Annotated in this window: 51 protein-coding genes and 1 tRNA gene (2 of these 52 only partly in view); 20 read left to right on the plus strand and 32 right to left on the minus strand. The window is 68.3% G+C overall.

Features of this window, described 5'->3' with window-relative positions; all coding sequences use genetic code 11:
* From G328_RS14720 to G328_RS0107590, 5 genes are all read left to right on the plus strand, one after another.
* Positions 1–432: the end of a diacylglycerol/lipid kinase family protein gene (locus G328_RS14720; protein ID WP_187325745.1), read on the plus strand. The gene continues 501 nt to the left of window position 1, outside the view; 432 of the gene's 933 nt are visible here — the last part of the coding sequence; its start codon lies beyond the left edge, outside the window; it ends in the stop codon at positions 430–432.
* Between the two features lie 161 nt (positions 433–593).
* Positions 594–1,931: a M20/M25/M40 family metallo-hydrolase gene (locus tag G328_RS0107575; protein WP_019618744.1), complete on the plus strand. Its 1,338-nt coding sequence runs from the start codon at positions 594–596 to the stop codon at positions 1,929–1,931.
* Between the two features lie 287 nt (positions 1,932–2,218).
* Positions 2,219–3,148, plus strand: a complete 930-nt coding sequence (locus G328_RS0107580) for a metal ABC transporter substrate-binding protein (protein ID WP_026339734.1) — start codon at positions 2,219–2,221, stop codon at positions 3,146–3,148.
* Positions 3,145–3,900 carry a metal ABC transporter ATP-binding protein gene (locus tag G328_RS0107585; RefSeq protein WP_019618746.1) on the plus strand — a complete coding sequence of 252 codons (756 nt, stop codon included), beginning with the start codon at positions 3,145–3,147 and terminating at the stop codon, positions 3,898–3,900. The genes G328_RS0107580 and G328_RS0107585 overlap by 4 nt, the downstream gene beginning before the upstream one ends.
* On the plus strand, positions 3,897–4,811 hold the full coding sequence (locus G328_RS0107590) for a metal ABC transporter permease (protein WP_019618747.1): 915 nt from the start codon (positions 3,897–3,899) through the stop codon (positions 4,809–4,811). Before G328_RS0107585 ends, G328_RS0107590 begins: the two co-directional genes overlap by 4 nt.
* Here G328_RS0107590 and G328_RS0107595 read toward each other — a convergent pair.
* The 6 genes from G328_RS0107595 to G328_RS0107620 all read right to left on the minus strand — a co-directional run bounded on the left by G328_RS0107595 (position 4,771) and on the right by G328_RS0107620 (position 11,274).
* Positions 4,771–5,472 carry a metal-dependent transcriptional regulator gene (locus G328_RS0107595; RefSeq protein WP_019618748.1) on the minus strand — a complete coding sequence of 234 codons (702 nt, stop codon included), beginning with the start codon at positions 5,470–5,472 and terminating at the stop codon, positions 4,771–4,773. The two genes, G328_RS0107590 and G328_RS0107595, sit on opposite strands and share 41 nt — an antisense overlap.
* 147 nt (positions 5,473–5,619) lie before the next feature.
* Positions 5,620–7,302: a copper resistance CopC/CopD family protein gene (locus G328_RS0107600; protein WP_019618749.1), complete on the minus strand. Its 1,683-nt coding sequence runs from the start codon at positions 7,300–7,302 to the stop codon at positions 5,620–5,622.
* A gap of 38 nt (positions 7,303–7,340) precedes the next feature.
* Positions 7,341–8,099, minus strand: a complete 759-nt coding sequence (locus G328_RS14725; protein ID WP_019618750.1) for a YcnI family copper-binding membrane protein — start codon at positions 8,097–8,099, stop codon at positions 7,341–7,343.
* Complete coding sequence (locus G328_RS0107610; protein WP_019618751.1) at positions 8,096–8,935, minus strand: ABC transporter ATP-binding protein; 840 nt, start codon at positions 8,933–8,935, stop codon at positions 8,096–8,098. Before G328_RS0107610 ends, G328_RS14725 begins: the two co-directional genes overlap by 4 nt.
* Positions 8,929–10,056 (minus strand): ABC transporter permease, encoded by a 1,128-nt coding sequence (locus tag G328_RS0107615; RefSeq protein WP_019618752.1) that lies wholly within the window; start codon positions 10,054–10,056, stop codon positions 8,929–8,931. Before G328_RS0107615 ends, G328_RS0107610 begins: the two co-directional genes overlap by 7 nt.
* A gap of 9 nt (positions 10,057–10,065) precedes the next feature.
* Positions 10,066–11,274: an ABC transporter substrate-binding protein gene (locus G328_RS0107620; RefSeq protein ID WP_019618753.1), complete on the minus strand. Its 1,209-nt coding sequence runs from the start codon at positions 11,272–11,274 to the stop codon at positions 10,066–10,068.
* A gap of 254 nt (positions 11,275–11,528) precedes the next feature.
* Here G328_RS0107620 and G328_RS0107625 point away from each other — a divergent pair, with 254 nt between their 5' ends.
* On the plus strand, positions 11,529–12,527 hold the full coding sequence (locus tag G328_RS0107625; protein WP_019618754.1) for a PLP-dependent cysteine synthase family protein: 999 nt from the start codon (positions 11,529–11,531) through the stop codon (positions 12,525–12,527).
* A 94-nt stretch (positions 12,528–12,621) separates the two neighbouring features.
* Here G328_RS0107625 and G328_RS0107630 read toward each other — a convergent pair whose 3' ends face one another.
* From G328_RS0107630 to G328_RS0107645, 4 genes are all read right to left on the minus strand, one after another.
* On the minus strand, positions 12,622–13,785 hold the full coding sequence (locus G328_RS0107630) for a MalY/PatB family protein (protein ID WP_019618755.1): 1,164 nt from the start codon (positions 13,783–13,785) through the stop codon (positions 12,622–12,624).
* Entirely contained in the window at positions 13,782–14,873 is a 1,092-nt protein-coding gene (locus G328_RS0107635; protein WP_019618756.1) for a D-cysteine desulfhydrase family protein, read from the minus strand. Before G328_RS0107635 ends, G328_RS0107630 begins: the two co-directional genes overlap by 4 nt.
* A gap of 223 nt (positions 14,874–15,096) precedes the next feature.
* Entirely contained in the window at positions 15,097–15,285 is a 189-nt protein-coding gene (locus tag G328_RS0107640; RefSeq protein ID WP_154651547.1) for a hypothetical protein, read from the minus strand.
* 29 nt (positions 15,286–15,314) lie between these two features.
* The gene (locus G328_RS0107645; protein ID WP_019618758.1) at positions 15,315–16,004 is read right to left on the minus strand and encodes a DsbA family oxidoreductase; all 690 of its coding nucleotides are present in this window, start codon (positions 16,002–16,004) and stop codon (positions 15,315–15,317) included.
* Between the two features lie 333 nt (positions 16,005–16,337).
* Here G328_RS0107645 and G328_RS0107650 point away from each other — a divergent pair, with 333 nt between their 5' ends.
* The gene (locus tag G328_RS0107650) at positions 16,338–17,918 is read left to right on the plus strand and encodes an arylsulfatase (protein WP_019618759.1); all 1,581 of its coding nucleotides are present in this window, start codon (positions 16,338–16,340) and stop codon (positions 17,916–17,918) included.
* A gap of 4 nt (positions 17,919–17,922) precedes the next feature.
* Here the strand turns inward: G328_RS0107650 and G328_RS0107655 are convergent, their stop codons facing one another.
* Genes G328_RS0107655 through xylA form a run of 3 tightly spaced genes read right to left on the minus strand, consistent with a single transcriptional unit; the run spans position 17,923 to position 21,504 of the window.
* The gene (locus G328_RS0107655; RefSeq protein ID WP_019618760.1) at positions 17,923–18,825 is read right to left on the minus strand and encodes an SUMF1/EgtB/PvdO family nonheme iron enzyme; all 903 of its coding nucleotides are present in this window, start codon (positions 18,823–18,825) and stop codon (positions 17,923–17,925) included.
* Positions 18,826–18,830: 5 nt separating this feature from the next.
* Entirely contained in the window at positions 18,831–20,267 is a 1,437-nt protein-coding gene (gene xylB / locus G328_RS0107660; protein ID WP_051082882.1) for a xylulokinase, read from the minus strand.
* A 19-nt stretch (positions 20,268–20,286) separates the two neighbouring features.
* Complete coding sequence (xylA, locus tag G328_RS0107665) at positions 20,287–21,504, minus strand: xylose isomerase (protein ID WP_019618762.1); 1,218 nt, start codon at positions 21,502–21,504, stop codon at positions 20,287–20,289.
* A 52-nt stretch (positions 21,505–21,556) separates the two neighbouring features.
* Here xylA and G328_RS0107670 point away from each other — a divergent pair, with 52 nt between their 5' ends.
* Entirely contained in the window at positions 21,557–22,753 is a 1,197-nt protein-coding gene (locus G328_RS0107670) for an ROK family transcriptional regulator (RefSeq protein ID WP_019618763.1), read from the plus strand.
* A gap of 13 nt (positions 22,754–22,766) precedes the next feature.
* Positions 22,767–24,242 (plus strand): glycoside hydrolase family 43 protein, encoded by a 1,476-nt coding sequence (locus tag G328_RS0107675; protein ID WP_019618764.1) that lies wholly within the window; start codon positions 22,767–22,769, stop codon positions 24,240–24,242.
* 1 nt (position 24,243) lies between these two features.
* On the opposite strand, the gene G328_RS0107680 is transcribed toward G328_RS0107675, so the two are convergent.
* The 5 genes from G328_RS0107680 to G328_RS0107700 all read right to left on the minus strand — a co-directional run bounded on the left by G328_RS0107680 (position 24,244) and on the right by G328_RS0107700 (position 30,321).
* The gene (locus G328_RS0107680) at positions 24,244–25,176 is read right to left on the minus strand and encodes a LysR family transcriptional regulator (protein WP_019618765.1); all 933 of its coding nucleotides are present in this window, start codon (positions 25,174–25,176) and stop codon (positions 24,244–24,246) included.
* Positions 25,177–25,185: 9 nt separating this feature from the next.
* Entirely contained in the window at positions 25,186–26,046 is an 861-nt protein-coding gene (locus G328_RS0107685) for an ATP-binding cassette domain-containing protein (protein WP_019618766.1), read from the minus strand.
* Entirely contained in the window at positions 26,043–27,911 is a 1,869-nt protein-coding gene (locus G328_RS14730; protein WP_019618767.1) for a dipeptide/oligopeptide/nickel ABC transporter permease/ATP-binding protein, read from the minus strand. The genes G328_RS0107685 and G328_RS14730 overlap by 4 nt, the downstream gene beginning before the upstream one ends.
* The gene (locus G328_RS0107695; protein WP_019618768.1) at positions 27,908–28,852 is read right to left on the minus strand and encodes an ABC transporter permease; all 945 of its coding nucleotides are present in this window, start codon (positions 28,850–28,852) and stop codon (positions 27,908–27,910) included. Before G328_RS0107695 ends, G328_RS14730 begins: the two co-directional genes overlap by 4 nt.
* A gap of 77 nt (positions 28,853–28,929) precedes the next feature.
* Positions 28,930–30,321, minus strand: a complete 1,392-nt coding sequence (locus G328_RS0107700; protein WP_187325746.1) for an ABC transporter substrate-binding protein — start codon at positions 30,319–30,321, stop codon at positions 28,930–28,932.
* A 291-nt stretch (positions 30,322–30,612) separates the two neighbouring features.
* On the opposite strand from G328_RS0107700, the gene G328_RS0107705 reads away from it, so the two are divergent.
* A complete protein-coding gene (locus tag G328_RS0107705) occupies positions 30,613–33,420 on the plus strand; it encodes an alpha-L-rhamnosidase (protein WP_026339739.1) in 2,808 nt (935 codons plus the stop codon).
* A gap of 67 nt (positions 33,421–33,487) precedes the next feature.
* Here the strand turns inward: G328_RS0107705 and G328_RS0107710 are convergent, their stop codons facing one another.
* From G328_RS0107710 to G328_RS0107725, 4 genes are read right to left on the minus strand one after another with little or no spacing between them, the layout of a single operon-like run.
* A complete protein-coding gene (locus G328_RS0107710; RefSeq protein ID WP_019618771.1) occupies positions 33,488–34,333 on the minus strand; it encodes a fumarylacetoacetate hydrolase family protein in 846 nt (281 codons plus the stop codon).
* Positions 34,330–34,806, minus strand: a complete 477-nt coding sequence (locus G328_RS0107715; protein ID WP_019618772.1) for a YybH family protein — start codon at positions 34,804–34,806, stop codon at positions 34,330–34,332. The genes G328_RS0107710 and G328_RS0107715 overlap by 4 nt, the downstream gene beginning before the upstream one ends.
* Positions 34,793–36,073 carry an FAD-dependent monooxygenase gene (locus G328_RS0107720; RefSeq protein ID WP_019618773.1) on the minus strand — a complete coding sequence of 427 codons (1,281 nt, stop codon included), beginning with the start codon at positions 36,071–36,073 and terminating at the stop codon, positions 34,793–34,795. The genes G328_RS0107715 and G328_RS0107720 overlap by 14 nt, the downstream gene beginning before the upstream one ends.
* A 21-nt stretch (positions 36,074–36,094) precedes the next feature.
* Entirely contained in the window at positions 36,095–36,835 is a 741-nt protein-coding gene (locus G328_RS0107725; protein WP_019618774.1) for a dienelactone hydrolase family protein, read from the minus strand.
* A gap of 175 nt (positions 36,836–37,010) precedes the next feature.
* On the opposite strand from G328_RS0107725, the gene G328_RS0107730 reads away from it, so the two are divergent.
* The 3 genes from G328_RS0107730 to G328_RS0107740 all read left to right on the plus strand — a co-directional run bounded on the left by G328_RS0107730 (position 37,011) and on the right by G328_RS0107740 (position 40,842).
* Positions 37,011–38,063 (plus strand): amidohydrolase family protein, encoded by a 1,053-nt coding sequence (locus G328_RS0107730; protein ID WP_019618775.1) that lies wholly within the window; start codon positions 37,011–37,013, stop codon positions 38,061–38,063.
* A gap of 2 nt (positions 38,064–38,065) precedes the next feature.
* Positions 38,066–39,373, plus strand: coding sequence for a DUF3500 domain-containing protein (locus tag G328_RS0107735; RefSeq protein WP_019618776.1), 1,308 nt, complete (start codon positions 38,066–38,068; stop codon positions 39,371–39,373).
* A gap of 86 nt (positions 39,374–39,459) precedes the next feature.
* Positions 39,460–40,842 carry an aminomethyltransferase family protein gene (locus G328_RS0107740; protein WP_019618777.1) on the plus strand — a complete coding sequence of 461 codons (1,383 nt, stop codon included), beginning with the start codon at positions 39,460–39,462 and terminating at the stop codon, positions 40,840–40,842.
* Positions 40,843–40,852: 10 nt separating this feature from the next.
* Here the strand turns inward: G328_RS0107740 and G328_RS0107745 are convergent, their stop codons facing one another.
* Positions 40,853–41,245 (minus strand): RidA family protein, encoded by a 393-nt coding sequence (locus tag G328_RS0107745; protein ID WP_019618778.1) that lies wholly within the window; start codon positions 41,243–41,245, stop codon positions 40,853–40,855.
* A gap of 18 nt (positions 41,246–41,263) precedes the next feature.
* Positions 41,264–41,983, minus strand: coding sequence for a GntR family transcriptional regulator (locus G328_RS0107750; protein ID WP_019618779.1), 720 nt, complete (start codon positions 41,981–41,983; stop codon positions 41,264–41,266).
* Between the two features lie 113 nt (positions 41,984–42,096).
* Between G328_RS0107750 and G328_RS14735 the strand changes: the two genes are divergently transcribed.
* Positions 42,097–42,567 carry a MarR family winged helix-turn-helix transcriptional regulator gene (locus tag G328_RS14735; RefSeq protein WP_019618780.1) on the plus strand — a complete coding sequence of 157 codons (471 nt, stop codon included), beginning with the start codon at positions 42,097–42,099 and terminating at the stop codon, positions 42,565–42,567.
* Between the two features lie 10 nt (positions 42,568–42,577).
* On the opposite strand, the gene G328_RS0107760 is transcribed toward G328_RS14735, so the two are convergent.
* From G328_RS0107760 to G328_RS0107775, 4 genes are all read right to left on the minus strand, one after another.
* A complete protein-coding gene (locus G328_RS0107760; protein ID WP_019618781.1) occupies positions 42,578–43,918 on the minus strand; it encodes an aminomethyltransferase family protein in 1,341 nt (446 codons plus the stop codon).
* A gap of 33 nt (positions 43,919–43,951) precedes the next feature.
* The gene (locus G328_RS0107765; protein ID WP_019618782.1) at positions 43,952–44,797 is read right to left on the minus strand and encodes a methylenetetrahydrofolate reductase; all 846 of its coding nucleotides are present in this window, start codon (positions 44,795–44,797) and stop codon (positions 43,952–43,954) included.
* Between the two features lie 23 nt (positions 44,798–44,820).
* Positions 44,821–45,729, minus strand: a complete 909-nt coding sequence (gene purU, locus G328_RS0107770) for a formyltetrahydrofolate deformylase (RefSeq protein ID WP_019618783.1) — start codon at positions 45,727–45,729, stop codon at positions 44,821–44,823.
* A gap of 151 nt (positions 45,730–45,880) precedes the next feature.
* The gene (locus G328_RS0107775) at positions 45,881–46,798 is read right to left on the minus strand and encodes a LysR family transcriptional regulator (protein WP_083919591.1); all 918 of its coding nucleotides are present in this window, start codon (positions 46,796–46,798) and stop codon (positions 45,881–45,883) included.
* Between the two features lie 146 nt (positions 46,799–46,944).
* Here G328_RS0107775 and hpaD point away from each other — a divergent pair, with 146 nt between their 5' ends.
* Positions 46,945–47,940, plus strand: coding sequence for a 3,4-dihydroxyphenylacetate 2,3-dioxygenase (hpaD, locus tag G328_RS0107780; RefSeq protein ID WP_019618785.1), 996 nt, complete (start codon positions 46,945–46,947; stop codon positions 47,938–47,940).
* A gap of 159 nt (positions 47,941–48,099) precedes the next feature.
* On the opposite strand, the gene G328_RS0107785 is transcribed toward hpaD, so the two are convergent.
* The gene (locus G328_RS0107785) at positions 48,100–49,308 is read right to left on the minus strand and encodes a cobalamin-independent methionine synthase II family protein (protein ID WP_019618786.1); all 1,209 of its coding nucleotides are present in this window, start codon (positions 49,306–49,308) and stop codon (positions 48,100–48,102) included.
* Positions 49,309–49,465: 157 nt separating this feature from the next.
* On the opposite strand from G328_RS0107785, the gene G328_RS0107790 reads away from it, so the two are divergent.
* From G328_RS0107790 to G328_RS0107800, 3 genes are all read left to right on the plus strand, one after another.
* Positions 49,466–50,203 (plus strand): hypothetical protein, encoded by a 738-nt coding sequence (locus tag G328_RS0107790; RefSeq protein WP_019618787.1) that lies wholly within the window; start codon positions 49,466–49,468, stop codon positions 50,201–50,203.
* A gap of 94 nt (positions 50,204–50,297) precedes the next feature.
* Entirely contained in the window at positions 50,298–50,531 is a 234-nt protein-coding gene (locus tag G328_RS0107795) for an RNA-binding S4 domain-containing protein (protein WP_019618788.1), read from the plus strand.
* 177 nt (positions 50,532–50,708) lie between these two features.
* Complete coding sequence (locus G328_RS0107800; RefSeq protein WP_019618789.1) at positions 50,709–51,065, plus strand: VOC family protein; 357 nt, start codon at positions 50,709–50,711, stop codon at positions 51,063–51,065.
* A gap of 237 nt (positions 51,066–51,302) precedes the next feature.
* On the opposite strand, the gene G328_RS0107805 is transcribed toward G328_RS0107800, so the two are convergent.
* A complete protein-coding gene (locus G328_RS0107805; protein WP_019618790.1) occupies positions 51,303–51,788 on the minus strand; it encodes a pyridoxamine 5'-phosphate oxidase family protein in 486 nt (161 codons plus the stop codon).
* Between the two features lie 352 nt (positions 51,789–52,140).
* Positions 52,141–52,230: transfer RNA gene (locus G328_RS0107810), tRNA-Ser, on the minus strand.
* Positions 52,231–52,299: 69 nt separating this feature from the next.
* Here G328_RS0107810 and G328_RS14740 point away from each other — a divergent pair.
* Both G328_RS14740 and radA read left to right on the plus strand, forming a co-directional pair.
* A complete protein-coding gene (locus tag G328_RS14740) occupies positions 52,300–54,024 on the plus strand; it encodes a hypothetical protein (RefSeq protein ID WP_019618791.1) in 1,725 nt (574 codons plus the stop codon).
* Positions 54,025–54,323: 299 nt separating this feature from the next.
* A complete protein-coding gene (gene radA, locus G328_RS14745) occupies positions 54,324–55,685 on the plus strand; it encodes a DNA repair protein RadA (RefSeq protein WP_019618792.1) in 1,362 nt (453 codons plus the stop codon).
* Positions 55,686–55,743: 58 nt separating this feature from the next.
* Here the strand turns inward: radA and G328_RS14750 are convergent, their stop codons facing one another.
* Positions 55,744–56,163, minus strand: the 3' portion of a protein-coding gene (locus G328_RS14750; protein WP_019618793.1) for a hypothetical protein. Its footprint extends 294 nt past the window's final position; only the last 420 of its 714 coding nucleotides appear in the window; its start codon lies off the right edge, out of view — the gene reads right to left on this strand; its stop codon occupies positions 55,744–55,746.

The raw sequence follows: 56,163 nt of genomic DNA on the forward strand, positions 1-56,163 counted from the left end.
GTCGCGGCCCTGCTGCGGTCGCTGCGGCACTTCGTGCCGTTCACCGCCGAGCTGCGGCTCAACGACGGCGAGGCGCGGATCGACCCGTCGGCGCAGGTGCTTGCCGTCGCGAACGGCGCCTCGTGCGGCGGCGGCATTCGACTCGCGCCCGCCGCGCGGCTCGACAGCGGCGAGTTCGAGCTCGTGCACGTTCGCGGGGCGAGCAAGCTACAGCTGCTCACGCTGTTCCCGATCGCGATGGTCGGCCGGCACACGGGCCTGCGCGTCGTCGACATCTCGCAGGCGAGGCGGCTGCGGGCGCGCATCCCGTCGGGCGTTTATGTGTATGCCGACGGGGAGCGGCTGCGTGGCGCCGACGATCCGCATCCGCTCGACCTCGAGGTGACCGTCGCGCCGGGGGCGCTGCGGCTCGTCGTGCCGGCTGCCGGTTAGGCGCTCGGTCTACCCGCCAGCACAATCTTCCGCCGCACTGCGACATACTCGGTCACACGGCTTGGGATGCCCGCGGTCGCCCACTTGACTGGGTGCACGGCCCGGCTCCCGCGACACGGCGCGGCCCGGGCCGGCCAACTTCCACAAAGGCAGGAGCGCCAATGACGACCCCCGATGACGGCTCGGCAGTGCGGCGGCTCGAGGCCGAGGCGCTCGAGTTCACGCGGCAGCTCATTCGCATCGAGAGCGTGAACACCGGCAGCCTCGCGCCGATCGGCGACGGCGAGGCGCGCGCGGCGCGACTCGTGCAGGAGTGGCTCGCCGAGGTCGGCATCGAGGGCGAGTTCGTCGAGCCGCATCCCGGCCGCGGGTCGTTCGTCGCGCGCATCCCGGGCACCGACCCCACCGCGCCCGCGCTGCTCGCCCACTCGCACCTCGACGTCGTGCCGGTGGATGCGCGCGACTGGACCGCGCCGCCGTTCGGCGCCGAGGTGCGCGACGGGATGCTCATCGGCCGCGGCGCCGTCGACATGAAGCACTTCGCGGGCACGCTCGTCGCGGTGGCGCGGCACTTCGCGCGCGTGGGCGTGCGGCCGCGGCGGGATCTCGTGCTCGCGTTCCTCGCCGACGAGGAGGCCGGCGGGGTGTGGGGCTCGCGCTGGCTCGTGCGCAACCGGCCCGAGCTGTTCGAAGGGGTGACCGAGTCGATCAGCGAGGTCGGCGGGTTCTCGGTGCCGCTCGACGCGTCGGGCCGCCGTGCCTACCTGCTCGCGACCGGCGAGAAGGGCCCGGCGACGGTGGCGCTTACCGCGAACGGCTCGGCCCGGCACGCGTCGGGCCTGTCGACAGAGAACTCGGTGGTGGCGCTCGCCGAAGCGGTCGCGCGCATCGGCGCGTACGAGTTTCCCGTCGCGCGCACGCGCACGCTCGAGGCGTTCCTCGAGGCGTTCGGCCGTGCCCGCGGCCGCCCGTTCGACGAGGCGACGCTTGAGGCCGACCTCGCCGGGCTCGAGATCGCGGGGCCGCTCGTCGGCGCGGGCATCCGCACGACCGCGACCCCGACCGTGCTCACCGCGGGCGGCAAGCCGAACGTCGTGCCGGCCCGCGCATCGGCCCTCGTCGACGTGCGGGTGATTCCCGGGCAGGATGAGCTCGTGCGCGCGACGCTGCGGGAGCTCGCGGGGCCCGACATCGAGGTCGAGGAGCGCGCCTGGTACCGCGGCACGAAGTCGCCGGCCTCGGGGCCGTTCGTCGACGTGCTGCGCGCGGCGATCGCGGTCGAGGATGCGCAGGGCGAGGTCGTGCCGTACATGCTGCCGGCAAGCACCGACAACAAGCACTTCTCTAAGCTCGGGATCGCCGGGTACGGGTTCACGCCGCTGCGGGTTCCGCTCGACTTCGACGTGTTCGCGCAGTTCCACGCGGCCGACGAGCGGGTGCCCGTCGAGGCGCTCGAGTTCGGCGCGCGGGTGACCGCCAGCATCCTCAAGCGGGCGTAGGGCGGTGGGCATCGAGGAGGCGGGTGACCGCCTCGTGAGGTGACGCGAAGCGCCGAATAAGTTGCCAGAAAGCACGGTCGCGGAGGCTCGCGACCGTGCTTTTTTGGCAACCCATGGCACGGATGGCCGGGCGGCGATGAGTGCGAGTGCCCGACCGACGGCAGTCGGTCCCACAAGTCGAAAGATTTGACGTGTCGATGTTGCAACTACGTCATGCCGAATAATAGTGTTCGTCGTACCTAACACCGATCAAGCGCGCGCAATCAGCAGCAAGAGACGAGGGCACAATGACGAGCTGGCGACGAACACGACTGGTATTGGCGACGATCGTCACGGCGGCAATACTCACGGCCTGCGGTGTCGGCACCGACACGAGTGACGAATCCGCCCGAGACAAGCCGGTGGTGCTGACCACGTTCACGGTGCTCGCGGATATCGCGCAGAACGTGGCCGGCGAGCATCTCACCGTGGAGTCGATCACGAAGCCAGGCGCCGAGATCCACGACTACGAGCCGACGCCCGGCGACATTCGCACGGCGTCAGACGCCGTGCTTGTGCTCGACAACGGGCTCGGCCTCGAGCGATGGTTCGAGCAGTTCATTCACGATGCCGACGTGCCCCACGTGGTCGTCTCCGAGGGGGTAACCCCGATCGACATCTCCAAAGACGCGTACGCGGGAAAGCCGAATCCGCACGCCTGGATGAGCCCAAACAACGTGCAGATCTACGTCGACAACATGGTGTCCGCCTTCGTCGAGCTCGATCCCGCACACGCAGACGACTATGAGCGCAATGGTGAGGCCTACAAGCAGCAGCTGCAGGAGGTTGAGGACACCCTCGCCGACGAGCTCGCGGAGCTCCCCCAGAACCACCGTGCACTCATCACGTGCGAAGGCGCGTTCTCGTATCTGGCGCGGGATGCGGGGCTGACGGAGCAGTACCTGTGGGCCGTCAACGCCGACGAGGAGGACACGCCCCAGCAGATTGCCAAGGTGACGGACTTCGTCATCGAGAACGACGTGCCGGCCGTGTTTTGCGAGTCGACCGTGTCGGCCAAACCGATGCAGCAGGTCGTCGAAGCGACCGGGGCGGTGCTTGGCGACACCCTCTACGTCGATTCGCTCTCGGACGCCGACGGGCCCGTGCCGACGTACCTCGACCTGATCCGTCATGACGTCGAGGCGATCACGGCGGGGCTGAGCGGGGCGACCTCATGAGCGTGGCCATCGAGGTTCGCGACCTCTCCGTTCGATATGGCGACACGGTCGCGCTCCGCAACGTAGACCTCGACGTCGCGGCCGGCCGCGTGACGGGCCTGGTCGGCATGAACGGTTCGGGGAAGTCGACACTGTTTAAGTCCCTAATGGGGTTGGTGACACCCGATCACGGTTCGGTTCGCCTCGAAGGCCAGTCGGTCGTTCAGGCACGACGACGAGGCCGCGTCAGCTACGTGCCGCAGAGCGAAGAAGTTGACTGGTCGTTCCCGGTCTCGGTGCGCGACGTGGTCATGATGGGGCGGTACGGCATGCAGGGTCCCACCCGCAGGCCGCGCGCGGCCGACCGGGCTGCGGTCGACGAAGCGCTCGAGATGGTCGACCTCACCGACTACGCAGATCGGCAGATCGGGCAGCTCTCCGGCGGTCAGCGGAAGCGCACATTCGTTGCCCGAGGTATCGCGCAAGGCGCCCAGATACTCCTGCTCGACGAGCCCTTCGCGGGTGTCGACAAGCGTTCCGAGGCAACGATCGTGCGCCTGCTCCGTCGCCTGGCCGATGACGGGCGAACGGTACTCGTCTCGACGCACGACCTGCACGCCCTGCCGAGTCTGGCCGACCAGGCAATCCTGCTGCTCCGACGCATCCTGTTTCAGGGAACCGTGACGGATGCACTCGCGCCCGAGCGGCTCGCACTCGCGTTCGGCCTCGACCCGCGTGACCAAGGCGCTGCTATGACGGGTGATGCGGCATGAATCCCATCGATTTGCTCATCGAACCGCTCTCATACACCTTCATGACCCGAGCGCTCATCGCCACGGTGATCGCGGCGGTGGTGTGCGCGCTCCTGTCGTGCTGGCTCGTGCTCGTCGGCTGGTCGCTCATGGGCGATGCCGTCTCGCACGCAGTCCTCCCCGGCGTGGTGCTCGCCTATGTCGTCGGTGCCCCGTTCGCGGTCGGAGCCGTCGTGTTCGGATTCCTCGCCGTCGGGCTCATCGGCGCGGTGCGTGGAACAAGCCGGGTCAAAGAAGATGCCGCGATCGGAATCGTGTTCACGACGCTCTTCGCGTTGGGCCTCGTGCTCATCAGCGTGACCCCGAGCCAAACCGACCTCAACCACATCATCTTCGGCAACATCCTCGGGATCTCGAACGCCGACCTCGCACAGATCGTGGTGCTCGCGGCAGTCGCATTCGTCGTGCTCATCGTGAAGCGTCGTGACTTCACGCTCTACGCGTTCGACCCGACGCACGCCCACGCCATCGGCCTCAACCCGCGATGGCTCGGCGCGGTGTTGCTCGGGCTGCTCGCGCTCACTTCGGTGGTCGCCCTGCAGATCGTTGGCGTCGTGCTCGTGGTCGCGATGCTCATCATTCCCGGCGCGACCGCGCACCTCCTCACCGACAGGTTCGGGCGGATGCTCGTGATCGCGCCGGCGCTGTCGGCCGGTTGTTCGGTGACCGGCATCTTCCTCAGCTATTGGCTCGATGCGTCGCCCGGTGGCCTCGTCGTCGTGATGCAGGGCGCGGCCTTCACTGTTGCCTACCTGTTTGCCCCACGGCACGGGGTGGCTCGCAAGCTCCTCGCTTCGCGGCGTGCCAAGACGAACGTCAGCTCGATGTCTCCTACTGCTGCGGGGACACCGCATCGGTCGCCGACGCCGTGACCCAAATCGAGTCGGTCGCCGAACGTCCGAGCGCGATGGGGCTGGGATCGCCACTCACCAGAACTTCGAGCGCGCCCGAGTACGGTGCCGCGGGTCGCGTTTCGACGACCGAGCCAACGCCGATCCCACGCTCCGCCAAGAACTGCAGCAGACCCGCATCCGCGTCGGAGATGCGCTCGACCCGGGCCCGTGAGCCGAGTGGCACGGAGCTCAACAGCATCGCGTCAAGCTGCGTCACGTCGCCGTCGGCGCTCGGGATCGGGTCGCCGTGCGGGTCACGGTGCGGATGCCCGAGATGCTCATCGAGGCGTTCGACCATGAAGTCCGACACGGCATGCTCGAGTGACTCCGCCTCGTCATGCACCTGATCCCAGCTGTAGTCGAGCACTTCGACGAGAAACGTTTCGATCAGCCGGTGCCGACGCACCATGGCGACGGCGTGCAGCCGTCCTTCTTCGGTCAGAGTGACGGCGCCGTAGGGATTGTGCTCAACGAGTCCCTGGTCGGTGAGTTTGCGCACTGCGTCGGATGCGGTGGAAAGCTTGACTCCAGTCTTGGCCGCCATCGATGACGGGGTCACTGGATCGTTCGACCACTCCTGCAGGCTCCAGATCGCCTTGAGATAGTTCTGTGTGCTCGTGGAGAGCCGCGACACCGACATGTCGTCAGGGTACCGCGTCGCCTGCCTTGCGAGGTGCGGCTCAGCCCCGCATAGGTTGGCAGAAAGGCCCGGTTGCGAACTCTCGCGACCGGGCCTTTCTGCCAACCTATGGGGCTTGGAAGTGCGCGCGGCCGGGACGCGCATCCGTCACCGCACGTCGTAGCGGAACGACGTTGAGTACTGCTCGAGCCGGTCAACTTCGAGCACGACGACGACCTCCCACTCACCCGTGTCGGGAACATTGACGGCCGAACTGATGAACGTCGTGGTCGTGGGCGAGTCAGGGTCGAGCGGCTCGGGCAGCCGGATCGGGAACGCCACGTCGAGCGCTGCAACGGGCCCGTCGACCTGCTGCAGGCTGGCGTCCACCACCTCCGGCTGCGGCGAGTTCGGCTCGGGTGGCGTCACCGAGATGCGAAAGGTTTGGGGCCCGAGGCGCGCGGGCGCAACCTCGATCGCGAGTTCGTACGGGCCCGCGATCGCGGTCATCGTCGCGACGGGGTGCCATTCGTCGAGCGCGGGCGTTACCGACGACAGCACGCCCGAGATCATCACGATCGCCGCCGCGATACCGGCCTCTCGCCGCACCCGGCGACGCAACCTGGCCGTTTGCCCGGGTCGCGGTTCGGCTCCGGCCGCGAGCCGCCGCTCACGCACACCCCATCGATACCCGAGCAGCCCGAGCCAGAGCACAATCGCGACGAGCCCGAGCTTGACGAGCAGGAGCACGCCATAGGTGGTCGTGAACAGCGCCTCGACCGTTCCAACCGCCGAGACGCCCTGCACGACGCCCGACGCGACGACCGCGGCGGCGCACACGGCCGCGTAGATCGACCAGACAGGGATGCGCGCCAGCCGAGCCGCGGTGAGGCGGCGCCATAGGAGCAGCCAGCCGAGCACGACCAGTCCGCCGATCCAGGCGATGGCGCCAAGCGCGTGCAGCAGCGTTGCGGCGAAGAGGAGACCGTTCGTTCCGCCGTGCCCATTCACCACCACCGACGCGACGGCCACCAGCCCGAGCACACCCGCGAACAGCAGGCGCGTCATGCTGGGCCAGCGGCTGCCGGCCCCGATCGTCACCGCCGCGAGCGCGAGCGCGACACAGCGCATCCACACCGCGAGCGCGTACGGCGTCGCGAGAAACTCGCCGAGTTCGGCGACGACCTCGCCTTCGCCACCACCCGACCGGAGCCAGAAGAACTGTGCCGCGAGCTGCGCGACGCTCGCGGCGATCGCGGCGAGCGCGCCCGCGACAGCGATGCGCCGCACGAGGATGCGCCCGCGGGGCCCCGCACCGAGGACGAGCGCCGCGGGCACGATGCCGAGCGCGAAGACGAGCGCGAGGTAGACGGCACCCTTGGCGACGCCGATGACGAGGGTTAGCTCGGCGCTCGGCTCGGGTGCCTCGGCGAGCTGGGTCATGCCCGCGGGCACGCCCACGCCGAACTGCAGCGAGCCACCAACCGGATGCGTATCGGCCGAGACGACGCGCCAGCTCGCGATATAGACGCCGTCGGGCAGCCCCGATTGCACGGGAATCGTGAGCGTCATGCGACTCGCGTCGAGTTCACCGATCGCGGCGTCGACGCGGTCGCCGTCGGCGTCGAGCACCGAGGTGGGATCGGCGAGCCCGGTCAGGGTGACGGGCTCGTCAAAGGTGATCACCACTTCGCTCGGTGCGGATTCGAGTTCGCTGCCGTGGGCCGGGCTCGTCGACACCGTCGTTGCGTGGGCGTTTGCGGCGGGCAGTGCCGCCCACGGCGCAGGTTGCAGCACCATGAGCACCGTCACGACCAGGCCGAGCACCGACAGCCCGAGGGCGCGAGCCAAGCTCCGAGTGGATGCGCGAACCACCCGCGCCGAGCGCATCAGCGTCGACGACGCGGCGCGAACCACGCCGCAGCGGCCCCGCCGATCGCCACGACGAGCGCGATGACGCTCAGCGTCAGCGGCAGCCAGCTCGGCTGCGCGGCCTCGAGTTCGCTGGCGCCCCCGGTCGACTCCGCCGCCGACTCTGCCGCCGCATCCGCCGGCGCCGAGTCGACGCCGTGGCTGTCGGCCGTGTCACCCTCGGTCGGCACGATGTCGATGCTTGGCGCCGGGTAGTCGGGCTCCGCGTCACCGGTCGCCTGCTGCACCCAGTCGGCCGTCGACCCGTCGGAATACTCCTGCACCGTCGGAAAGTGCACGGTGCCCTCCTCGGGAAGCGGCCCGACCGACAGCGCGAACTCTTGGAACTCGTCTGGCCCGAGGCCCTCGTCGGTTGCTTCCCAGACGACCTCGGTCACGCGCTCCTCCCCGTCGGAATCGGCCTCCCGCACGACTTCGGCCTGCCAGCCGGCAAGCGGTTGCACCCGAACCTGGGTGAACGTGACGTCGTCAGGAATCGTGACCCGCAGCCCGGTCGTACTCGCCGTCGCAGATTCGCTCGGCACCCGGAACGTGAGGAGCGTCCAGGCCCCACCGCTCGGGTTCGAGGCGACCACCGAGACGTGTGCATGCGCGCCAGCAGCACCGGCGAGCACGAGGCTCGCGGCCGCGACGAGCACCGCAACGGCGCGCGCGAGCCATGGCCACGCGCCGCGAGCGGCCGGGACGCGTCGAGAGGTGAGCAGGGCCGTCGTCATGTCGTTTCGCTTTCTTCGAGGCGGGGTGTGTCCCCGCTAATGGTGTCGGTCGTGTCGGTGTCGGTCGTGTCGGTATCGCGATCGAGCAGGCCGAGGATGCGTTGCCGCAACTCGACAAACTCGGGCGCGGCTTCGTCGCGGGGTCGGGGCAGGTCGACGAGCACTTCTTCACGGATCCGCGCCGGCCGAGGAGAGAACACGAGCACTCGGTCGGCGAGCAGCAGCGCCTCGCTCACGTCGTGGGTCACAAGAATCGCCGTGGGGTGATTGCGCTCCCAGAGCTCGAGCAGCCGCCCCTGCAGATTGCGTCGCGTCAGGGCGTCGAGCTTGCCGAGCGGTTCGTCGAGCAGGAGCAACGACGGATCGCCGACGAGGGCCCGGGCCAGCGCCGTGCGCTGCGCCATCCCACCCGACAGTTGTGACGGCCACGCTCCCGCAAATTCGGTGAGGCCGACGGCCTCGATGACCTCGTCGATCGCGTCCGCCGAGTCGCGCAGCTTGCCGCGCGCTTGCGGCCCGAGCGCAACGTTCTGGCGTACCGTGCGCCAGGGCAACAGGGTGGGGTCTTGAAAGACGAGGGCACGGTCAGGGTCAGGGCCGCGCACCGGACTCCCGTTGACGTACACGTCGCCGAAAAGCGGTTTGTCGAGGCCGGCGAGGAGCCGCAGCAGGGTCGACTTGCCGCTACCACTCGGCCCGACGAGCGCGACAAACTCGCCCGGTTTCGCCGAGATCGAGACGTCGTCGAGCACGAGCAAATCCTGACCGCTGCTTCGGAACGCCTGCGTGACGCCCAGGACGTCGACCGCGGCTCCGGCAAGTTGTTTCGTCACCATCGGGTCAGCTCCTTCTCCCAGCGCAGCACGTAGTTGCGCACCTTGAACAGCGCGGTCAGCAACAGTCCGCACACGAGCACCAGCAGCACGATGCCGGCATAGAGACCGGGGAAGTCGCCGAAGCTCTTCTTCCAGTTGAGGAACCATCCGAGGCCCGCGTTCACGCCGAAGTTCTCGGCCACAACGAGCGCCGCGAACGAGGCTCCGAGCGCCATGAAGGCGCCGGTGAAGATGCTCGGCAGCGCGGCTGGCAGGCCGATTCGGAAGACGAGGAACGGCCCCTTCGCCCCGAGCGTCTGCGCGACGTCGAAGTATGAGCGAGGCACGCTGAGGATTCCGGCGCGGGTGAGCACGCTAATCGGGAACCAGACGCTGAGCGCGATCATGAACACGGCGCCGAGGTAGGCGGTTGGTACGAGCACGAACACGATCGGTACCCACGCGAGCGCCGGAATCGGCCCGATAAAGATCAAGATCGGATGCACCCAGTAGTTCACGGCTTTGAACCAGCCGATCGTGATGCCGGTCGCGAGGCCCGCGATGAGTCCGACGACGAACCCGACCGCGAGCAGCAGCAGCGAGTTCCCGACGCTCTCGGCGAGAATGAGCCGCGAGTCCCAGAGCCGCTCCACGATCTCCTGCGGTGCCACGAGATACGGCGGCGCGAAGATCATGGTTTTCGCGGTCGTGAGTTCCCAGAAGAGCAGCCACACGGCCGCCCCGAAGTTCCAGGCGGCGCCGTGCGCGAGGCGCTGCGTCGCCCAGCGTCCGACGCGCCCGCGCGTGGCGCTCGCAACCCAGAGTGCCACCGTTATCGCGGCGAGCACGAGCGCGGCCACCACGACGAACGGCGTCGCGCGCTCGATGTAGCCGGCATCCCGCTGCGGCAGCGCGCTGCTGTCGGGCACGAACACGATCACCGCCGCCAGCGCCAACCACGCGATCGCGCCGGCCGCAATGAGCACGGCACCGGCGCGCACGGGCTGCGTGCTGCGCGAGAGCGCCTCGCCGACGCGATGCCGTAACGCGATCCGGGCGGAGCCTGCGTCATTCTCGTCGCGCGCATCCACCCCGGCGGGAGAGTTCGCGAGGGCGGGCGCTACCTCGACCTGACTCGTCATCTTCGCCTCCTAGAAGTTCAGGCCGAGGTCGACGAACACGTCAGACGCGAGGGCCTCGGCATCGGTGTCGGCGGGCAAGAAGCCGGTCTTGATGTACTTCTCGATGCCGGGCTTCAGCACGTTCTTGAGGTTCTGCGGCGACGGATCGAACGTGAGGGTCTGCAGCACGGGCAGAATTTCTTGCGGCGTGCCGGCCACGTAGTTCAGCCCCGATTCGAGCTCCGCGGTCTCTTCGAGGTTGGCACCCGCCCACCGCGAGCCTTCCGACCACGCGGTCACGAGCTTCCCGGCGGTCACCGGGTCTTCGCTCACGAACGTGTTGTTCAGCACGACCGCACAGCACGGCTGGTCGGCGTTCGCGCTGAGGTTCTGGTTGTTTGACAGCACGCTGGCCCAGCCGGCCTCGACGCCCTCAATAATCGGCAGGTAGCCGCCCTCGGTCGCGATCGCGTCGACCTTGCCGGTCTTGAGCGCCTCGGGAAGCAGTGGTTGTTCGATGACGACCCATTCGACCTCGCCGGCCTCGGGGCTCGAGTTGATGCCGGCATCGAGCAGGTCGAGCGAGAAGAAGTTCGTCGCCGAGCCCTGCAGGTTGCTCACGCCGATTCGCTTGCCCTTGAGGTCGGCGACCTCGCTGATGCTGCCCTCGCTGAGGGTGTAAAGGTCGAGGCAGCCTTGGTGCAGGCCGCCGCTGAGCTTCACCGGCGCGCCGTTGTAGATCGGGCCGAGGTAGTTGAAAAAGATGCCGTTCGAGGCGGCGTACTTGCCGGAGCCGACCGCCTCGACCACGTTCTCGCCCGAGCCCGTCTTCTTCAGCACGACGTTGAGGCCCGCATTCGCGAAGTAGCCCTTTTCGTAGGCCACGATGAGGGGCGCCTCACACACGCCGCTCGGCGCCGTGAGGGCGATCTCGCGATCGGCCCACGAGTTCGTCACGGTGAGCCCACTTGCCGTTGCGGTTTCGCGGCTGCGAATGAACCACCAGCCACCGAACAGGCCCGCGGCGGCCACGGCCGCGCCGACACCGGCTCCCGTGAGCAGCGTTCGCCGTGAGAGCCCCCTCGACTCGTCGGCGTCGGCCGGTGCCGACTCGATGCGGGCGCCGCTCGGCAGCACCTTCTCGTCGGCTTCGGTCGCGTCAGCTTCGGCGCTCGCGTCGAGCTCGGATGCTGTGGGTTCGTCGTCGGGGGTTGGCTGGTTGGCCTCGTCTGTCGCCATCTCGGGTGCTCCTTACGAATGCGGTGTCCTGCCACCGAGCAGTGGCAGTACCTCGAATTCTTCGCAGGGCCGACGGGGTACAAGAAGGCAAATTGCACACTGTGACCGCGGGTGACCGAAAGTTCGCGATTGTGAGGCCGTGTGACGCACACCTCTGGCCGAAGCAGCGCACCCGCGCCTAGCTTCGAGCCACACCAGCCCACAATCCACACCCACACCCACACCACCCCACCGAGTTCTAGGGAGCGTCAATCGTGACGATCAACGAAACCGCAACCGCGCCCGCGGAAGCTACCGCCAGCCGCCCCATCGCGCGCAACATCACCGACCTCATCGGCAACACCCCGCTGCTCGACCTCGACGCCTTCGCGCAGCGCCGCGGCGCGAAGGCGAGCCTCATCGCCAAGATCGAATTCTTCAACCCGCTGTCGAGTGTGAAAGACCGAATCGCCTGGGCGATCATCCGCGAGGCCGAGGAGTCGGGCGAACTCCGCACCGGCCAGCGGATCGTCGACATCACGAGCGGTAACACGGGCGTGGCGTTGGCCGCCATCGCCACGTCGCGCGGATACCCGGTGAAGTTCTACCTCGGCGACAACACGAGCCCCGACAAGCGCAAGCTCCTCGAGACGCTCGGCGCGGAACTCGTCACCGTGCCGAACTCGATCTTCATCGACCCGGAGGGGCTCACCAAGCTGGTCGAGCAGATCGAGCGCGAGCATCCCGAGGCGTACTTCACCAATCAGCTCGGCAACCCTTCGAACCCGACCGAGCACTACCGCACGACCGGCCCCGAGATCTGGCGTGACACCGAGGGCGCCGTCGACGTGTTCGTCGCGGGCGTTGGCACGGGCGGCACGGTATCGGGCGCCGGCCGCTACCTGCGCGAGCAGAAGCCAGACGTGCGCATCGTCGTCGCCGAACCGGGCGACGCATCCCTGCCCACCGAGGAGCAGCCGTATCCGGCCGAGATCGATGGCGTGCACAAGGTCGCAGAGCTCGAGGACGACCAGCTCCCGCCGAACTACGATCGCGAGATCGCCGACGAGATCATCTCGATCGAGGCCGAAGCCGCCTACGCGGTGGCGCGCGACGTGCTGCGCGAGACCGGCTTGTTCGTTGGCGCCTCCGCCGGAGCGACCATCGGCGTTGCGTTGCAGCTTTCGCAGCGCGACGAGTTCGCTGGCAAGACGATCGTCGCGATCGTGCCCGACAGCGGTGAGCGGTACCTCTCTGCCGGGGTCTTCGGCTGACCAATCTTTGCCGGGGAGGGCCGCTGCGCGACGTTCGTGCAGCGGCCCTCCCCGTTGGTTCAGGCGGGACTCGGACCGCCCTCGGCATGAGCTGTCACGCCGCGCGAGGCAGCGCTCGCGCGATTCGTTCGACGGTTTCGGTGAGAATTGCCCGCGGCGTCGCGAAGTTGAGCCGGTAGTACCCGGCAAAGTCGCGGCCGCAGTGCAGGCCGTCGGTGCCGGCGACGCCCGCCTCGCGCAGCAGATACGACTGCAGACTGCCCGAGACCCCATACTCGCGCAGGTCGAGCCACGCGAGATACGTCGCCTCAGCGGGCACGAGTCGCGCTCGGGGCAGTAGGTCGGCCACGAGTCTCGTGAGCAGATCACGGTTGCCCTGCAGGTGGGTCACCAGTTGGTCGAGCCAGTCTCGGCCCTGGTCGTACGCGGCGATCGTCGCGAGGATCCCGAGTGAGGCCGTGGTGTGCGCCGGCCAGCGGCCCACATCGCGCCAGCGGCGCGCATCATCAGGGTTGGTGAAGACAACCTGCGAGGTCTTCAGCCCGGCAATATTCCACCCCTTCGAGGCCGAGGTCGCGGTCACGGTGTGCGCCGCGGCGGCGTTAGAGAGCGACGCGTATGGCACGTGCTGCTTCCCATCGAACACAATCGGCGCGTGAATCTCATCAGCCCACACGCGGCCGCCGTGCCGATCGACGATGTCGACGATGGGAAGTAGCTCGTCGCGCCCGAATACGGTGCCGGTCGGGTTGGCGGGGTTCACGAGCAGCAGCAGCTTCGCACCGCCGACAAATGCGCGCTCGATTGCCTCGATGTCGAGCACCCACGTCGCGCTCGAGCGCACGAGCGGGACCTCGATGATTTCGCGGCCGTGATCGCGAAGCACCTGAAAGAACGGCATATAGGCGGGCGTCGGCACCACGACGGGGCCCGGTTCGGCGAAGTGCTCGAGCGTGAGTTCGAGCGACGTCAGCACCTCGGGAAGCACGCCCACCTGCGCCGGGTCGATTACCCAGTCGTATCGGTCTGCCGTAAACCGGGCGAGCGCCTGACCGACCTCGGCCCGTTCGGCGAGCGTCGAATAGCCGAACGATGCGTCGGTCACGCGCCGCTGAACGGTCTCGAGCACGGCGGGCGCCGTGCCGTAGTCGCTCTCGGCGATAAACGAACCGATTGCGTCGGGGAAGGTCACCCATTTCGAGTTGCCGATCGCGCGCAGCTGCTCGATGGTGAGCCGCTCAATTTCGTCGAACGTCATCGCGTGCTCCGCTCGGTGAGCGCCGTCGCGTGCGCGAACAGCGCGGGCGTGCCTCCGGTGTGCCAGAACAGCACGTCAGCGTCAGCGTCGATCGCGCCCGAGCGGATGCTCGCGAGCAGCGCCGCTGCGGCCTTGGCCGTGTAGACCGGGTCGAGCAGAATGCCCTCGGTGCGGGCGAAGAGGTCGAGCGCCTCGACGCCGTCGTCGGTCAGCGCACCGTAGGCTTCGCCGACATGGTCGGGGTCGAGCTCGACGTCGACCGTGGCAGCTTCGCCGAACAGGGCGAGTGTGTCGCGCGTAAGTACCGCGATGTCTTCAGCCAGCTCCGCGGCGCCCGGCGCGACCGCGACACCTCGGATGCCCGGGCTCGCCCCGGCGAGCAGCGCACGCCCCGCAAGAATCCCGGCCTGCGTGCCGCCGCTCCCGCTCGCGACGACGATCTGCGAGAACTCGACCCGAGCATCCGCTGCCTGCTGCGCGAGCTCGGCGTACGCATTGACGTACCCGAGTGCGCCGATCGCGGTCGACCCGCCGCTCGGAATGAGGAAGGGTCGCCGCCCTTCCTCGCGCAGCCGCGCGGCGACCTGGTCGGCGGTAGCGCGCTCGGGATGCGGGTCGGCGTCGGTCTCGTCCACAAGCACGAGCTCGGCGCCAAAGAGCCGGTCGAGCAGCACGTTTCCCGAGGTGCGGTACTCGACCGAAGCGCCCTGCGGTACGCGCACCACGAGCGTGCTGCCGAGCCCCGCCTTGGCCGCGGCCGCCGCGGTTTGCCGGGCGTGGTTCGACTGCGCGGCACCGACCGTGATCAGCGTGTCGGCGCCCTCCTGGCGGGCCTGCGCCACGAGGTACTCGAGCTTGCGTGCCTTGTTGCCGCCGAGCGCGAAGCCCGTGAGGTCGTCACGTTTGATCCAGATGCGCGGGCCGCCGCCGAGCGCGTCGCGGAGCCGGTCGAGCCGCTCCAGCGGGGTTGGCGCGGTGATGAGTCGCTCGCGATTGGCGTGCAATTGAGCGACGCGGCTGCGCGGGGTCTGGGTGACGAGCTCGTCAAATGGGCTGTGGTGAGGGGTCGAGCGGTCATCGGCGGGCATTCGGTCTCCTCCAAGTCAGCGACGTATGGCGACCGTATGCCGAGCAGGTCGAAATCTGCTCGGGGTGTGCCCGCAGGTTACGGTTCACTACCGCGCGCGACGTCGTTGGCGCGGCCTCCGCGTTCATCGCCGCAGGGGTTGGCAGAAAGGCACGGTCACGAGGGGTCGCGACCGGGCCATTCTGCCAACCTGTGGCGCCTGGATGCGCGGGGCGGGATGCGCGCTAGTCGCAGGTGCCGTCGATCGAGCAGGTGCGCGCGTCGACGCCGGTGCCGAGCAGCGCATCCAGGCCCTGCAGAGCGGGGATGCTCGGGGTTCCGGCCGGCGAGTTCGAAGCTGCGGACTCGCTCGTAGCGGGAGCCGCGCCCTCGGCGACCTGCGCGAGCAGCGCATCCGTCGCCGTGGTTGCCACGACCGATGCGAGGCCTTCCGACCCGGCGCTCACTTTGCGTCCTCCGCGTCGCGCTCGGCGGCGAGCGACCGCACGACCTGCCGGAACGTGTCGAGCGGCAGCGCGCCGGGCGCCGTGTACTTGTGGTCGAACAAGAAGAAGGGCACGCCCTGGGCGCCGAGCATGCGGGCGCGCCGCACCTCGTCGGTCACCTCGCGGTCGAACTCGTCGCTCGCAACGACCTCGCGGGTGCGCGCCTCATCGAGGCCCTGCTTCGCCGCGGCCGCGACGATCTCGTCGACGTCGAACGGGTTCACCTCGCCGGCGAAGTAGCGGCGCTGCAGGTCGAGGAAGAACGCGTCGCCGTCGCCGCCCGCCTCGATGATCGCCTGCCGCACGCGGTGCAGTCGGCGCGTGTTCGCCATCGGGCGCTCGACGGCGTAGGGCCGGTCGAGCTCAGCCGCGAGCGCCTGCACCTGCGACTCCATCTGCTCGACCTGCTCGCGCGGCATGCCCTTGCGCTGCGCGAGGTGGTCAATGTTCGTCTCGCCGCCCGCGTTCTCGGGGGCTGACGGGTCGAGCTCGAATGCGTGCAGCTCGATCTTGAAGCGGTCGCTCAGGCCCTCGGCCTCGAGGGCGTCGTTGAGGCGCGATTCGCCGATGTAGCACCAGGGGCAGACAACGTCGGTCCAGATGTCGATGGCGATCGGGTCGGTGAAGGACGCAGTGCTCTCGGTCATACGTGAGGAAACGCCGGATGCGCGCGGGTATTCCCTGACCCGACCTCCCTGGCCCGGCGTGCCCAGCCCGCCCTAGCCCCGCGTACTGGCCCTTGCCTATCCACCCCTGCCGTCACCGACCAGACCCGACAAACGCGACGAGACCTGATGGCACACCATCAGGTCTCGTCGCGTTGATCAGGGTTCGTCGGGTCTCGTCAGTGGCGTCGACAACATTCGCGATAAGAGGTACTTACAGCACCCCCAAGTGCCGGTGACATACCTGCCGAGGCGCGCCTCAGCCAAAATGGAGCTGATGCCCGCACCGCAGCGGGCCGCAGTCTCGGAGGCACCATGAACTCGCCATCGTCTCGCCCGAACTTGCTCGTCATCCTCGCCGACGACCTCGGGTTCTCTGACCTCGGCTGCTACGGCGGTGAGATTCCCACCCCGAACCTCGATGCCCTCGCCGCGCGCGGTACGCGCCTCTCGAGCTTCTACACGACCCCGCGCTGCAGCCCCACTCGCGCCTCGCTCATTACCGGCCGCCAGTCGCACGAGGTCGGCATTGGCGTGCTCACGCGCCCCGTCGGCTACCGCGGCTCGATCGACCCCGACGTGCCGACGATCGCAACCGTGCTGCGCGATGCCGGATACGCGACGAGCCTCACCGGCAAGTGGCACCTCGCCGCCGACGTCACCGAGCCGAACGCGAGCTGGCCCACACGTCGGGGGTTTGAGGACTTCTACGGAATCCTCGGCGGCGGCACGAGCTACTTCAATCCGCAGGCGTTCTATGCGGGCGAGCAGCCAATCAGCGTGCCCGCCACCGACGACGAGTTTTACCTCACCAATGCCCTCACCGACCACGCGAAGGAATTCACGGCAAAGGCGGTCGGCCTCGGCGATCCCTTCTTTCTCTACCTCGCGTACACCGCGCCGCACTGGCCGCTGCAGGCGCCGCAGCACGAGATCGACGCGCAGCGCGGCAACTACGCGCAGGGGTGGGATGCGCTGCGCACTGCCCGGCACGAGCGGCAGGACGACCTCGGGCTGTTCCCCGAACCGGTCGCCCTCACCCCGCGGGATGCTGGTGAGCCCGCGTGGGACGATGCGGCCGACCGCGACTGGCAGCAGTCGCGCATGGAGGTCTACGCCGCGCAGGTGGCCGCGCTCGACCGGAACGTCGGTGAGCTTCTCGAGCATCTCGACGAGCTCGGGGTGCGCGACAACACGTTCGTCCTGTTCCTCTCAGATAACGGCGCCGAGGCGTGGGAGCTCGCCCGCGGCAAGTTCCTCGCGCCGCACGTCACACCGAACACGACGCGCGCGGGCGACCCGGTCGAGATCGGCAATGCCTCGGATATCGCCCCGGGCGGCGAGGCGACCTTCACGAGCTACGGTCGCCCCTGGGCAAACGTGTCGATGACGCCGTTCCGCCTCTACAAGACGTGGGTGCACGAGGGCGGCATCGCGGCACCGCTCATCTGCTCGTGGCCGGCCGGCCGGCTCACGCAGGATCGCGTGCAGCATCAGCCGCAGCACGTGGTCGATCTGCTGCCAACCGCCCTCGACGCGCTCGGGGTCGCCGCACCGCAGCACCTCGCCGGCGAGAGTTTTCTCGATGCGCTTCGCGACGACTCACCCGACACGGCGGCGTCAGATCGGGCGCTGTGCTGGGAACACATCGGCAACGCGGCCGTCCGTCGCGGCCGGTACAAGCTCGTGCGCGAACAGGGTGAGCCGTGGGAGCTCTACGACGTGCTCACCGATCGCGCCGAGCTCACCAACCTCGCGGGCGAGCATCCTGAGGTCGTCACCGACCTCGCCGAGGTCTGGGAGACGTGGGCACGCAACCACGGCGTGCAGCCGTGGCCCGACGTCGTGAACGCATATGTTGAGCGCGGCCTCCCCGCGTGGCAGGCGAGGTCGTAGGCGCTCAAGCGAGGTCGCGCACGACGCGGAAACCGATGTGCGATGTCGCGGAATCCTCGGTCTGCGCCGAGCGACCGGCGGGGCGATAGCGCAGGCAGTACTCGGGCGCGCAGAGGTGCGACCCGCCCTTCAGCACGCGCTCGGTACGTCCAGCCTCACCGCGAGCCCCACAGCCGCAGCCGCAGCCGCCCGTCGCGGGCGCCGCCGTGAGCAAGTCACGCCGATGCGAAGGACGATACTCGCTGCTCGTCCACTCCCAGACGTTCCCGATGCAGTCGACCGCGCCAAACCCGTTCGCGGCGAAGCTCCCGACCGGCGAGGTTCCCGTCGCCGCGAATGCCCCGTCGTTGCGGTAGGGAAACGCGCCACGCCACGTGTTCGCGAGCGCGACGCCGTCGGGGTCCCGTTCGCTGCCCCAGGCATACGGCTCCGGGGTCGCGCCACCGCCGGCGAGATACTCGGCCTCGGCCTCGGTGGGGAGCCTGGCGCCGCACCACTGCGCGTAGGCGAGCGCGTCAGCATACGCGACGTGCACGACCGGATGCTCGAACCTCGCGCGGATGTCGGTGCCGGGGCCACCGGGCGCGCGCCAGGATGCGCCGGGCACCCAGCGCCACCACTGCCGCCAGTCGCGTAGGTCGACCGGCCCCGACGTCGGAGTAAAAACGAGCGAGCCGGGTGCTCGGTCACGTTCGTCGAGATCGGGATACTCACCCTCTGGAAGGGGCCGCTCGGCGATCGTGACGTACGCGGTTTCGTCAACGAACCGCGCGAACTCCGCGTTCGTGACGGGCGCACGCGCAGCCTCAAACGAGGGGACCATGCGCTCGTGCGCCGGCGATTCTTCGGGGTAGAAGTCGTTCGACCCCATCACGAACGTGCCGCCGGGCACCGAAATCCAGTGCACGTCGCTCAGTCTTCCGCACTCTTCGGCACGTGCGCCCGGTACCGCTGTTGGATTTCCGGGCGGGTCGCGAGCGGCAGCGTCACGGCTCCCGGTGGCCGCCAATCGGGCGCGCGGCCCCGCAGCGCCACGGCTGCCTGCGCCGATGCGCCGAGCGCGACATACTCGGCGGCATTCGGCACCGTCACCCGCACATCGATCACTTCGCTCGCGACCTGACGAACCGCCGGACTCGCGGCGGCACCGCCGATGAGCAGGACGCGCTCGATGTCGACGCCGGCCGCACGAAGCGCGGCCAGCCCCTCCGCCAACCCGCAGAGCATCCCCTCGATCGCCGCGCGCGCGAAATTCTCTCGAGTCGCCGACTCGTGCGTCATGCCGAACATCGTTGCGGTCGCATCGGGCAGGTTTGGGGTGCGCTCCCCGGCGAAGTAGGGCTGCAGCACGAGCCCGCCAGCACCCGATGGCGCCGCGAGCGCCAACTCACTGAGCCCCGCGTGATCGACGCCGAGCAGGCTCGCGGTCGTATCGAGCACACGCGCCGCGTTCAACGTTGCGACGAGCGGCAGGTACCCGCCGTCGGCCGCCGCGAAGCCAGCAATCGTGCCCGTTGGATCAACGGTGGGGTGCTCGGTGCGCGCGAATGACGTCCCGCTCGTACCGATCGAGACCACGGCGTCGCCAGGCCGGAGGTGGAGCCCGAGCGCGGCGCCGGCGTTGTCGCCGGCACCGGCGCCAACCACAAGGCCCTCGGGAATTCCCGAGTGCGAAGCCGTGCGCCCGGCACTCTCCCTGGGCGCAAGCACTCGGGGCAGCATGACGTCGTGGCCGAGCGTGGCGATCACGAGCTCGCGGTCCCAGTCACCGCACACGGAGTCCGGGTCGCTCCCCCGCCAGTAGCCGGTACCGGAGGCGTCCGAGCGGTCGGTCACGAGCTCGTCGAGGTCGGGGCGCTCTGGCCCGAACCCGCGCAGCCGCCAGGTGAGCCAGTCGTGCGGGAGCGCGACGGCGGCGACGCGCTCGGCCGCCTCGGGTTCGTGGTCACGCAACCAGCGAAGCTTCGAGATGGTGAACGAAGAAACGGGCACGAGCCCGGTGCGCCGGGCGAGCGATTCGGCACCGAACTCCTCGATGAGCGCGTCGGCCGCGGTCGCGGCGCGAGTGTCGTGCCACAGCATCGCCGGCCGCACGACCCGCCCTGCCCCGTCGAGCGCCACGAGCCCGTGCTGTTGCGCCGCGATCGACACTGCGGCGACGTCGTCGAGCCCGCCCGCCGCATCCACCGCGCCGAGCAGTGCCTGCCACCACGCCTCGGGGTCGACCTCGGTTCCGGGCGGATGCGCAGCGCTGCCGGTTCGGAGTATCGCGCCGGTCTCGAGGTCGCGCACGACGACCTTGCAGCTCTGCGTCGATGAGTCGATGCCGGCGACGGCGGTTTGGCGCATGTTAGCGAGCATCGACTTTTCAGCGAGCACCGAGGAGATGCTCGGTCGCGAGCTGCTGCAGACGCACGAATCCGGCCCCTTGCCCGTCGAAATATGACGCGTGATCGAAGTCCTCGTATGCCGAACGGTCGGCAAGCAAGTCACTCACGCGCTCTCCTTCGGCAAGCGTGGGCTCCGCGAGCTCCGCCACCTTCGCCGCCGCGAGGGCCTCCTGCACCTCGGGGTCGGCACGGAATGCCTGCGCGCGCTCCTTGAGCAGCAGGTAGTTCCGCATGTTCGCGGCAGCCGACTCCCACACACCTCGCGAATCCTCGGTGCGCGAGGGCTTGTAGTCGAAGTGCCGCGGGCCGTCATACGCCTTGCCGCCGTGCACCCCGCCGTGCTCGAGCAGGTCGACGAGCGCGAAGGCGTTGTGCAGGTCGCCGTGGCCGAACACGAGGTCTTGGTCGTACTTGATGCCCCGCTGACCGTTGAGGTCGATGTGGAAAAGCTTCCCGTGCTCGAGTGCCTGCGCGATGCCTGCGGCGAAGTTGAGCCCGGCCATCTGCTCGTGCCCAACCTCGGGGTTGACGCCAACGAGTTCCGGGCGATCGAGGGTCGCGATGAACGCGAGTGCGTGCCCCACGGTGGGAAGCAGGATGTCGCCGCGCGGCTCATTCGGCTTCGGCTCGATCGCGAATCGCAGGTCATAGCCGCGGTCGGCGACGTACTCGGTGAGCAGGTTCACGGCCTCGCGGTAGCGCGCGAGCGCGCTACCGACATCCTTCGCGGCGTCGTACTCCGCGCCCTCGCGGCCGCCCCACATCACAAACGTTCGGGCACCGAGTTCGGCCGCGAGGTCAATATTGCGCAGCACCTTGCGCAGCGCGAAGCGTCGCACCTGTCGGTCGTTCGAGGTGAACCCGCCGTCTTTGAAGACGGGTGCCGAGAACAGGTTCGTCGTGACCATTGGCACGGTGAGGCCGGTCTCGGCGAGCACGCCGGCGAGTCGGGCAATCTGCGTGTCGCGGTGTGAGTCGGTCGCGGCAAACCCGAAGAGGTCGTCATCGTGAAAGGTGACGCCGGCGGCGCCGAGCTCGGCGAGACGGTGCACCGCGTCGACAACGTCGATTGGGCTGCGGGTGGGGCCGCCGAACGGGTCGGTCCCGTCATAGCCGATGGTCCATAGGCCGAACGTGAACTGGTCGGCGGGAGTGGGTGCGGGGGCGGGGGCGGGGATGGGGGCTGGGAGGGTCATGGCACTCCTTCGTGCGAATATGTTGTCCTGCACAACATACTATGCTGGAGACATGGACGGAATGCTTCAGGCCACGCGAGGGCACGGCGGGCACTCGAGTCACGCCCGCGTGCTCAAGCTGGTGCACCGCGCCGGCCCCCACTCGCGAGCCGCGATTACGGAGCGCACGGGCCTGAATCGCTCGACCGTCGCGCACGTCGTCGCCGACCTTGCGAAGGCGGGTCTTGTCGCACAATCCGACCCCGCATCCACCGAGAATCGAGTCGGCCGCCCATCGCCCACCGTGTCGGCGATCGCCGACGTTGCCGTGCTTGCCGCGAACCCCGAAGTCGACGCCCTGACGCTCGCGGTCATCGGCCTCGACCGCAGCGTTCGCGCGAGGGCCCGGATTCCCTTCCACGAGTCGCCGACGCCTGAGCAGGTTGTCGCCGCACTCACGACGCAGCTGGACACTTGGCGCGCAGGCGACCTGCGTGCAGTGCGATTCATTGGGGTCGGGCTCGCAGTTCCCGGGCTGGTGCGCGAACCAGACGCGCTCGTGCGCGATGCGCCGCACCTCGGCTGGCGTGACGTCGCCCTGCGTGAACTGCTCGAGCCAATGTGCGGGCTCCCGGTGTCGCTCCGCAATGACGCGACGCTCGGCGTCTGGGCCGAGCGACTCTACGGCGCGGCGCGGGATGCCGACGACGCGATCTATCTCAATGGCGGCGCGAGCGGTATCGGTGGCGGGCTCGTCATCGGCGGCGCGCTCGTGCACGGCGCGAACGGCTACGCGGGCGAGTTTGGCCACAACCACCCGGGCGGCGCCCAGCCCGACGATCTTTCCACGGCCGGCGGCACCCTCGAGGACGAGGTAAACCGAGCGCGCCTCGTTCGCGCGCTCGGACTCCGAGATCTGGACGATCCCGCGCTCGCTGCTGCACTCGCATCAGCGCACGGCCCGGCGCTCGACGAGGCGAACCGACAGCGTCGCGTACTCGCGGCGGCGATCGCGAACGCCGCGAACGTCCTCAACCCCACGCGCGTCGTGCTCGGCGGTTTTCTCGCAATGCTCGCCGAACTCGACCTGGACGAACTGCATCGCCTGGTAATCGCGTCGACACTCCCCGCAAACGGCGAGGCTCTCGACATCCGCCCCGCCGAACTCGCCGATGACCGCCTGCTCGTCGGCGCCGCCGAACTCGCGTTCGCGCGACTCCTCGACTCTCCACTGACCCACGCCGACGCCCCGGCGGCAGAATCCCCCTGACCCAGGAGCCAACATGAAGTTCCCGAATCCCCTTCTCCCGGGGTTCCACCCCGACCCGAGCATCGTGCGCGTCGACGACGACTATTACCTCGTCACTTCGACGATGGAGTATCTCCCCGGGTTCCCGATCTATCGCGGCCGCGGAGACCTGTTCGAGTGGGAACACATCGGCAACGTCGCCGATCGACCCGGACAACTCGACCTCGACGGCACGCCGACCGGCGGCGGCGGTTGGGCGCCGACGATTCGCCACCGAGACGGCACGTTCTACGTGGTCGTGACCGACCGCTGGGGTCGCGGCACGCTGCTGTTTACCGCGGCCGACCCAGCTGGCCCGTGGAGCGACGGAATCGTGCTCGACCTCGACAACGCGATCGACCCCGACATCACCTGGACCGACGACGGCACGTGCCTGCTCACCTACGCAGTCCTGCCGTTCGGAGGCGGAGAGGAGGGCATCTTCCAAGCGGCCCTCGATCCCGAGTCGGGCGCGCTCCTCGAGGCGCCCCGGCGCCTGTGGTCGGGCACCGGCATGATGCTCCCGGAGGCCCCGCACCTCTATCGCCGCAACGGCTGGTGGTACCTCGTTATCGCCGAGGGCGGCACGGCCCGCGGCCACTCGGTGAGCGTCGCCCGGAGCCGCAGGCCCGACGGTGCGTTCGAACCGGCGCCGCACAACCCCATCCTCACGGCCCGGAGCTCCGACCAGCCGGTGCAAAACGTCGGCCACGCCGATTTCGTCGAGACGCAAGACGGCGACTGGTTCGCGGTCGTGCTTGGCTCGCGCATCCGCGGCATGATGCCCGGTTTCTCGGCGCTCGGGCGCGAGACCTACGCCACGTCAATCGCCTGGCACGATGACTGGCCGCATCTCGCACAGATCGAGCTTGCGCCTCAGCCTGAGGCCGTACAACGCTGGACTCCGGACCCCAGCGGGCTCGGCCCCGAATGGCTCGGCGTTCGGCGGCTCCCGACTGAGTTCACCGAAGTTGTCGACGGGCGGCTCCTCGTGCACGCGGACGGTGCCTCGCTCGATGATCCCACTCCGACATTCGTCGGCCGCCGCGAGCGGCATCTCACCTCCCGAACGACGGCATGCCTCGACGTCTCGCGCGGCGAGGGCGGGCTCGTGCTGCGGTTCCGCGAGGGCGCGTGGTGCGAGATCGGCGTGCACGACGAACGCCTCGTCGCCACCGTGAGTGCGGCCGGGCTCCGACAGCAATGGCTGGCCGAATCACCGGTGACCGACGTCGTGCACCTCACGATTCGCACCCGGCGCCCGCGCGGGAACCCGTTCAACACCCTCGCGCCCGATTTCATCGACCTCGCGGTAGAAGTCGATGGCGAGCCCGAGGTCGTGGCCACGATCGACGGCCGCCTGCTCTCGGCCGAATTCGCCGCCTCAATGAGCGGCCGCATCATCGGTGTGGCCGCGACGAGCGGCGTCATCGGTGTCGACTGGATCGACACCGACGGCGACGACAGCTGAGCTACGCCGCGGAAACGCGGCGGCGCTCCGCCGCCGCGTCATCGTGCCGCTGGAACCAGTCGACCATGAAGTCGAGAAACTGGCGCACCCGCTCGGGGGTCTGCGCACCGGGTCCGTGCACAGCGTAGAGGGCGCGAGGCTCCGGCTCGAACTCCGTGAGCACCTCAACGAACTCGCCCCGTTCGAGTTCGTCTTCGGCGAGCCGGCGGGGCACGATGCCGATGCCGAGGCCGCGGCGCACGGAGTCCTTGATCACGGCGTACGCGTTCGTCGTCAGCCTGGGCCGACTGATCTTTGCCAGTACGGGCGCCCGGCCGTCACGCACGAGCTTCCACGTCGTGTCACTCGCGTGCGTGAGACAGTCGTGCTCCACGAGCTCGCGAACATTTGTTGGCGCACCGTGTTCTGCGAGGTAGTCGCGAGACGAGACGAGCACGAAGTCGAGTACGGCGATCCGCCGCACCTTCACTCGGGAGTCGCGCAGCTCGCGCGCGTGAAACGCGATGTCGAAGCCGCGGTCGATGAAGTCATAGACGCGGTCGGAGATTCCACCGAGCTGGAAGTTCACCTGGGCGCGCGGATGCGCTTCGAGGTAGTCGCCGATCGCGTCGCCAAGATCGAGGAGCCCGAACCACTTTGGGCTAATGATCGAGATCTTGCCCTCGTCCGCATCCTTGTCGACAACGAGCCGATCGTGTTCCGCCTCGATCTCGGCAAGGATGCGGTCGGCAAACGCCGCGTAGTCGGCCCCGGCCTCGGTGAGGCGCACGGCCCGCGGCGTGCGGTGCACGAGCTGCACGCCGACATCGGCCTCGACCGCGGCCACGTGCCGCGAGACGAGCGACGGCGAGATCGCGAGCTCGGCCGCCGCCGCGGTGAACGACGACGACCTCGCGACGGCGACGAACGTCCGCATGCCGGTAAATCGGTCCATCGGGAGCTCCTATGCAGTGGCGCGCAGCGCCCGGGCTCGCTTGCGTTCCGCGCGGCGCTCGTCGCGACCCTCTGGTGTCGAGGCCGGGGTGGCACGCAGCAGCCGCTGCGTGTACGGGTCTTGCGGATGCTCGAACACGGTCTCGGTGTCGCCGAGCTCGACGAGGTGTCCCTGATTCATCACGCCAACCCTGTGCGCAATGTGCCGAACGAGGCCGAGATCGTGCGCAATAAAGAGGTAGCTCATGCCCGTCGCCTCCTGGAGGTCGGCGAGCAGGTTGATGATTTGCCCCTGGGTCGAGAGGTCGAGGGCGCTCACCGCTTCATCACAGATCACGAGCTTCGGGTTGAGCACGAGCGCCCGGGCGATGCCGACGCGCTGCTGCTGCCCGCCCGAGAGCTCGTTCGGGAACCGGCCGAGGTGTGCCCGCGTGAGCCCGACCATTTCGATCGCCTCTTCGATGCGTCGGCGCCGTTCCTTGCGGTCGCGCACGCCGTGGCGCTGCAGTGAAAGCTGCAAGGTGTGCGAGATGAGGTGGCGCGGGTTGAGCGATGCCGACGGGTCTTGGAACACCGCCTGCACCTCGCGTCGGTAGCTCAGCGGCGTGCGCGCGCCCCACTTCGTGATGTCGACGCCGTCGAACTCGATCGCCCCGCTCACGGTCGGGAGAAGCCGCAGGATCGCGCGGCCGGTGGTGCTCTTGCCCGAGCCTGACTCGCCAACGATCGCGAGGGTCTCGCCCGTGCCGATGTCGAACGACACCTCGTGGATCGCCGGCACGACGGTCATTCCACCGAAGAAGTTGGCCTGCTTCGGATACCCGGCGACGAGGTCGCGCACGCGTAGCAGCGGGGTGGTCGTACCGGTCATCGGTTTGCTCCCGTCTCGTTGAGTTCATCGATCAGCGCATCGATCTCGGCGCGGGTGTCGCCGTCGATCGTTGGGAGGCGCCCCGAGGACTCCGCGTTGAGCGGGTTCGCCGCGAGGAGCGCCCGCGTGTAGGGGTGCTCGGGAGCGTCGAAGAGTTGCTGCACTGGCGCGGTCTCGACGAGATGGCCGCGGTAGAGCACGGCCGCCCGGTCGCACGCCTCGGCGACGACCCCGAGTGAGTGCGTGATCATGAGCACGCCCATGCCGTACTCGTCGCGGAGATCCATGATGAGGTCGAGCACCTGCGACTGTGTCGTCACGTCGAGCGCGCTTGTCGCCTCGTCGGCGATGAGGAGTTCGGGCTCCGCGGCGAGCGCCATCGCGATCGCGACGCGCTGCGCCATGCCGCCCGAGAACTGGTGTGGGTAGTCGTCGAGCCGGCCGGCGGCGCCCCGAACGCCCACGCGCTCGAGCAGCTCAACGGCGCGCTCACGTGCCTGCTTGCGGTTCATCCCCTTGTGGAGCCGCAGCGGTTCGATGAGCTGCGTACCGACGGTGTGCACCGGCGACAGGGCGGTCATCGGGTCTTGGAACACCGCGCCCATCTTCGTGCCGCGCACGCGTCGCAGCACGCCCTGGTTCGCGCCGGCGAGCTGCACGCCATCGAGCTTGATCGACCCGTGGTCGAGCCAGGTTCCCGCGGGCAGCATGCCGAGCACCGCGCGGGCGAACGTCGACTTGCCCGAGCCGGATTCACCGAGAAGACCAACGATTTCGCCCTTCGCGACGTTGAGGGTCGCGTTGTTCACGATCTTCGTCGGCGTGCGCGAGGCCGTCGCGAGCGCGACCGTCACCTCCCGCGCATCCAACACGAGGTCGGCGTCGTCGATCGTCGGCTCCGGAATCGCGGTGGTCGAAAGCGTCACCTGCTTCGGGTCGACGTCGGGCTGACGCACCACGCGAGGGCGTCGGCGCCGCTCACCCGTGAGCGCGTCGTTGAAGCCGTCGCCGAAGAGGTTGAACGCGAGCACGATGACGAGAATCGCAAGGCCGGGCGGCCACATGAGGTAGGCGGCCTGACTCTTGTTGTCGACGGCGAGGCTGAGCATGGACCCCCACGATGGCGTCTCTGAGTCGAGACCGATCCCGAGGAAGCTCATCGCCGACTCGATCATGATCGCCGAGCCGAAGTAGACCATGGCCTGCGTCACGATCGGGCCAATGAGGTTCGGTAGCACCTGCCCGAAGATAAGCTCGCGCTTCGACAGGCCGGCAACCTCGCCGGCCTCGACGTAGAGCTTGTTGCGCTCCACGAGCACGATCGCTCGCGTGAGTCGGGTGAACGCCATCGAGAAGATGAGCCCGATCGCGAACATGAGGATGAACATGTTGCGGCCGAGAATCGTGACGACAGTGAGGCCCGTGAGCATGCCGGGCAGTGACTGCAGCATGTCGACGAAGCGCATGCCGATGCGGTCCCACCAGCCGCCGAGGAAACCGAACAGGAGGCCGAGTGGGACGCCGATCACCATGGCGATGGCGACCGACCCGACCGCAACCGTGAGCACGGCGCGGGCACCGAAGATCAAGCGCGAGAGCACATCATGGCCGAGGTCGTCGGTGCCGAGCGGATACGTGGCCGACGGGCTGGCGAAGACGGCGTCGAAGTGTGTCTCGTTCGGGTCCATCGGCGCAAGCACCGGCGCAAAGATTGCGGCGATCGCGGCAATGATGATGACGACGAGCGAGATGACGGTGATGGGCTGCTTGAGCAGCCGGGCGACGACTCGGCCGACGTTGCTCGCCTGCTTCTCTCGCGGCTGGGCCGCACTCGTACGGATCGCCGTGGTGGTGGTCTGGCTCATTCTGGACGCGCCTTCGGATTGACGAGCCCGAAGATGATGTCGAGCACGATATTGACGAGGATGACGAGGCCGGCAACGATGAGCACGCCGGTCTGCACCACGGCGTAGTCCTTGCCCGTGACGCTGCGCAGCAGCAACGAACCGATGCCGGGCACCGAGAACACCTTCTCGACTGCGAAGCTCGCACCGAGCATGATGCTCACGGTGATGCCCATCGACGAGAGCACGGGCACGAGGGCGTTCTTGAGCCCGTACCTAAAGATGAGGCGTTGACGCGGCACGCCTGCCGCGGTCAGCGAGTCGATGTAGCGCGACGACATGCTCTGCGCCATCGACGTGCGGGTCTGACGCGCGATCAGTGCCGCGCAGCAGATGCCGAGGGAGAGCGAGGGGAGGATCAGCCCGACGAACCAACCGCTGAGGCTCTGTTCGGGCGGCACCCACGACACGACGGGGAACAGCCCAAGCTGCACGGCGAAGATCACCAGCAGGATGATGCCGAAGAAGAACTCGGGGATCGACATCGTGATCGCGGTGATGGCGGTGCTGATGCGGTCGCGGAGCGAGCCGGGCTTCGTGCCGCCGATGATGCCGAGTGCGAGCCCGACGAGGACGCCGACGATCACGCCGCCGACGAGGATGCTCAGGGTCGCGGGGAGTCGCTCGGCGAACATCTGCGTGACGGGGCGGCCGGTGAGGTAGGACGTGCCGAGGTCACCCTGGAACAGATTGACGTAGTACTCGCCGAGCCGCACGAAGAACGGTCGGTCAAGGCCGAGCTGTGATTCAAGTTTCGCGATGCCATCGGGGGTCGCGCTCGCGCCGAGGATGGCCGCGGCGGGGCTTCCGGGGATGAGGTAGGTCAGGCAGAACACGAGCAGCGTGAGCAGCAGGAGCTGCGGCACGGCCAGGGCAATGCGCGAGACGGTGAGTTTGAACACGGTTTGGCTCCGGGATCGTGGGAGAGGGAGCGTGGGTGACGCGGCTGGGCCACGTCACCCACGCTGAGTTGGTGTCGCTACGCGGTCGGGGTCAGGTCGCGGTAGTTGATCGACTGCGGCTCCCAGGGCTCGCTGGGTGCCGCGACGCCGCTGACGGTCGCCGGGTTGTAGGCGATGCTCTCGACGCCGGTTGCGAAGGCGCAGGTCAGGGCCTCGTCGGCGATGATGCCGGTGACGTCGGCCCACAGCGCGTCGGCCTCGTCGGAGTCGCCGGCGGCGATGGCCTTGTCGGCGGCCGCCTTGAGCTCGTCGCTCTCGACGCCCGACGGGTTACCCGGCGCATCAGCCGCGAACCACGACGAGTACCAGTCGTACGGGGTCAGTTCGTCGTTCGAGGCGAGACCGAGCGGGTACTGACCGCTCGCCCACGAGCTCGCAAACTGGGGCGGGGGCATCGTCTCGACCGAGACACTGACGTTGCCGATCTGGCTCGCCTGTTCCATGTAGATCTTGATTTGCTGCTCGTTGTACGCGGCGGCGGGGATGGTCGCGCTCACCGACGGGCTGCCGGCCTCGGCGTAGAGTTCCTTGGCCTTGTCGAGGTCAGTCTCGTACGCATTGAGGTCGGGGTTGTACCCCTGCTCACCCTCCGCGAAGTGCTGCGTTGCGGCCCCACCGCTGCCGCGCACGTCGACCATTTCCTGCGGGTTCATCGCGTAGCACATGGCCTGACGGAGCTCCTGCGACGCGAACTGGCCGCCCTCACCACGGTCGAAGAAGATGAGGTTGTTGCGGATCGCGGGGTACTCGAGCAGCTCGAACTGGGTGCCCTCGTAGGCGGGCACGCCCTGGTCAGAGACCTCGCTGAGGTCAAGCTCACCGTTCTGAAGCGCCGCGAGCACCGAGTCGTCCTCTTCGATCGCAAAGATCTCAATGTTGGCGAAGCCGGGGGTCTCGCCCCAGTAGTCGGCGAACGAGCTGAAGTGCAGCTTCGTGCCAGTCACCGACAGGCTCTCGTCGTACATCCATGGCGAGGTGCCGACGGGGGTCTGCGCGATGCTGCCGTCTTCGATCGCGGCGGGGCTGCCGATTGGCAGCACGCGTGAGGCGAGCGTCGTGGGCAGCGACGGGGTGGGCTCGGTGAGATTGAGCTTCACCGTGGTGTCGTCGACCACGTCGACCGATTCGATGTGCGAGAGCGCCGACGCGTTCGCGGTTGCGCCATCGCGAACCGTCTCAACGTTGACCTTGACGGCTTCGGCGTTGAAGTCGGTGCCGTCCTGGAACTTCACACCCTCCTGCAGCGTGAGCGTGAGCGCGTCGTCGGTGAGCTCCCAGTCGCTCGCGAGGAACGGTTCGAGCGAACCGTCGTCGGCGAATCCGATCAGGGTCTCGTAGGGCACGCGCATGAGGCCGCCCTCCATCTCCTGCCCGGGCGTCCAGTTCTCAGGGAATCCGTCGTAGTTCACTCGAAGCGTACTGTCGCCCGCCGCTGCGCTGGTGCCGCTCGTTCCCGAGCCGCCACCAGAGCAGCCGCTGAGCACGAGCGCTGCCCCAACGAGGGGAGCGACGATCCGCAAAATGGGGGGTTGTTTGCGCGGCATATGTGCCTCCTTGCATCATGCCTAAGTCGCGTCATGCATCCAAAAAGATATTTCAGACGATTTCGAGTGTAATCATTCGTGAAGGATCCTGCATTGCTTCATCTGCAACATTACCGTGCATGCATTGCACCGTCAGGATTTTCTAGGATTTCCTCTATGACATTGACGTCGCATATTTCCTCCCTCCGCGCAGAGCTCCGTACGGATGCCCCGTGGCAGGCCACCCCGACCCCACGGCTCAGCTGGACGGTCGTGTCCGGCTCACCCAATTGGCAGCAAGACTGGGCCGAACTCCGCTGCGGTGCCGAGGTCGCGCGCATCGAAGGCGACGCGAGCCGCCTCGTCGCCTGGCCGTTCACCCCGCTGCGCGAAGGCGAGCGTCGCGAAGTGTCGGTGCGAGCCGCGTCCACCGCCAACGAGGTCACCGACTGGAGCGAGCCCCTCGACGTACGCGCCGGCTTCGTCGACCACTGGCACGGCGAACCGATCGCCCTCGCCAACCCTGAAACGGTCGCCCGCCCCGCGCGCTTCCGCACGAGCATCCAGCTCGACAAGCCCGTGCGGCAGGCGCTGCTCTATTCGACCGCCCTCGGCGCCGCCGAGTTCCGCGTGAACGGCTCCCCCGTCGACGACTCCGTGCTCGGCCCGGGCTGGACCAGCTACGACCTGCGCACGCTGCACGACACGAACGACATCACGCCCCACCTCGTGCGGGGCGAGAACGTCATCGCCGCGCAGCTCGGCGGCTTTTGGTACACCGAGGAGTACCACGTGCTCACTCCCCCGAAGCGCCACTTCGGCGAACAGCCGGCCATCGCGGCCCAGCTCGTCGTGCGCTACGTCGATGGCACCGTCGAACACTTCGCCACCGGCCCCGGCTGGCGAGCGATCGCCGACCCCGAGGTGCTTGAAAGCGGGTTCTATTCGGGCGAGCGCATCGACGCGTCGGGCGCGATTCCGGGCTGGGATGCTCCCGGCTTCGACGATCGCGACTGGCCGGCCGCGGTTGCGGCCCCGGTCGACCTGCCCCGGCCATCCGCTCGCATCGCCGCGCCGGCCCGCCGCACCGAGACCCGACCGGTGCACGAGGTACGGCGCTTCGACGATCGGCTCCTCCTCGATTTCGGGCAAATTCTCGTCGGCCACCTGCGGCTGCGGGTGACCGGCCCCGCCGGAACCCGCATCGTCGCTCGGCACGCCGAGGTGCTCGACGGCGACGAACTCGCCGTGCGGCCGCTCCGACGCGCGACACAGACCGACGAGTTCGTGCTCGCGGGCGGCGCGCAGGACGTGGCGGGCGCTGAGGAGTTCGAGCCGAAGTTCACGGTGCACGGCTTCCGCTACGTCGAGCTCACGGGCTGGCCCGGCGAGTTCGACCCGAACGACGTCGTCGCAGTCATCATCGGCAGCGACCTTCGGCGCACCGGCTGGTTCGACTGTTCCGACGCGTCGGTAAACCGGCTGCACGAGAACATCGTCTGGACCACGCGGGGCAACTACCTCGGCGTGCCGATGGACTGCCCGCAGCGGGACGAGCGCCTCGGTTGGACCGGCGACACGCAGCTGTTCGCGCCGACCGCGGCGTTTCTCTACGACACCGAGGCGTTCCTTCTCTCGTGGCTGCGCGACCTGCGGCTCGAGCAGCAGCGCGCGGAGGGCGTGGTGCCGCTGTTTGCTCCGACGGTGGTGCCCGACTTCGCCACGCGCGGCCCGGTTGCCGCATGGGGCGACGCGATCGCCATCATTCCCGAGGTGCTCGCGCACGCCACCGGCGACCTCGCGTTACTCGACGAGTTCGCGCCGGCCGTCTTCGACTGGGTCGAGCGCGTGCAGGAGGAGCTCGACGACCTCGGGCTCTGGACCACCGGCCGCCAGCTCGGCGACTGGCTCGACCCGCTCGCCCCGGCGAACGCGCCGGCGCGAGGCCGCACCGACACCGACCTCGTCGCGACGGCCTACGCCGTGCGCACGCTGCGCATCGCCGGCGATCTCGCGGAGCGCACGGGCGACGCCGAACGCGCCGAACGCTATCGGATGCTTGCAGAACGTTCGCGAGCCGCGTTCGAGTCGTCGTTTGTAACGCCCGGCGGCCGCATGATGAACGACACCCAGACTGCGTACGCGATTGCGCTTCGCTTCGCCCTCATCGCCGACCCGGACACTCGCGCACGCGCCGCTGCCCGGCTCGCCGAAGTGGTGCGGCGCGACGGTTTCCACATCGCGACCGGCATCGTCGGCACCTCGATGATCGCGCCCGCGCTCACCGAGTCGGGCTCGCACGCTGAGGCCGAGCGCCTGTTCTTCCAGCCGGAGTCACCGTCGTGGCTGTTCCCCGTGCGGGTCGGCGCCACCACGATCTGGGAGCGCTGGGACGGGCTGCAAGAGGATGGCACGCTGAACCCCGGTGGAATGATCTCGTTCAATCACGTGGCGCTCGGCGCGGTCGGCCAGTGGCTGCACGAGCAGGTGGCGGGCCTCACCGCCGCCGAGCCCGGCTACAAGCGGCTGCGCATCCGCCCGTATCCCCTCGCCGGGCTCGACCACGCTTCGGTACGGCTCGAGACCCCGTACGGCGAGGCCGTCAGCGGCTGGCGTCGTGACGGGGCGGGCACACTCATCGTGCACACTCGCGTGCCCGCCAACACCACCGCCGAGATCGTCCTGCCCGACGGCGCGGAACACCGCGTAGGTTCTGGAGACCACGAATGGCGGGTCGAGCTCGCCGCACCCGCTGCGCCAGTGCCCGTGACGCTCGACTCGTCGATGGCCGACCTCGCCGACAACCCCGCCGCGTACGCCGCCTTCTACCGCGCGCTCGACGCGTCGCCGAACCGGTTCGTCGCCGGCTCGGTGCGCCGCAACGCGCTCTATCGCGAGGGCCTCCGCATTCGCGACGCCCTCGTGTTCGTCGATGCGTCGACGCTCGCTTCCATAGAGACGGCACTCGCCGAGGCGATCGCCTAAGCGGAGCCGTCTCAACGACTCAGAAACGCCGGCCCGCAGTCTGTGGGCCGGCGCTTCTGCGTCTTGGCTATTCCGCGACGATCTCGTTGCGCAGCGTGCCGAGGCCCTCGATCGAGGTTTCGACGACGTCGCCGACGCGAAGGAACTGCCCCTTCGGCGCGCCGATACCCTTCGGCGTGCCCGTCGCGATGAGGTCGCCCGGCATCAGGGTCATCACGGTCGTGAGCTCGACGATCTGGTCGTAGATGTCGTAGATCATGTCGTCGGTGAGGTCATTCTGCCGTTCCTCGCCGTTCACGGTGAGGCGCATCCGCAGCGCGTGCGGGTCGGCGACCTCGTCGGCGGTCGTCAGCCACGGCCCGATCGGCCCGTGGGTGTCGAACGATTTCCCGAGCGTGAACGTCGGCGAGCGCTTGTTCAGCCAGTCGCGCACCGAGAAGTCGTTCGTCACGAGATAACCGGCGATCACGCTGGCGGCGTCTTCACGGGTGACGTGCTTGCACTCGCGGCCGATCACGACGCCGAGCTCGGCCTCGTAGTCGAGCGCGTCAGAGACCTCGGGCTTGACGACGTCGCCGTTCGGCGCATTCAGGCACGACACCTGCTTGTTGAACCAGAACTGGTTCTTCGGCGTCGGAATCCCGTCGCGCGCCGCCTCCTCGGCGTGCTCGCGATAATTCATGCCAATCGCGAGGTACTTCTGCGGGTCATCGATCGGCGCAAGGAGCTCGACCTCGGCGAGCGGATACGCGGAGCCATCCGCCGCCGCGAGCTCGGCACCGCGCTCGGCAAGCTGCGGCAGCAGCGCCTTCACCGACTGCCCGGCCACCTCGGTGACGTCGACGAGCCGGTCGCCATCGACGCGCCCCACGCGAACCTCGGAATCAGCAACGCGGAATCGTGCGAGTTTCATGCCTGCGCCTCCTCGTTCTTGTTTTGCTGTTCGGTTTCGGCCTGCTGCTCGGAGGCGAGCTTGCCCCACACCTGCTCGGTGAGCGGGGTGAGCTGGAAGCTCACGAACCGCCAGGCGCCGTCGTCGTCACGGTGCACGACCTGCGTGACCACACCATCCATCGTGCGTTCCGACCCGTCGGGGTTGCCGAGACGATTGCGGATGCTGCCGGTCACTACCGCGACGTCGTCACCGATGGCATTCACCGTGAGCTCGCCGCGGCTGATCTCGCGGTAGGCGCGTCGCGTCGCTGTGTGCTCGAGAAGTTGCGCCTTGTTCTGCACGAGCCCGGGCGCATGCACGTGCACGAGCCGCTCGTCGTAGATCGCGTCGAGCGCGGGCAAGTCGACCTCGATCAGGGCACGGATGCGCTCAGCCTCGAGCGCCTCGATTGCGTCGACCAGCTCGGCCGACGCGACGCTAACGCTGCTCACCGACGACCTCCCAGGTACGGAACCCCGTAGTCTCGCCGTCGCTGTAGCCCGGCCGCGGCTGCCCCGCGAGCGCGTGGTACTTCGCGAAAATCTCGTCGGCTTCGGCCATCGGCAGCACCTGCTCGATGTCGTCGAACGGCTGCGCGTCGGTACGGTCCTGCACGAGCCGACGAATGACCTCATACGCTTCGCCGCGGTTGGCGAGCACGAGGCGGTTGACCGACTCGAGGCGCTCGGCCTCGAATTCGTGCAGCGCCGCCTCGGGGTCGTCTTGGTGCGCCGCGAGGCGCTCAGCGATTACCCGACCGTCGACGATCGACTGGCAGGCACCGTTGCCACCGCGCGGATACATCGCGTGCGCGGCGTCGCCGATGAGCACGACGCGGCCATCGACCCAGCTGTCGAGCGGGTCGTGGTCGATGAGCGGATAGAGGTACACCTCTTTCGCCTCGCGAAGCATGCGCTGCACGTCAATGAAGTCGATCTTCGTGTCGTCGAAGAGTGGGATGAGCTCGTCGGCCGAACCGGGGTGGTTCCAGTCTTCTTCGACGAGTTCGTCGGCCTCGGTCTCGACGACCCAGTTCACGAGCGTCTTGCCGGTGCCCTCGAAGTCGTGCTTGAGCGGGTACACGATCATCGAGGCGATGCGGGGTGCGCCGATGTGAAGAATCGTGTGCCCGTCGCGGTAGGGCTCCATGAGCGTCACGCCCCGGTACATGCGAATGCCCGAGTACTTCGGGGTCGCCTCGTCGGGGTGCATCTGTGCGCGCACCTGCGACTTGATGCCGTCGGCGGCGATGACGACATCGACGGTGGTTTCAGAGGTCGTGCCGTCGCGGTGGGTGAACTCGAGGCGCACCTTGTCGCCGACGTTCTCGTAGTGGTTGAGCACGCGGCCGAGCTGCACCGCATCTTCGCCGAGGCGCTCGAGCACCGTGCGGTAGAGCAGCATCTGCAGGTAGCCGCGGTGCACGAAGCGCTGGTCGTAGACGTAGCCCATGTGCTTGCCGCACTTTTCGGCGTAGATCTCTTGGCCGTGGTTGTTGAAGAAGATGGAGTCGACGGCCTCGTTCGAGATCTCCTCAAACTGCTCGAGCAGCCCGAGTTCGTCGAGCTCCTTCACGCCGTAGACCTTGATGTCGAGGCCGACGCCGAGGGGCTTCAGCTCTTGCACCTTCTCGTAGATGACGGGGCTGAACCCCTGCTGGTGCAGGCGGAGCGCAGCGGCGAGACCCGCCGGGCCGGCACCGATGATCGCGATGTCCATAGTGGTGACTCCTTTGTCTTGCTAGTCGAGAGTGTCGAGTTGGGGGAACAGTTCGGTGAGAAAGTCGATGCCACGGCGCCAGGCTCGGGCGGCGTTGCGCTCGTGGAAGCCGACGACCGGGTTTTCGGGAGCTCCGCGCAGGCCCTCACTGGTGAAGCCGTGCTTGGTGGCGCCGTAGAGGTCGAGCTCCCAGTCGACGCCGACGCCCGTCAGGGCGGTGTCGAGCCGTGCGCGATCTTCGGCCGAGGCCATGGGGTCGCTCGCGCCGGCGAGCACGAGCACGCGAGCATCACGTTCGGGCCAGTCGAAGTCGAGCAGGTCGAGGCCGGGGTGCACCGCGATCGTGCCGATGACGTCGCCGTGCAGCCGCAGGTGTTCGAGCGCCGACGAGCCGCCGAAGCAGTAGCCCATGTTGACGAGCTTGGCCCCGTCGACTTCGGGCTGTGCTCGGGCGGCGTCATGGGCGGCGGCGATACGGCCGAGCCAGTCGTTCCGGTCGGCCCGGATGCTCCCGAGTAGCTCGCCGACCTCATCCTCTCCCGCGGGCACGCGGCGGCCGCCCCAGACGTCGGCGGCGAACACCGCGAGGCCGATGGCCGCGAGCCGTTCGGCGGTGGCGATCATCTGGCCGCCAAGGCCGAACGCGTCGTGAATCAGCACGACGGCGGGAAGATTCGACGCGCCCGCTGGCGCGATAAGCAGGCCGGACATGGTGGTGCCGGCGTGGCGATAGTCGACGTCACGACGAACGAGCTGCGTCATGCAGTGCCTCCTTGCGGCGTTCGGGAGTTCGGTGCGAGCTGCGGTGCTCGACCCTTCGTAGCGTAATCGCAAACGATCTTTCGCGCGATCACTTCACTTGATTTCCTTTAGGATTTCTTGCACGATATCACCACGCGGTGTGACGACGCACCGCCGGTAGGCAAGGAGACCCCTCATGACGGTTGTCGACATCAACATCCACCACCTCCCCGAAGACCTCTTCACGAACCGCAAGATCTTGAACGGGTTCTTGAACAGCGCACCGCGCGGCTTCGGCGAGATCGCGAGCGTGTTCACCATGGAGAACGGCAAGCAGCAGCTCGTGCTCGAGAAGCCAAAGGGCTTCCAGAACCTCAACTACGTTGAGGGCGACTACTCCGCCGAGGCAAAGCTCGCCGCGATGGACGAGGCCGGCGTCGACTACGGCATCATGCGCGTCCCGGTGTGGCAGGAATGGCTCGACCTCGAGACCTGCAAGGCCGTGAACGACAACGCCGCCTCAATCGTCGAGCGCTCGGGCGGGCGACTGTTCGCGACCGCGGCGGTGCCGCCGTGGGGCGGCGAAGAGAACATCGCCGAGCTGAAGCGCTGCGTTGAAGAACTCGGCTTTGTCGGCGTGCAGCTCGCCTGCCACTACGGCCAGCTCTACCTCGACGACGAGGTCTTCGAGCCTTACCTGCGCGAGATCGAGAAGCTCGGAGTGCCGGTCATCGTGCACCACACTCCCCTGCCGGTCGAGTACCGGTCGATCATCGACTACACGAACCTTCGCCGCGAGTTCGGTCGCATCGTCGACCAGGGCGTGGCCGTCGGCCGCGAGCTGTTCAGCGGCATGTTCGATCGCATGCCGAACCTTCGCTTCATCCACACGATGTTCGGTGGCAACTGGTTCGCGAACCAGGCGCTGCTCACGCCGCACAAGTCGAACAAGAAGGAGGCGATGCAGCGCCTCGACGCAACCGGCGCCGAGAAGATCCAGCAGTACCTCAACGAGAACATCTTCTACGACATGACCCACCCGCACTCGTGGGGCAAGCAGCAGGTCGAGGCGGCGATCGGCATCAGCGGCGCCGACCACTACCTGTTCGGTTCGTCGTTCCCGGTTTTCTACGGCTGGATGGGCCAGGGCGTTGACTTCGTCGAGAACACCCTCGACATCACCGCCGAAGAGCGCGCCGCCGTGCTCTCGGGCAACGCAAAGCGACTGTTCAACCTCCCGATCGATTAACCATGGCGAACGACATCGACGAGTTCTTCTCGAGCGATCGCACGGCGGCGTCGGGCGAGGCAATTGCCCTGCCCGACGCCGACTATCGAGAGTTTGTCTACGACCTCGATGACCCCATCGTCGCGAACTATCGCGAGATGAACCCCGAGGAGTTCACCGAGGATCGGCAGCGCGCGCCGTTCCTGCGCGAGCTGCTTGAGTACTGGAACGGCCTCTACGCCGAACCGTTCGTCGGCATCACCACCGACGGTCGCGTGCGCGAGGGCGTCTACCAGCTCCCCGCGCCTGCGGAAAGCAACCGCGCCGAACCGATCGCTGCGGCCCTCGCGCTCCTCGAGGCGCTCTCGCCAGAGCAGCGCGCCCAGGTGCGCCACGACATCGAGGCACCCGAGTGGCGCGGCTGGAGCAACCCGGAGTTCATCTTCCACCGCATCGGCCTGCGACTCGAACAGCTCGACGCGGCACAGGTCACCGCCGTGCACGACCTCCTGCGGGCATCACTGAGCGAGGTCGGCTACGAGCGAGTCGCCGAGGCGATGGCACTGAACGGTTACCTCGGCGAGCTCACCGAACTGCCGAAGATCATGAACGACCGCAGCTACTGGTTCGCCATCTACGGCACGCCGGGCGCCGACTCCCCCTGGGGATGGCAGCTGTTCGGCCACCACGTCGCGGTGCACTTCGTCGCGGTCGGCGGGCGCGAGGTCATCGCACCCGTGTTCATCGGCGCCGAGCCGGCGATCTCCGACCCAGAGCATCCGCCCGTGTTCGAGCAGCGCGAGCGGCTCGCGCTCGAGCTTGCCGCCTCGTTCACGCCCGAGCAGCGCGAACGGGCCGTCGTGTACGACTCGGTGCTCGACGACGCGATGCCCGAGGGGCGCATCCACCCCGCCGACGAGCGACACGTCGCCGGCGCGTTCCGCGACAACCGCGTCGTGCCCACCGAGGGCATTCGCGTGCGCGAACTGGATGCGCGCCAGCAGCAAGTCGTGCGCGACATCGTTCGCGACAGCCTCGCGCTACTCGACGATGCGGAGCTCGCGCGCACCCTCGCCGAGTACGACGCCGTCGTCGACGACACCTGGGTGAGCTGGTACGGCGCGACGGATGGGTCGACGCCGTCGTACCTGCGCGTGCAGGGCCCGTCGGTGCTCACCGAGCTCGATCACCACGCGGGCGTGTGGCTGAGTAATCGAACCCCGGCCCGTTTCCACGTGCACTCGACCCTGCGTCATCCGAATGGCAATGACTACGGCAAGGAGCTGCTGCGCCAGTGGCGGGCACAGCAGGAGCAGCCCGCCGACGCCTAGTTTCATAGTATTGATACTGTTTCAATGCTTTGATACTCTCGCTCGTGATCCGCAACGCTGCGGGTCACGAGCGAGAGGCGTTTTCCATGACCATCACCGCAGTTTCCAACGCATCACTGCAGCACGAGATCGACGCGGCCGGCGGGCCGCTCGCACTGCTCCGCGACGGCCGGAGCGGCACCTTCCCCTTCCCGATTGCCCCCGAATTCACAAACTGGCGTGACGAGCAGGAGGCGTGGCGCAACTCGGCCGCCCTCATGGACCTCTCGCATCACATGACCGACCTCGTGATCTCGGGCCCCGACGTCGTAAGGCTCCTCAGCCACGTGGGCGCCAACGGCTTCAAGGGCTTTGGCGCAATGAAGGCGAAGCAGCTCATCGCGGTGAGCCCCGACGGCTACATGATCGGCGACGCGATCCTCTTCGGCCTCGCCGATGACGTCGTGCGGGTCGTCGGCCGCCCGCCGGCACTGAACTGGGTGCAGTACCAGGCCGAAATCGGCGAGTACGACGTCTCGCTGCGCCGCGACGAGCGCACGGTACAGAACCCGAACGGCCGCGAGCTCTACCGCCTGCAGCTGCAGGGGCCGACCGCCGGGCCCATCTACGAGAAGGTGAATGGCGGCCCGCTGCCCGAGATCCCGTTCTTCCACATGGGCAAGTTCAAGGTCGGCAATTACGAGGTCACCGCGCTCAACCACCGCATGAGCGGCTTCCCGGGCTTCGAGTTCTTTGGCCCCTATGCCGAGCTCGAGGGCGTGCGGCAAACGCTCCTCGAGGCGGGCGCCGAGTACGGCATTCGCCAGGTTGGCGGCCGCGCCTACGCCTCGGTGGCCACCGAGTCGGGCTGGATCGCCAATACGCTGCCCGCCTACTACTCGTCGGAGGCCACCCGCGGCTTCCGCGAGTGGCAGTCGCGCCGCTCGTTCGAGGCGAACCTGCAGCTCGGCGGGTCGTTCGTGAGCGACCGCATCGAGGACTACTACCTCACCCCGTACGATCTCGGCTACGACCGCATGATTCGCTTCGACCACGAGTTCATGGGCCGCGAGGCGCTCGAGGGCCTTCGGGACGCCCCGCACCGCAAGAAGGTGTGGATTCAGTGGGAGCCGAGCGAGGCGGCGCGCATCGTCGAGAGTTACACGCTGGAGGGCGACGCCCGCCACAAGTACCTCGAGATGCCGGCCGCGTTCTACACGGGCGCTCACTTCGACCGCGTCGAAGACACCGACGGCAACCTCATCGGGTTCGCCATGCTCACGAGCTATACCGCGAACGTGCGCGGCTGGATCTCCCTCGCGGTCGTCGACGAGTCTGCCGCGGTCGAGGGCGCCGAGGTTCGGGTGATCTGGGGCGAGCCGAATGGCGCGACGAACAACCCGCAGGTGGAAGCGCACACCCTCACGGCGGTACGTGGGCGCATCAGCGACCGCCCGTTCCGTGAGGGCACGCAGGGGTCGGGCGCCTAAGCGCGCTGGCTTACTGGCTCACTGGCTCGAGCACGGCCTCAAAATCAACATGGATGCGCGCCCCGCCGCCAAGCGTCGATGCGATGACTTGGCGCGCGGGGCGATTCTCCGCGTCGGGGTACAGCTCGAGCCAACACCTGTTGAGGTCGTCACGATCGGTGGCATCGGAGAGCCGCACGGTCACTTTGAGCACGTCGTCGGGCGTCGCGTCGGCCGCGGCGAGCACGTCGCGGATGCGCGCAAACACGGCGTCGCACTGCGCGGCGAGCGAGTCGGGCATCTCCCCCGTTGCGGGGTCGCGTCCCGTGAGCACGCCCGTGCGCAGGAACGGCCCAATCTGCGCCGCGACGGGAATCGGGTTTCGATGCCCGAACGAGTCAAGGTAGATGCTGCGCCGCGCCATGGATGGTGTTCCGCCCCGCTAGGCGACGCTGCTGTCGGTGAAGGTCGCGACGCGGTGCTGCACGTCCTGCGTCTCGACCGCGGTGAGCGTGTGCACCTCGTGGGCGCGCGCCGTGGCCTCAATCTCGTCGAAGTCGGCGCCCGACTCGATGAGGGTGACGAGCTCGTCGTGCTCCTCGAGAGCCTTCAGTGCGCGGCCCGGCGCCGACCAGAACGCCGAGCGACGAATCACTTGCATGCGCATCCACTCCGCCTCGAGCAGCGCAAGCAGGTGGTCGTCGTCACACTTCGCGTACAGCACGGCGTGGAACTGCCGGTTGAGCTGCCCGAACGTCGTCGTGTCGAAGTTCTGCAGCGCCTCGCGCATTTGCTCGTTCAGCTCCCGCGCCGCGGTAAGGTCGTCGGCCGTGAGGTTCGGCGCCGAAAGTGCGGTCGCGAGGCCCTCGAGCCGCGAGAGGAGCCGCAGCGTGCGATGCCACGCCCCGCCGTCGAAGCGGCGCACGATGGCACCGACGTTCGGAATGATCTCGACCCAGCCCTCGGCCTCGAGGCGGCGCAGCGACTCACGCCACGGGCCCGAGCTGATGCCGTACTCGCGCGAGACCTGATCGATCACGAGCCGAAAGCCGGGCACGAAGGTACCGTCGGCAATGCGAGCCTTGAGAATCTCATAGGCCTGTTCCGACTTGCTTTTCGCGGGTTCCGACTTCTTCGTCTCGCCGGCTTCTTGAATCGCCATGCCCAGATCATAATAGATATTTCAAGAGATTTTGCAGGCAACGTGGCCGCCGAGCGCTGCGGGCAAGCCTGGCACACTGATCTCGCCACCACCAAACGACCCCGTGGAGCACCGTGACCACTATTCCCGGCTGGACCGACGGCCTTCCCTACAAGGTATTTCGCGCGCACCAGGTGCTTCGGCGCCTCGTCGATGAGGCATTCGCCGAGATCGGCGTGACCGCGAGCCAGCTCGGCGTCGTCGTGCACCTTGCGGAGCTCGGGCGGCTCTCGGGCTCCGACGTCGCGCGTTCGCTGCACATCTCACCGCAGGCCGCCTCGACGTCGCTGTCGGCGCTCGAACGCCTCGAGTGGGTGCGCCGCGTGCCGCACCCGTCGCACGGTCGCATCATTCTCTACGAACTCACCGACGCCGGCGTTGAAGGTGGCCGCCACGGGCTCGAGATTCTCGCCGCACTCCACACCGACCTCGAGGCGAAGGTGGGCGAGCAGCAGATCGATGAGACGAAGCGACTGCTCACCGAGCTCGTCGAACACGTCGAGGGGCCACAACCGGAGTACACCCCGGTGTGGCCCCTGCCCTGACCTGCTTGCGTCAGGCCATGTGCGCCGCGCGGTACTGCGTACGCGCGTAGTCGTCGTACGGCGACGGGCGCACGACACCGCGAATCCGGGCAAAGCCGAGGTCGGCCTCGGGATCGGTGCCGTGACCCGGGTGCTCGCCATAGACGAGCGTGACCTCGGTACCCGGCGTCGCCGCCCGGTCATCGACGATCGACAGGGCGAGCACCCGGTCGAGCGGCGCGATATGCGCCGTCCAGAAGGTCATCCCCACGAGCCCCTGCGCATCTTCGAGCCGGAACCGGCCGTAGCTGTTGAAGTAGCCGAGCCCCTCGCCAAGTACCCGCGCGACGTCGTCGCGATCGAGCTCGACCGTGACCCGGGTGCGGTGCGTCTCGTCCTTCGCCGCCGCGAGCGCGTCGCGGCCAATGAAGTCGTGCCCAAGGTGCACCGAACGCCCATACCCGAGCTCCCACGGGGTGAGGTAGTAGTCGGCGATATCGTCGGAGTAGTAGCTCCCGCTGAGCGGCCGCTTGCCCTCGAACGAGAACTCGCTGATCGACTCGCGGTAGTCACGCAGTCGCTCGTCGAGGTAGATCGCCGGCGTCGGCGTCGGAATCCAGCCGCTCTCAACCCCGTTCGTGAAGTACGCGAGCCCGCCCACCTGCGCGAGCCCGCTCGGCTCACCCGCCGCGAGCAGCGCATCCTTCACCGCCTGGTAGTCGCCGAAGTCGCCGATGAGTTCGAATCCCGCCTGCCCGGCCATGCCGTGGCGCAGCGCCCGCACCGGGCGGTCGGCGATCGACACGATTGCCGAGTGGAAGAACTTCACATCGGGCGCGGCGCCGCCGATCGCCCGCTCGACGACCTCGAGCGCGCGCGGCCCCTGCACCTGAAAACGGAAGTGCCGACGGGTGCCGTCGCGCTTGACCGACGAGTCGGGCTCGATCTCGACGCGAACGTCGTAGTTGCCGGTACGGGCGTGGTAGTTCACCCAGGTGTGGGATGCGGGCGGCCCCGCGAGCACGTACCGGTGCGTGTCGGTTCGGAGCAGGATGCCGTCGGTGATGATGTTCCCGTCGTAGGCGACGGGAATGAACTGCTTCGCCTGGCCGACCGCGAACTTCTCGTAGTTGTTCGCACTCACGCGCTCGAGGAGGGCGGTCGCGTCGGCGCCCTCGATGACGGTGTCGAACATGTGGAACGAGAGGTCGAAGATCGCGACACGATCGCGCCAGGATGCCTGCTCGGCGCCCCAGCCCTCGAACTCGGGTTCAACGACGGGCACAGCCCAGGCGGGTGCGCCGGGTTTCCAGAGCAGTTGGATTGGCGATCCGGCTGCGTCGATGGCCTCTTGGAGATTGCGTCCTTGCATGATGTGGTTCCTTTGCGGAGGTGAGTCGCCAGGTCAGGCGAGGTAGTTATGCACCCACTGCGACGTCGCTTCGACGCCCCCGAAGGTGTAGAAGTGCACGGCGACGTCGCCGTGCACGGTTGGGTCGAGCCCGTCGGCGAGCTGATCAATGAGTCGCTCGGGCCCAGCGGTACCGACGAGATTCGCGAGCGAGAACCCGTATTTCTTGACGATGCCGGCGCTCGACGAGATGCCGAAGCGGCGAGCGAAGCCGAGTAACCGCTTCACCCCGGCGGGCCCGGGGAGCCCGAGTCGCACCGGCGCACTGATTCCGCGAGCGCGGAGCTCGCGCAACCATTCGAGAATCGGCGCCTCGTCGAAGCCGAACTGGGTGATGATCGTCGACTCGATCCCCTGCTCGGCAAGCGCGGCCGACTTTGCCTCGAGCTCACGCCAGAGCACGTCGTCGGGGATATCGGGGTGCCCTTCGGGATACCCGCTGATCGAGACGTGCGTGACGCCAAATTCGGGGAGCAAGCCGGTCTCGATGACGTCGCGGGCAGAGGCGAACGGGCCCTCGGGAGTGGCGGGATCGCCGCCCACGACGAAGACGCTGCCGCTCGCGTTCGCGTCGCGCAGCGCGCCGAGCACCTGCCGCAGCTCGTCGGTGCTCGTCAGCCGCCGGGCGGCGATGTGCGGCACGGGGGTCAGCCCGGCAGCAAGTACCGCCTTCGCGCCGGCGACGCGCTCGGCGAGCGATTCGGTCGCGAGAAAGGTCACGTTGACGCGAGTGTGGGCGGGCAGCACTTTGGCCGCCCCCGGAAGCTCGGGGGCGTCGCGCGCGGTCATCTCGAGCGAGAAGTTGTCGAGGAGGGCAGCGGCCCCGGTGGTGAGAGTCATGGTTTGAACCTGTTCCGTGGGGGTCAGTCGGCAAACACGACGGTTTCGGTGCCGTTGAGCATGACGCGGTCTTGGCAGTGCCAGGTGACGGCACGAGAGAGTACCTGACGCTCGACGTCAGAGCCGCGCCGCTGCAGGTCGGCGGCGGTGTCGGCGTGGGTGACGCGCACGACGTTCTGGTCGATAATCGGCCCCTCGTCGAGGTCGGCCGTGACGTAGTGCGCGGTGGCGCCGATGAGCTTGACGCCCCGCTCCTTCGCCTTTCGGTAGGGGGCGGCGCCGATGAAGGCGGGCAGGAACGAGTGGTGGATGTTGATGATCGGCACGCCGACCCGGTCGAGGAAGTCCTCCGAGAGGATCTGCATGTATCGCGCGAGCACGATGAGATCGGCGTTGCCGTCGAGCAGCTTCACGATTTCCGCTTCGGCTTCGCTCTTGTCGGCGCCTTTCGCGGAGGGGACGTGGAAGAAGGGCACCCCGAACTGCCGAACGTCGTCGGCGACGTCGACATGGTTCGAGATGACCATTGCGACGGTCATGGGGATGTCGCCGCGACGCTGGCGCCAGAGCAGATCGAGCAGGCAGTGGTCGGCCTTCGAGGCGAGAATCGCGACGCGCTTGACGTCGGAGGCGGGAACGAGTTGCCATGTGAGCTCCAGTTCTTCGCCCACCTTGCGCTCGAGGTCAGCCTCGAGGTCGGGGCGCTTCGCCGCGAAGTCGGTGATTGTGAGCACGGTGCGCTGAAAGAAGTTCCCACCGACCGGGTCGTCGCTGTACTGGTCGAGCGACACGACGTTCGCGTCGTACTTCGCGAGCACCGACGAGATCGCGGTGACAAGCCCGGGGCGGTCGGCACCACTGACGAGCAGGGTTGCTCGGTCGCGGCGTACGGCGATGGGCAGCTGCCCGGTGGTCGGCTGCGTGGCGCTCAATTCGACTCCTCATTGTGGCGAAATGATTCCGGTCACCTTCGACCGGCATGGTTTCAACGTACTGAAACCATGCCTGAGTGTCAACTATCTGAAACTGAGCATGTGGGACGAGCCCCTGACGACCCGCCGCCGGTCTCCTTACTCCACCGACCTACTCCGAGAGCGCGAGGAACTGCTCGACCACCGGGTTCCACTCGCGCGTACGCCGGGAAACCAGCAGGGCGTGCAGCGGCGGCAGCGCCGGCTCGAGTGGGCGCGCGACGAGTCCCGACCGGGCGAACACGTCGCCACCGGGATCGGGCAGGACGCTCGCGGCGAGACCCGCCTGAATCAGCGGCAGACTCACCTGGATCGTCGAGACCGTGCGCAGACGCGCCGGCTGCACCCCCGCATCCGCGAGCCCCCGCTCGACCAGCTCGGGAAGGCTCTCGAGCGCCGTCGTGCGCTGCGGCTGCACGAGCTCACGGTGCGCGAACTCTGCCAACTCGACGGTGCCATCGGGGGCATCATCAGCTGGAAAAACCCCGACGAGCGGCATCGGCCGCCAGCGCTGAATGACGAACTCGTCACCGTATCGACGAGTGAAGTCGTCCGTGTCGGCCACCATGATGGCCGACACGTCGACGCTGTGCTGGCGGAGATCGTCGATCGCATCCCACGGCGGCGGGTCAAATAGCCGCACCTCGAGCTCACGAGTCGAGGTGAAGGCGCGCAGCCGGACCGGCAGGTGGTGCCACATGAGCACGGGCACGGCCGCGATCGTGAGTGTGCCGCGCGCCCCGTCGCGAAACGCCGCCACGGCATCGATGAGATCGTCGACGTCGCCAAGAATCCGCGCCGCGGATCCGACAAGGTGACGCCCCACCGCGGTGGGACGCACGCCGCGCGTCGACCGCTCGAGGAGCTCAATGCCGAACATCGACTCGAGCTTCGTGATCGCCATGCTCAGTGCCGGCTGCGAAAGATGAAGCCGCTCCGCCGCCGCGGAAAACGAGCCCGCATCGACCACCTCGAGGTAGTACCGCAGCAGTCGCAGCTCTGGTGTTGGACGTATACCTGGACCCTCCATATCAGTAGAGCTTATACCGACGCGAGGCGACTGCCCGGTTCCGCACCCCGCGCCACCCACGAAGACTGGCGGCACGGGTGAGGGTGGCGTGAATCCCCTCCGCCACCCTCACCCGCCCATCCGCCCCGCCCGACTAGGAGTCGACGATGCTTCCCGTCACGAATTTCGATACCCCCTTCCAGCTCACCCGCGCGAGCCACGTGCGGCTCGGCGTCACCGACCTCGAACGCAGCGTGGCGTTCTACCGCGACACGATCGGCCTCGTCGTCACCGAGGTCACCGACGACGTTGCGTACCTGCGCGGCCTCGAGGAGGCGGCCCACCACTCACTCGTGCTCGAACGCACCGCCGACGCCAAGGCTCACGCCGTCGGCCTGCGCGTGCGCAGCGACGCCGACATCGTCGCCGCCGAGAAATACTTCGGCGAAAACGACATCGAGTTCGAGCGCGTCGAGGCCGACCACCAGGGCCCGACCATCCGATTCCGGGATGCCGTCGGTACCCACATCGAACTCACGAGCGAGTTCGACCTCGTCGACCGACGCATGCAGCACTACGACGAGTACCGCGCCGGATTCCCGCAGCGCATCGACCACTACCAGTGCGTCACGCACGACGTGCAGAAGGCGACCGACTTCTGGACCGGCCTCGGCATGCGCCTCACCGAGTACACCGCGAAGGACGGCACCGACGAGCTGTGGGGCACGTGGATGGAGGTGAAGGGCAACACGCACGACCTCGTATTCACGAACGGTCGCGGGCCGCGCCTGCACCACTTCGCGTACGCCGTGCCCGACGGCGCCTCGCTCCTGCACGCCGCCGACGTCGCGGGGGCGACCGGATTCGGCAACGAGATCGACCGCGGGCCCGGGCGCCACGGCATCAGCAACGCCCTGTTCCTCTACCTTCGCGACCCCGACCAGCACCGAATCGAGCTGTTCAACACGCACTACCAGTTCATCGACCTCGAGACCCCGCCGATTCGCTGGGACGTCTCGAACCCTCGCCGCGCCCAGCTCTGGGGCCTGCCCGCGTCGAGCCGCTGGTTCTTCGAGGCGAGCGAGTTCCCGAACGAGCCGACGCACGAGCCGCTACTCAAGGCCTCGCCCGAGACGCTCGAGGAGTACCTCGGGCTGCACTAACTCCCGGCCCTACCGGCCCTTGCCCATCCAGCCCGCCCCGCCTATCCACCCCTGACCTCCCCGACCAGACCTGACAAACGCGACGAGACCTGATGGCATGCCATCAGGTCTCGTCGCGTTGATCAGGGTTCGTCGGGCTGACCAGGGCCCGCGCAGGCGCTAGATGCGGGCAACCGCGCGGCGCGCACCCTCACCGAGCGACTCGAGCTTCGCCCAGGCGATCTGCGAGTGGATGCGGCCGCCGAGGCCACAGTCGGTCGAGGCGATGACGCGCTCGGGGCCGACGATCTTCGCGAAGCGAGCGATGCGCTGCGCGACGAGGTCAGGATGCTCGACAAGGTTGGTCGAGTGGCTCACGACGCCGGGCACGAGCACGAGGTCGTCGGGGATGATCGACTTGTTCTCTTCCCAGATCTCCCACTCGTGCTCGTGGCGCGCGTTCGCGGCCTCGAACGACACCTGGCCGACGTTTGCCGAGAGCACGGTCTTGAGGATGTGCTTCAGCTCGATGTCGGTCGTGTGCGGGCCGTGCCACGAGCCCCAGCAGAGGTGCAGGCGCACGAGTTCCTTCGGCAGACCCTTGATTGCCTCGTTGATCGCGTCGATGCGGATCTGCGTGAACGCGAGGTAGTCCTCGACGCTCGGCTCGGGGTTGATCTGGTCCCAGTTCTCGGCGAGCGACGGGTCGTCGAGCTGCACGATGAGGCCGGCGTCGGTGACCGCCTTGTACTCCTCGTGGAGGGCGGGCACCCACGCGTCGATGTGCTCCTGCTCCGAGGCGTAGAAGGCGTTCTGGATGCGCGCGGCCGAGCCGGGCGCGATGGCGGTGAGGAAGCCGCGCTCCCCCGGTTCGAGCGCCGCGTTGAGGTTGCGCACGTCGGCCGCGATCGCGTCCTGGCCGGTGTAGCGAATCTCGCCGGTCGTCGCGGGCCACTCGGTGGCGTTCTTGCCGGTGCCCATGCCGCTGTCGGGGTCGGCGTAGGCCTCGGCGAACTTGGTCCAGTCGCGGCGGTCGGGGAACGAGGTGAGCTGCACGTTGCCGGGCGTCGAGCGCACGGGCTCCTGCGTGAACGGGTTGTCGCCCGTGAGCGAGAGGCCGTCGTTGCGCTGGAACGAGTAGGTCCACCACGCGCCGTAGTCGACCGCGTTCGACATGGCCTTGCCGAACTCGCCGTCGCCGGGCTGGGTGATGCCGCGCTCGCGCTGGCGTTCGACGACGTCGCGCACCGCCTCGGTGACGAGGGCGTCGTACTCGGGCGTCGACTCGAGCGTGAAGCCGTCGTCGGCGAGCTTGCGCGAGGCGTTCGCCTCGATGAGGGCCTGGGTACGGGGCAGGCTGCCCGCGGTGGTCGTTTCGATCTGCGTCATAGTGCTCAAAAAGTATCGAAGAACCCCTGATTTGCTGCGGAATGTGACGCAGTGCGACGTTGCGCGGCGGTTGGGGGTGCGGCCGCGACCATGACGCGCAGGTGAACATTGCGCGACATCTGGCGGCGCATCCGCTCGCCCGTGCTGGGATGGAGGCATGAGCACCGTCGATCCCGACGCCGCGCGACGCGAGCGGCAGGCTCGCACGACCACCGCATCCGACCTCATCTTGCCCGCGCTGGGCATGCTGCTGCTTCCCGCGATCACCACGCTGCTGATTGTGCGGATGATCAAGGCCTCGATCGCGATGCATGCCCCCGGCTGGAACATTTTCCTCGCGATGACGGTGATGACCGTATCGGCGGCTGTCGTGCTCTTCTGCCTCGCGCGGTGGTACTCGGTCGTGCGCCGCAATCAGCGCCTGCCGGGCGTGCTCGTGCCGATCGCTCTCGCGGTGCTCGGGGTCGGCGCCGGCTTTGGCTTCTCGCCGGAACCGCCGGCGTGGGTGGCATCGTTCGAACCGCGCATGGATGCGCTGATTCTCATCGCGATTGGGGTGGTGCTGCTCGTGCTGAGCGGCTGGACCCGCGCCCGTCGCATCGCCCGGAACGAGCTCGGGGCGGAGCTCATGCGTGCCGCGCCGCCGGTGCCGGGGTACGTCTCGAATCAGGGTTACGACCTCATGGACCCCGACGCGGTCACGCTCCTCACCACCGTGACGTTCACGTTCCTGGACGCCGACGGCGTGCGCCGGTTCGTGCAGAAGTACCAGACGATTCCCCGCGCCGACCCGATCGTGAACGGCGAACGCGTCGACCTCTGGTTCGACCGCGCCGAGCCGTCGAACACGAAGCGCATCATCGTGCGGCGGCGAGCGGCCGGGCAGCGGGCGTAGGCCGGATGCGCGCGGGCTGGCTGTTGCGCGCGGGTTGGCTGCGCGTCCGGTTACGCCTGGGCGTCCGGTCACGCCTGGCGGCTAGCATTTGGGCATGAGCAGTAGCGACCCGATCGACGATGTCCAGATCGATGGCGACATGATTCGGCTCGGGCAGTTCCTGAAGTTCTCGGGGCTGCTCGACACGGGCAGCGATGCGAAAGAGATCATCGGCGAGGGCCACGTGCGAGTGAACGGCGAGCGCGAGACGCGCCGCGGCCGGCAGCTGCACGACGGCGACGTTGTCGAGCTCGGCGGACACGAAGTGCGGGTGCGCGCCGGGACGTGAGCGGCGGCCAGCCCCGCGTATCCGGGCTCGCTGGGCTCGTGCGCTGACAACTGGCGCCGCTGCGAACAACTGGCGCTGCTGCGGACAACTGGCGCCGTCAAAACGGCGCCAGTTGTCGCTGGCGGCGCCAATTGCGCGGCCCCGCGGGAAGTCGGAGGCGCGGCCTACACTTTCGCCATGACGACACTTGGTATTGGTGGGCTGTTTTTTCGCAGCCGCGACCCCGACGCCCGCGCGGCCTGGTACCGCGAGCACCTCGGCATTGACGCCGGCCACGACGCGATTTGGAAGCAGGACGCTGGGATGACGGTCTTCGCGCCGTTCCCCTCCGACAGCGACTACTTTGCCGACGACCAGTCGTTCATGCTGAACCTCCGCGTCACCAATCTCGACCACCTCGTAGCGCGGCTCACCGCGGCCGGCATCGACGTCGACGCCCGCCCCGAGTGGGACACCGAGATTGGCCGCTTCGTGCGCATCCACGACCCCGAGGGTCTGCCGCTCGAGCTGTGGGAACTCCCGGCCGACAGCTGACGTTTCGTCGCCGCGCATCCACGCCCAGCGGCGAACGCCCCCACGGCCGCGAGCGGATACGCGGCCGCGAGCGGATACGCGCGACATACAGCCCACGACTGGCGCCGCTGCGAACAACTGGCGCTGTCATAACGGCGCCAGTTGTCGCTGGCGGCGCCACTTGTCGCTGGCGGTGACGGTGGCGTCGACGAGCACGACGACGCCCGCCCCGGATTCCCCGGCGCGGCGAAGCCGCCGCTACAGCTCGGTGGTCGCCGAGGTGCCGGGGCCGTCGGTGCCCCGGATCTTGGCGGCCAGGATCTTCACCGCCGCGATCGTCTTATTGCCCTCAACGCCCCAGAACTGGGCTGACTCGGGCACGACCTTGAGCAGCCCGAGATTGGGGTCGTCCTTGCCACCATCGAAGTACGAGGAGACCTGGCCGTCCCAGAGCTCCTCGACCTTGGCTCGGTCGTCCACGAATTCGGCGGTGCCTGCGACCGAGAGCCACGACCCGGTCTCCGCGAAGGCGAGGTTCACCTGCGGGTTCTCGCGGATCGCATCCGCTTGATCGCCCTGCAGTCCGATGAAGAACCAGGCGACGGCGTCGTCATCAACCGCCTGCGCAGTCATCGGATGCGAGACAATCTTGCCTTCCTTCGTTGCAGTGGAGAGCATGAGGATCTGCTCGCCTCGCATGATCTCGAGGACCTGCTCCCTGCTCAACTCATCCTTCGTACCCATGGGGCCTCCCTCGCCATCGAAGTTCCGCCGATCGTACGTAGACGGCCTGACCGGGCACTCAGGCACTGACCGACTGGTTTCAGAGCCTCGGGGCGACCAATTGCCCGGTCGTGGCCGCGCGATCGAGGTGCCGGCGCAGTTCACAACCCGCGACTGGCGCTGCTACGAACAACTGGCGCTGTCATAACGGCGCCAGTTGTCGCTGGCTGCGCCGGTTGTCGCTGGCGGCGCCAGCGCGGCCGGGCACCCCCGCGCAGCAGTGGCCCACCGGCCGGCGCAGCAGCGACCGCACCCGGGAACGACAAAGGCCCCGACTCCTCAGCGTTTTGCTGAGAACTCGGGGCCTTCGACCTGGCGGTGACGGTGGGATTTGAACCCACGGTGGAGTCGCCCCCACACAACATTTCGAGTGTTGCACCTTCGGCCGCTCGGACACGTCACCAGCGTCAATTTTAATCACATTTCTCGCAGCCCGCGCAACTTTTTCTTTCCTCGGTACGATTCGCACGAGATGACTCCCGACCGAACCCCCGCATCCGACCGCAACGCCAAACGCCTCGCCTGGATCACCGCAGCGGCCGCCGCCGTCATCCTCGCGATCGTCGCCGCCATCGCGTTCCTCCCCCGCGAGACCAGCACGACGACCGCCACGACCTCCGCCCCCGAGAGCACGACCCCCACGCCAACCCCGACGCCGAGCGCCGCCGAGACCCTCGACGCCCCCGGCTTCGACCCGAACCCGGGCGCATTCACCCTGCCCGACGCATCCGGCACACCCATCGAGGCAAGCTTCGCCCTCGCCGACGACGCGACGCCGTGGGGCGGCACCGTCGGCTTCAGCTTCGAGGCCACCGAGCTCGCGAACCCCGCCTGGAACTCCGACAACTCGAACCTCACGGTCATGCTCGCGGGAGTCGAGCATCCTGCCCTGCGCTTCGGCGGGAACAAGGTCGACCGCCGCATGTGGTGGACCACCTCAGACGAGCCCGCCCCGAGCTGGGCCGAGGCGACCGTGACCCCCGCCGACCTCGAGCGCGTCGCGGCCGTCGCCCACGAGATCGACGCCGAGGTGACGCTCGTCGTCGACCTCGGCCACGACGACCCCGACCGCGCCGCCGACATGGTGAAGCACGCGTACGCGGCGTTCGGCGACTCGCTGCTCGCGATCACGATCGGCAACGAACCAAACGGCTACTCCCCCGAGGCGCAGCCCGACCTCGCGGTGCGCGGCGACGACTGGGACACCGACGCCTACCAAGACGCGCTCGAGGAGTACGGCGACGCGATCGAGGCGGCCGCCCCCGGCACGACGTTCGCCGGCCCGGGCGCCTACGACACGACCTGGATGCGCGCCTACGTCGAATCATCGCTGCCGAACAAGGTCGCGGTGACGCAGCATTGGTACCCGCTGTGGCGGTGCGACGGGCCCGACTCGGCACCGTCGAATCCGACGATCGAAGACATGACCGCGCCGACGCTGCGTGAGACGACGCGCAAGATCATCGGCCAGGGCGCGAAGGTCGCCGCCGAGGCGAACCTGCCGCTGTGGATCGAAGAAACCGGCCCCACCTCATGCTCGGGCGGCAACGAAACGTCGCGCACGCACGCCCAGGCACTCTGGACCGCCGACTACTCCCTCACCGCAGCCGAGACCGGGGCCGAGCGCATCGCGTTCCACTCGATGCTCGGCGCGTGCGATGGCGGCGCGCCCATGAGCCCGGTGTGCGCGACGGGCAACGTGAACGACCCGGGCGAGCTCATCCAGGGCCGAACCTCGTACCTCGCGCTCATGCAGCTGAGCTGGATCCCCGCCGGTCACCTCCTCACGCCCACCGTCTCGGGCAACGGCGAGACGACGGTGCACGCGGTCGCGGGCGACGACGGCTCGCTCACGTTCGTCATCGTCGACCTGCGTGACCCAGCCGACGGCGGCGACGCCGTGCCGGTCGAGATCTCGGCACCGACGGGGCTCGACGGCGGCTCGGATGCGCCAACCGCCTGGGCGCCCGAGTCGGGTTCGACTCTTTCGGGCGCATCCCTCGACGCGACGGCGAGTTCGCTGCCGGCGATGGCTCCCGTGGAGTCGAAGCTCGCTCAGCTCACGCTGACGGCCGATTCGCCGGTGACGCTCTCGAGCGCGCCGGGATCGACGACGGTGGTGACGTTTGATCCGGTCGGTGGCGGCCACGCCGCGCCGGATGCGCCGACGGCGTCGCCCTCCGCGACCGCCGAGTGAGGCTGCGCGCGACGTGCGTCGTGGCGCCGCGGCCGACGACGCTGCTGAATGAGTGCATCCTGCGGCGAGCGGCATGACGGCACACCATGCACCCGGTCACCGTTCGATGCACCCACTCGGCGAGGAGGTGCATCCTGCGGCGAAGGGCGGTACCGCGCACCATGCGGCCGCTCGCCGTGCGATACCGCCACTCGCGAAGGGCAGCGATCAATGACGGCCGGCGCAAGAGCCGCCGTTCGCGAGGACCCACCCCTGTGGACAACGCCGCCCGTGTCGGAGGCCGCGCCTAGGCTGGTCGTATGGCCACGAAAAGCAAGCAGCGCAACACGTTTGAGTGCACCGAGTGCGGCGCCGAGACCGTGAAGTGGGTCGGCCGCTGCCCCGAGTGCCAGGCGTGGGGGTCCGTGGTCGAGAAGGGCACGAAGTCGGGCATCGCGGCGCGCGCCTCGGCAATCGCGCCGTCGCATCCGGCCCTCCCGATCACCGAGATTCCGCACGATAGCGCGGCGCAGCACCACGCAACCGGCATCGGCGAGTTCGACCGCGTGCTCGGCGGCGGCATCGTGCCGGGCGCGGCGATTCTGCTCTCGGGCGAGCCCGGCGTCGGCAAGTCGACGCTGCTGCTCGAGACCGCCTCGCGCATCGCGGCGACCGGCGCGCGAGTGCTCTACGTGTCGGGCGAAGAGTCGGTGACGCAGGTTCGGATGCGCGCCGAGCGCACCGACGCGCTGCAGCCGACGCTGTTCCTCGCGGCCGAGACCGACCTCGAAACGGTGCTCGGCCACATCGAGCAGACTGATCCGGCGCTGCTCATCGTCGACTCGGTGCAGACCGTCTCGTCGGCGAACATCGACTCGCTCGCGGGGCAGCCGAGCCAGGTGCGAGAGGTCGCGTCGGCGATCATCCGGGCGGCGAAGACCCGCAACATGCCCGCGATTCTCGTCGGCCACGTCACGAAAGACGGCAACGTCGCGGGCCCGCGCCTGCTCGAACACCTCGTCGACGTCGTCGCCCACGTCGAGGGCGACCGGCAGACAGCGCTGCGCTTCGTGCGCACGCTGAAGAACCGCTTCGGGCCGACCGACGAGGTCGGCTGCTTCGAGATGTCGGGCGAGGGCATGACCGAGGTGCCCGACCCCTCGTCACTCTTCGTGAGCGAGCGCGACAACCCCGTCGCCGGCTCGGCGATCACGATCGCCCTCGAGGGCAAGCGCGCGCTTCCCGTCGAGGTGCAGGCGCTCGTCGTGCCGACCCAGGCGCCGAACCCCCGCCGCATCACGAACGGCGTCGACTCGAGCCGCGTCGCGATGATCCTCGCCGTGCTCGAGCGCCGCTGCGGCACCGCCCTGAGCGACCACGACGTCTACGTCTCGACGGTCGGCGGGGTGCGCCTCACCGAGCCCGCGGCCGACCTCGCGATCGCGGTCGCGCTGCAGTCGGCGAAGCGCGGCGTCTCGACGGCACCAAACACGGTCGTCGTCGGCGAGATCAGCCTCGTCGGCGAGATTCGGCACGTCGCCGCAGAAGACCAGCGGTTCACCGAAGCGCAGCGGCTCGGATATACGAAGCGCTTCGGCCCCGAGCGTGGCACCGTGCGCCGGGCGCTCGACTTCGCGCTCGCGACGATCAGCCCGGCCGAGCCGCCGAAGCTGCGCCGGTAGCCGCGCGGGCCTCGCGCGCAGCAGCCGGCTGCGTCGCGGTCCGCGCCCCGCGCATCCGCTACTGCAGGTCGAAGTACGTCGGCTCCGACGCGACCCCGCCGATCGACACGCTCAGTGAGTAGTACGCGCCACCGCCGACCGCGGCGGGCCGCGAATCGGAGTCGCACGTGTCGGGCGACGAGCGTTCCCGCACCCACTCGATCTCGGGGGCGGTCACCTCTTTGCCCGGCGTGAGCTCAACGACCTGGCTCGTGCCGCCGGTCTGGCAGTGCGTCGACACCCAGATCGTGTCGCTGCCCGACATGATCGTGTACACCTGCGCCGACGTTCCGACGTCCATGATGCAGGGCGCATCGCTCGTGTTCACGACCTTGAGCGACAGCTTCGGCAGCGCGTCGGCCGCGTAGCTCTCCGCGTCGGTGATCGCGGTGACGGTGACGTCGTCCTCGGTGCAGACGGGGGTGGATGTTTCGGTCGG

The organism is [Zimmermannella] faecalis ATCC 13722 (assembly GCF_000381765.1).
GTDB classification, from domain to species: Bacteria; Actinomycetota; Actinomycetes; order Actinomycetales; family Microbacteriaceae; genus Gulosibacter; species Gulosibacter faecalis.

What these genes read in the sequence shown, in the direction of transcription:
- G328_RS0107745 (WP_019618778.1), bottom strand. Translation starts at nt 41,245, where the DNA reads ATGGCGCGGCGCAGCATCTACCTTGACTCGTTCGGGCATCGAAACCCG.
- G328_RS0107680 (WP_019618765.1), bottom strand. Translation starts at nt 25,176, where the DNA reads ATGGACCGATTTACCGGCATGCGGACGTTCGTCGCCGTCGCGAGGTCG.
- G328_RS0107590 (WP_019618747.1), top strand. Translation starts at nt 3,897, where the DNA reads ATGAATCCCATCGATTTGCTCATCGAACCGCTCTCATACACCTTCATG.
- radA (WP_019618792.1), top strand. Translation starts at nt 54,324, where the DNA reads ATGGCCACGAAAAGCAAGCAGCGCAACACGTTTGAGTGCACCGAGTGC.
- G328_RS0107735 (WP_019618776.1), top strand. Translation starts at nt 38,066, where the DNA reads ATGGCGAACGACATCGACGAGTTCTTCTCGAGCGATCGCACGGCGGCG.
- xylA (WP_019618762.1), bottom strand. Translation starts at nt 21,504, where the DNA reads ATGACCCTCCCAGCCCCCATCCCCGCCCCCGCCCCCGCACCCACTCCC.
- G328_RS0107670 (WP_019618763.1), top strand. Translation starts at nt 21,557, where the DNA reads ATGGACGGAATGCTTCAGGCCACGCGAGGGCACGGCGGGCACTCGAGT.
- G328_RS0107675 (WP_019618764.1), top strand. Translation starts at nt 22,767, where the DNA reads ATGAAGTTCCCGAATCCCCTTCTCCCGGGGTTCCACCCCGACCCGAGC.
- G328_RS0107800 (WP_019618789.1), top strand. Translation starts at nt 50,709, where the DNA reads ATGACGACACTTGGTATTGGTGGGCTGTTTTTTCGCAGCCGCGACCCC.
- G328_RS0107635 (WP_019618756.1), bottom strand. Translation starts at nt 14,873, where the DNA reads ATGCCCGCCGATGACCGCTCGACCCCTCACCACAGCCCATTTGACGAG.
- G328_RS0107760 (WP_019618781.1), bottom strand. Translation starts at nt 43,918, where the DNA reads ATGCAAGGACGCAATCTCCAAGAGGCCATCGACGCAGCCGGATCGCCA.
- G328_RS0107750 (WP_019618779.1), bottom strand. Translation starts at nt 41,983, where the DNA reads ATGGCGATTCAAGAAGCCGGCGAGACGAAGAAGTCGGAACCCGCGAAA.
- G328_RS0107775 (WP_083919591.1), bottom strand. Translation starts at nt 46,798, where the DNA reads ATGGAGGGTCCAGGTATACGTCCAACACCAGAGCTGCGACTGCTGCGG.
- hpaD (WP_019618785.1), top strand. Translation starts at nt 46,945, where the DNA reads ATGCTTCCCGTCACGAATTTCGATACCCCCTTCCAGCTCACCCGCGCG.
- G328_RS0107615 (WP_019618752.1), bottom strand. Translation starts at nt 10,056, where the DNA reads ATGACGAGTCAGGTCGAGGTAGCGCCCGCCCTCGCGAACTCTCCCGCC.
- G328_RS0107790 (WP_019618787.1), top strand. Translation starts at nt 49,466, where the DNA reads ATGAGCACCGTCGATCCCGACGCCGCGCGACGCGAGCGGCAGGCTCGC.
- G328_RS0107740 (WP_019618777.1), top strand. Translation starts at nt 39,460, where the DNA reads ATGACCATCACCGCAGTTTCCAACGCATCACTGCAGCACGAGATCGAC.
- G328_RS0107645 (WP_019618758.1), bottom strand. Translation starts at nt 16,004, where the DNA reads ATGACCGAGAGCACTGCGTCCTTCACCGACCCGATCGCCATCGACATC.
- G328_RS0107785 (WP_019618786.1), bottom strand. Translation starts at nt 49,308, where the DNA reads ATGACGCAGATCGAAACGACCACCGCGGGCAGCCTGCCCCGTACCCAG.
- G328_RS0107720 (WP_019618773.1), bottom strand. Translation starts at nt 36,073, where the DNA reads ATGGACATCGCGATCATCGGTGCCGGCCCGGCGGGTCTCGCCGCTGCG.
- G328_RS0107705 (WP_026339739.1), top strand. Translation starts at nt 30,613, where the DNA reads ATGACATTGACGTCGCATATTTCCTCCCTCCGCGCAGAGCTCCGTACG.
- G328_RS0107610 (WP_019618751.1), bottom strand. Translation starts at nt 8,935, where the DNA reads ATGGTGACGAAACAACTTGCCGGAGCCGCGGTCGACGTCCTGGGCGTC.
- G328_RS0107795 (WP_019618788.1), top strand. Translation starts at nt 50,298, where the DNA reads ATGAGCAGTAGCGACCCGATCGACGATGTCCAGATCGATGGCGACATG.
- xylB (WP_051082882.1), bottom strand. Translation starts at nt 20,267, where the DNA reads ATGCGCCAAACCGCCGTCGCCGGCATCGACTCATCGACGCAGAGCTGC.
- G328_RS0107585 (WP_019618746.1), top strand. Translation starts at nt 3,145, where the DNA reads ATGAGCGTGGCCATCGAGGTTCGCGACCTCTCCGTTCGATATGGCGAC.
- G328_RS0107710 (WP_019618771.1), bottom strand. Translation starts at nt 34,333, where the DNA reads ATGAAACTCGCACGATTCCGCGTTGCTGATTCCGAGGTTCGCGTGGGG.
- G328_RS0107650 (WP_019618759.1), top strand. Translation starts at nt 16,338, where the DNA reads ATGAACTCGCCATCGTCTCGCCCGAACTTGCTCGTCATCCTCGCCGAC.
- G328_RS14725 (WP_019618750.1), bottom strand. Translation starts at nt 8,099, where the DNA reads ATGACGACGGCCCTGCTCACCTCTCGACGCGTCCCGGCCGCTCGCGGC.
- G328_RS0107765 (WP_019618782.1), bottom strand. Translation starts at nt 44,797, where the DNA reads ATGACTCTCACCACCGGGGCCGCTGCCCTCCTCGACAACTTCTCGCTC.
- G328_RS0107685 (WP_019618766.1), bottom strand. Translation starts at nt 26,046, where the DNA reads ATGACCGGTACGACCACCCCGCTGCTACGCGTGCGCGACCTCGTCGCC.
- G328_RS0107805 (WP_019618790.1), bottom strand. Translation starts at nt 51,788, where the DNA reads ATGGGTACGAAGGATGAGTTGAGCAGGGAGCAGGTCCTCGAGATCATG.
- G328_RS0107725 (WP_019618774.1), bottom strand. Translation starts at nt 36,835, where the DNA reads ATGACGCAGCTCGTTCGTCGTGACGTCGACTATCGCCACGCCGGCACC.
- G328_RS0107620 (WP_019618753.1), bottom strand. Translation starts at nt 11,274, where the DNA reads ATGGCGACAGACGAGGCCAACCAGCCAACCCCCGACGACGAACCCACA.
- G328_RS0107730 (WP_019618775.1), top strand. Translation starts at nt 37,011, where the DNA reads ATGACGGTTGTCGACATCAACATCCACCACCTCCCCGAAGACCTCTTC.
- G328_RS14730 (WP_019618767.1), bottom strand. Translation starts at nt 27,911, where the DNA reads ATGAGCCAGACCACCACCACGGCGATCCGTACGAGTGCGGCCCAGCCG.
- G328_RS14740 (WP_019618791.1), top strand. Translation starts at nt 52,300, where the DNA reads ATGACTCCCGACCGAACCCCCGCATCCGACCGCAACGCCAAACGCCTC.
- G328_RS0107580 (WP_026339734.1), top strand. Translation starts at nt 2,219, where the DNA reads ATGACGAGCTGGCGACGAACACGACTGGTATTGGCGACGATCGTCACG.
- G328_RS0107595 (WP_019618748.1), bottom strand. Translation starts at nt 5,472, where the DNA reads ATGTCGGTGTCGCGGCTCTCCACGAGCACACAGAACTATCTCAAGGCG.
- G328_RS0107630 (WP_019618755.1), bottom strand. Translation starts at nt 13,785, where the DNA reads ATGACGTTCGACGAAATTGAGCGGCTCACCATCGAGCAGCTGCGCGCG.
- G328_RS0107575 (WP_019618744.1), top strand. Translation starts at nt 594, where the DNA reads ATGACGACCCCCGATGACGGCTCGGCAGTGCGGCGGCTCGAGGCCGAG.